Raw genomic sequence first — 57,671 nt, forward strand, 5'->3', positions numbered from 1 at the left:
CTTGTACACTATTGTATGGTTTATCGACCACCGAACAAGCCGCCCAGCATTCCGCCCAGGCCACCACCCTGTTGACCAACAACACGTAATAAATCGTTCATATCGAGTTTACCGTCAGCCATTGCTGCTCCAGCCATACCCATCCAATCGACACCTTGCTGACCCGTAGCAGCACCCAGAATAGAGTTGCCATCGACACTCGAATCGTTTGGATCAGATGCTTTGTTCATCAGTTTACTTAAAACAACAGGGACAACAGCAGCCGCTATCGACATAGCCACCTGAGGAGAGATACCAAGTTTTTGCATCAGACTCTGCTCAACGTTCTGCTGAACGCCTGCCGTAACCGGACTTTGTTGTACGTTACCACCATTTACGACCATGCCCAGCAGGTTACCCAAACCGCCACCCTGCGCCTGCTGACCAAGCCCGCTCAGAATGCTGCTGGCAACAGTCTGCATCACATTATCATTTTGGTTATTAGGAATAGCAGGGTTATTGATAACGGCCTGTCCGGCATTCTGCTGGACTAAATTCATTAATGTTTCTAACATGGTTTGTATGGTTTAATTAACGGGAATAGGTTCGATAATACTCCGCGCTAAAATTAGATGAATTCTGGCTGAGACCTGAATTTGAATCCATTATCTTGCCATGAATTAGTATCATTATCTATGACGAACGAAGGCTCGAAAAGTAGCGGTATAAATCCAGAAAAAATAGCGTTAAGCGATCAGATTAGTGGATTACTCACGGATTTGCTTTACCCCAGCGAATCTGATGAACCCATCGACTACGTAACCTGCTATCTTAACCAGGAAGAACCATTAACGGTTAGCCAGATAAAAGACTGGCAGATGCTACCTCTCGACATTTTCGTTGAAGAAAGAGCCGAAGAGGACTTCTGGGCACCTGTAACAACCGAGCAGGATTGGTATGAAGCTGAAGAGAAGACGCGCGTTGACCAGTTTAAACAGCTCAGGCAACTAGTGGAAGCCGAATTAACGGATCGGCAGGTGTTTTACGCGGGCAATGTTGAGATTGATGTGTATTTGCTCGGAAAGCAGGCAACTGGTGATCGGGCTGGCATTCATACTAAAATCATTCAAACCTAATAGCGGTTTTTCATGGGCTCCAAATAGAAAAGCCCCGGCTCATCACCGGGGCTTTTCTATAGTCAGTTCTGTTTACTTCACTTGTTCGACAACGGCTGCAAATGCTTCCGGATGATTCATGGCTAGATCAGCCAATACTTTACGGTTAAGCTCGATGCCCGACTTGTTCAAAGAACCCATCAAAGCAGAATACGAGACACCATTGATACGGGCACCTGCATTGATCCGTTGGATCCAGAGGCTACGGAAATCCCGTTTTTTGGCCCGGCGGTCGCGATACGCGTAACCTAAGCCTTTTTCGACAGCATTTTTAGCTACTGTCCAAACATTTTTGCGCCGACCATAAAAACCTTTGGCCAGCTTCATTACTTTTTTCCGACGCGCCCGTGAGGCTACGTGATTGACGGAACGTGGCATAGTATGTTAATTGTTTTTTGACGACAGGCGGCAGGCCATTACTACCTACTCTTCAAAGCCCGGCACCGGGTGAAACGTGAAACCAAGACGCAACTACGTCTTTTGTTAATTCTTAAACGTTCAGCAGAGCTTTGATCCGGCGCTCGTCAGCTGGGAAAACCAGTGCAGCATGAACCAGATTACGCTTCTGTTTGGTCGTTTTTTTAGTCAGAATGTGACTATGGAAGGCGTGCTTCCGCTTGATTTTACCAGTACCTGTCAGCTTAAAACGCTTCTTGGCAGCTGAATTTGTTTTAACTTTTGGCATTGCAGTTACCGCTTAAATACGAAAAAATTTAGTAAACAGGCCGCAAAGATACGAAAAAACTCCAACAATAGCTGTTCCCTGCGAAATATACTGGCTAGCTCTATTCTGAATCATAGTTGGAAGGTAGATACAACAGCAGAAACCCCTGCGCTCATTTCAAAGCGCAGGGGTTATATATTGCCAGTCAGTTGGTCTATTTCTTCGGGCTAACTACTTTGGGAGCCAGGAATAGTGTCATCCGTTTACCTTCAAGTTTAGGCTCTGACTCAACTTTCCCGTACTCTTCAAGTCCTTTAGCGAATCGGTCCAGCAACTGAGTACCACGGTCTTTAAAGACAATAGCTCGTCCTACAAACTGGACATAAGCTCTCACTTTCGCGCCTTCTTTCAGGAAATTGATGGCGTGCTTCAGTTTGAAATCAAAATCGTGATCATCCGTATTCGGACCGAACCGGATTTCTTTGATTACGACTTTGGTAGCATTTGCCTTTATTTCTTTCTGCTTCTTTTTCTGCTCGTACTTGAATTTAGAATAGTCGACAATACGACAGACTGGAGGTACAGCATTCGGAGATACTTCTACAAGATCAAGGGCCTGCGCCCGGGCCATAGCCTGAGCTTTGTTTATGTCGTAGATTCCCTGTTCTACATTTTCACCGACCACCCGGACTTCGCGGGCTAAAATGCGTTCATTGACTTTGTACGGTTCTTCAACCACACGACGCGGTGGTCTGCGCTGGGGTAATGCCATAGATTGTGTTTAGTGAAACTTAAATTAAAATCGCTTGGATAACGCTGGTTATTCTAAAAAGTTCAGGAAACTATTGAAAATACTAATACTAAACAATATTAAATCAGTTTGGGGTTTCAGGAAACACATTTTTAAAGAATATGGCTCATTTTGATACCTGCCCCCTCTAAAAACTGGCTACTGAAACCCCTGGATTTAATATTATATTTTCACTTCCTGCTGAAATGTTGTTACAAACTCATCGATGCTCATGCTGCCCAGGTCGCCCTGTCCTTTCCGTCGAACCGAAACTTTCCCTTCAGCCGCTTCTTTTTCGCCAACTATAAGCATAAAAGGCACTTTATTTACTTCAGCATCGCGAATTTTACGGCCGATTTTTTCATCCCGAAGATCAACAAAACCGCGAATATCCTGCTCCTGTAACGTAAAGAACAAATCGTTCGCATAATCTTCATACTTTTCTGAAATTGGCAGAATCGCAATCTGATCGGGCGACAGCCAGAGGGGGAAATTACCACCCGAGTTTTCGATCAGAATCGCAATAAAGCGTTCCATCGAACCAAACGGAGCCCGGTGAATCATAACCGGACGATGTTTCTGATTGTCGGCACCAATGTATTCCAGTTCAAACCGATTTGGTAAATTATAATCGACCTGAATCGTACCCAACTGCCATTTACGGCCCAAGGCATCGCGAACCATAAAATCGAGTTTAGGGCCGTAGAAAGCGGCCTCACCCAGTTCCGTCACTGTCGGCAATCCTTTTTCGGCAGCCGACTCGATAATGGCAGCTTCTGCTTTTTCCCACAAGTCGTCAGAACCAATATACTTGGTTTTATTCTCGGGGTCACGTAGTGATACCTGGGCACTATAGTCGTGAAAACCAAGCGACTTAAAGACATATAAAACCAGGTCAATCACTTTCATGAACTCATCTTTTACCTGATCAGGACGGCAAAAGATGTGAGCATCATCCTGCGTGAAGCCACGAACACGAGTTAACCCATGTAATTCACCGGATTGTTCATACCGATAAACCGTACCAAACTCAGCTAATCGCAAGGGTAAATCGCGATACGAACGCGGCCTGGTTTTGTAAATTTCGCAGTGGTGCGGGCAATTCATCGGTTTCAGCAAAAACTCCTCATTAGGATCTGGAGTTCTGATTGGCTGGAACGAATCTTCGCCATATTTATCCCAGTGCCCCGACGTTACGTATAGCTGTTTGCTACCGATATGTGGCGTTACTACGGGTGAATAACCAGCCCGGATCTGTGCTTTTCTCAGGAAATTCTCCAGACGCTCACGTAACATGGTGCCTTTAGGAAGCCACAGCGGTAATCCCTGCCCTACTTTTTCAGAAAAAGCAAACAACTCAAGCTCCTTACCTAACTTACGATGGTCGCGTTTTTTGGCCTCCTCAAGCAGATATAAATAATCGTCAAGCTCTTTCTGCTTCGGATACGTAACGGCATAAATCCGGGTGAGCTGCTTATTTTTTTCATTACCACGCCAGTAAGCACCGGCAACGTTCATGATTTTAGCCGCTTTAATAAAGCCCGTATTCGGAATATGGGGTCCCCGACAGAGGTCTGTAAAATCGCCCTGCGTATAGAAGGTAATTGTACCATCGTCAAGCCCCTCCAGCAAATCGAGCTTATACGGATCGCCTTTTTCTTCGAAATAAGCAATCGCATCAGCTTTGCTCATTGGCGTACGAATATACTGCTGCTTCTGGCGAGCCAGTTCCAGCATTTTATCTTCAACCTTTTTGAAATCCTCCTGCGAAAAAGCCTGCCCATTCAGATCTACATCATAGTAGAATCCCGTTTCTATGGCTGGTCCAATACCAAATTTAACGCCAGGATACAGGGCTTCTAGCGCTTCCGCCAGCAGGTGAGCTGATGAATGCCAGAACGTAGCTTTTCCTTCAGAATCGTTCCAGGTCAGCAATTGGACCGTAGCATCTTCGTTAATGGGTCGCGTGGCATCCTGTACAACACCATTTACTTTGGCGGCCAATACGTTACGGGCCAATCCTTCACTAATTTGAGTAGCAATATCCAGTCCAGAGCTTCCTTTAGGATACTGCCGAACGCTCCCGTCGGGCAGCGTCACGCGGATTTGTTCGTCCTGCGCAATCATTTGTTTACTAATTTATTTGTGGGCACCCGCAGCTTACCTACAACTGTAAGCCACTTAACTTTTTATATAACATACCATGCATGATATATGAAGTATGGAATCGAACCTGGAAATCATACATCATAGTTTATACAGACTACGTCATACAGTTTTATAACACCTTCTAAGACGTTTCAATTCTATTCAATTGGTTTAATTGTTCGCCGTAGCGAATCACCCGTACCTGAACTCGCTGGTGCTTTGGGCTTTATGGTTAATACCCGTACCCGACTCGTATCAAGTGTTGTTCGGCTCGGGGTCGAATTCAACGGTTCTTCGGGCGTATTTGGCAAAAGTAATGAGTTTTGTGAGTATTGACGCCGTTGCGATCGCCATAATCCGGCTGCCGCCTGCTGATCGGTCGAATTTTGGGTAGTAGCTTTGGTATAGGCGGCAATTGCCAGCTCATACTGCCCCATTTGTTCATGGCAAAATCCTATATACGTATCGATGCGCGGAAACTGGGGCCGCAGTTGCTGTACCCGCTGATAATTGGCTAAGGCTACGTAGTAGTTCCGATATTTCTGATTAATCAACCCCATCTGAAAATTAGCCTGATAATAATTGGGCTGTACCTTCAATGTTTGCTGATAGCAGGCCATGGCACTATCAAGTCTGCCACTGACATGATAAATTAAACCACGTCCATAATAAAGCCTGGGATTATTGGGGAAATAACGTAGCGCCTGCCCATTGTAGGTGAGCGCCGATACAGGATCTCCTAACGATCTATAAATAGCCGCCAATTGATTGTACGTATCCAGATAGCGGGGTTTCAGTCGTAACGAATTCTGATAAAACGCTAAAGCCTGGGTCGTATCCCCCAGTTTAGCCGCCAGAAGCCCCCTGAAAAAATAGGCTTCACCATCATATGGAGCCATCTGTAGCGCTTTTGCTACGTATAACTGAGCCTTATCGAGTTGATTCTGTTGCTGTAACAGGTCGCTCTGCAGGGTATATAACTCCGGCGTATCAATTCCTAAAATTTCGGCACGCTGGGCATTGACCATTGCTTTATCGGGCTGCTGCAATGCGCGTAAAATCTGAGCACGGGTCAGATAATAGGAACCGACATCGTCATTACGGCTAATTGCTTCGTCAATATCCTCAAGCGCATCATTCACGCGACCCATTGCCAATAAAATGACTGCTCGCTTTGCATAGGCCGACGCAGGCGACGATTGGTTAATAGCCCGGGTCAGGGCTCGTAATGCCCCCATCGTACGACTGCTATCACCTGGTTTAGGGAAATCAGGAATATAAGCCGACTGCCGATCATCATCTGCACAGGATACAAGGGTGATGAGCAGAATGAATAAGAGCAAATAATGACGCATAACGGGAATAAGTACTGCCGCGTTTGGTTCTGGTGCCAAGCCTTTCATTTGTTATCGGTAAAGGACAACACTACGTAACCGGGCATTTAACAAAGTTAGTGATTTCAAACAGAAGCGAATCGATAAAACACCCCTAGTGGCAGACGTTTCTGGAAGCTGTCATTTACAGCCAGTTCTCCCCATTCAGCATTGGGTACATCGCCGTAGAGCTGGCCAATCAGATTATCCAGTAGTATCGACGAAAAACCAAGTGAATACAGGTTAATTATGAAAAAGAAGTCTTCCTGATCCAATAGATCAGCACATGATGTCAGCAAACCGGTCAAGTGTTCTTCCAGCACCCATTTTTCGCCATCAGGACCACGTCCATAAGCGGGGGGATCGAGGATTATGCCGTTGTATTTATTTCCGCGCCTGACCTCGCGCCGAACAAACTTAACGGCATCTTCTACTACCCAGCGAATGTTATCTAACTCACTGTGATCCATATTCTCACGCGCCCAGCTGATAACGGGCTTCACCGCATCAACGTGGGTAACATCGGCCCCCGCCTGACGAGCGGCCAACGAAGCTCCGCCAGTATAGGCAAATAAATTCAGGACTTTAGGCCGTTCTACCCGCTGAGCAAGCCTCTTGATTTTATCGTAAATATAACCCCAGTTGTCCGACTGTTCGGGAAAAAGACCAACGTGTTTAAACGTAGTTAAGGCTAATTTAAACTTAAGATTAAGACCTTTCTGCCGAAAAGTCACGTACCAGGGATCGCGCATATCGGGCTTAATTTGCCAGTCGCCCCGTTCTGGCGACTGACGATCCCGACGAAATATAGCGTGGGCCTGTCGCTCCCATTCCTGGTCAGACAATGATTTATCCCAGATAGCCTGTGGCTCCGGTCTCGATAAAATAAACTGTCCAAATCGTTCGAGTTTTTGAAACCCGCCGGTATCAATTAATTCGTATTCTTCCCAGAATTCGGGGGCAATAATTTGAATGGTAGCCATATTGACATGAAGAATGAAGGACTGAGGGATTAATTAGAATGGCTATTCGTTACCAACAGGCTTCTGCCCCATTGCCAGAATCAATTCAAATTCATCGACCGTCAGTGGCATTACTGATAAGCGTGAATGCCTCACCAGAGCCATATTCGCCAACAAGGGCTCTGCTTTTATCTGAGCCAGAGATACCGGATTCTCCAGGGCAAGTACAGGCTCCAGTTCCACAACAACCCACTGAGTAGGTTTAGGTGTTACCCCATCCTTCGAAAGCGTAACGACTTCCGTAGGATCAGGATAACTTTCGCGTACTACGGTAGCCAGACCCACCACACATGGATTCGTGACACTATGATAAAAAAGCACCTGATCGCCCAGTTGCATTGCTTTTAAGTTGTTGCGGGCCTGATAGTTACGAACACCGTCCCACACGGCACGTCCCTGTTCAATAAATTGATGCCACCCGTACGTTTCGGGTTCAGACTTAACCAGCCAGTAATTCAACGACAGAATAAATTAGGTAGGTAGGATTTCCGCAGTGCGGCAGAAATCCTATATCAGCGTAAAATCATTACGTATCAGCCATTATCGACACTGTGCTGATACACTATATTCCGAAGTGATTAGTCAATAATAATCATCGTGTTCCTGGCTGCTTCCATAATGAGAGCCGTACTCATCTTCGTCATCCGCGAACCGGGTTCCTGCTCCTTTAAAGGTGAGTGCTTTCTTTAAAATAACAATCTGGCCTGTATGGTATAGATCATGATTCACAATGCCATGTAACATGTCATAATACGTATAGTCGCGACCAGGCACAATATCTTCCAGGAACTCATCATCGTCCCGCTTATCCAACTCATTGATAAGTTCTTCCTGACTCAAACTCAACTCCATCTCAAGGGCCTCCCACTCAAAATCGTCAATTTTTTCGGGTAGCGCACCAAAATTCTTCTCCGGTGTCGTAATATCGAACGTAGCATCCCCCTGCATTTTTTTAACGCAGAAAATCCGCCAGCTCGTCATGTGAAAAACCAGTTCAGCAATCGTGTGGGTATTGGGCGAGATTCGTTTCCCGGCCATATCGGGAGTCACTCCTCTTAACGCTTCAACCACGGATGGGCCATGCCAGGCTTCCTCACTTTCGTATGTTGTATTCAGGAGATCTATGATTCGGATGAGTTCGTCGTTTGGGACCATAGGTAAATAAAATCAAAAGCTACATTTTTTGTAGCATTAAAGGAACAGCTTGACGACACAATGATCAATAAAATAGTTCAGCATTGTGTTTTCAGAAATCCTAAAAAACAAAGCTGCAATTAACCTTTAATACTACGGTTTCTGTTATTTGTTTAGATAAAAAATTCGATGGATTGAAGCAACTACCAAAATCTACTAAAACAGACACTACGTTATAATTCTAACAGAAATAGGTAAGCAGGCTTTACATTTTCGCACAAAGTTACAGCAATATTCATGGGGTTTTGACAACGGACCGATCAATTTTCAGCAAACAGAAGCATCGGACCGACACTTCCCAATAACCCTTATTCCTACGCATAAGATGGTTTTACCTGGTTTTATCGACTTAAACCAACTCATTAAGTACAATCTTAGGCCAGAGCCAAATTAATTATAAGCAAAATACAAATTTTCACTAATGGCACATTTTATGTAGCGGTACATTCAATAGTATTCCAACGAAGTTGTGTGACTTAAATTCCTCACCTCAATCTAATGTAATATTATATGATTCTCTGGATTCATTAGGTGCCTATGCCTGTATTTCTACTTCTTTTCTTGTGTACGATTACTTGTTTCGGACAAACCACAAAGCCATTGCGGTATAATACCGAAATTGGTAGCTATTTTTCTTCATCAGGTCTGAATCCGTTTTGGCTTAGAGCCAATCAGTACGGAATTGTTCCACATGACCCTACTATTTTAACCTGGCGTCAAGCCCTGCATGTTGATTATCACGATGCCCCGAAAACAAAACGAGATAGTTTACAGGCACGCAATCGGCGAGTCGACTGGGGTTGGCGGGCAGAAGGCGTGGTTAATGCAGGCAATAACGTAGCTTTACTCATCCCTGAAGCGTACGCTAAAGTACGATTGGGATCGGTAGAAATCTGGGGAGGGCGTCGCCGTGAAATCATTGGCCTGGTCGACTCATCGCTGACCTCGGGCTCTTACATCATGTCGGGGAACGCCTTACCGATGTTAAAACTTCAGGTGGCTGTTCAGGAATATACACCCCGACGGAGCCTGTTTGCCTTCAAAGGTTTTTATTCGCACGGGTGGTTCGAACGGGATCGGTTCGTGCAAAACACAATGCTGCATCAAAAAGCCCTCTACGTTCGGGTGGGTAAACCTAACTGGCGGCTTAAGTTATACGGTGGCATGAATCACCAGGTAATGTGGGGCGGCACAACCACTCAGCTGCCAGGCACACGTATCAAAAATAATTTACTTCCTTCCCGTTTCAGTGACTATCTTGATGTGGTATCGGCCAGCTCCCTTAATAACCGGGCTAATGTAGATACCAACCGGATCAGCCAGTTTGATCGGGAAAACAGAATAGGAAACCACCTGGGCACCATCGATTTAGGATTCGATTATACAGGCCGTAACTTCTCACTGTTCGTCTATCGTCAGAATATTTACGAAGATGGTTCATTGATTCATCTGGCCAATATCAGGGATGGATTGAATGGGATACGTATCCGCAATCTTCGCCCGTATAATCCCAGACGAATCCGCCTAGACGCCATTTTAATAGAATATTTGTACACGCAGAATCAGGGTGGGTCTGTTTTTTCAGACCTGCTTCGTCAGCACGGACGCGATAATTACTTCAATCATTCTCAGTATCAGGATGGATGGTCCAGATATGGTATGACAATTGGTACGCCTTTTATTACGCCCTCCAACGACACCCGAACCGATCTCCCTCGCTATGGTTTTACGAATAATAACCGGGTGGCTGTCATGCATCTGGGTTTGTCCGGTCAAGTCATGAATATCTGTCGATTTCAGCTAAAGGCTTCGTATAGTGAGAATTTGGGGACTTATGAAGTTCCTTTTCCATCGCCAGTATACCAATTTTCAGGCGTCGCCAATCTGGCGGTGCCCCTACCTATTTTGAACGGCCTCTTAGTCAATGCATCAATAGCTACGGATATAGGCGATTTATACCCTAACAGCACGGGTTTTTACCTTGGTTTGCGGAAAGATGGACAGACCAAGAAACGATAGTGTACTGTACAATAACTTAATCAATATCGGTAACATACAATTCGATAAGTACTCAAATAGCAAGAATTACTCTACCTAATCCTCAACTTGTCTACCGTTTAGTATAAAAGTTATTAAGATTTTTTAATTTACTACGGAAGTAACTGGTTAAAGCTTTACTTTGCAGAGCAGCATTTGCTTACAATCGTGCCCATATAGTGTAATTAATACGTATTAGTTATGCTAACTTTCTCTTTTCAGCCATTTCGTTTCAGGAAGTTTTAAATTCTGGGTATTAGTAAATCATCAACACCTATTGTTTCATTTCCTAAATCATGAATCATCTGGTAAAGGATGAGGAGTTGATACGTCTGTATCTGAATACTCATCGAAACGATTATTTTGAAATTCTTTATAAACGGTATGTAACCAAAGTCTACAAGCGATGCTTATCGTTGACCAAAGACAGCGTACAGGCCGAAGATTTCACCCAGGATATTTTCCTGAGAGTACACGGAAACCTTACTAATTTCAAAGAGAACTCCGCTTTTTCGACCTGGCTGTATTCCATATCCTATAACTATTGTATGGATCAGATTCGCTACTCGAACCGATCCAATACAGTGTATCTATCCGAGAATCAGGACTTTGTTTGGCCAGATTCTTCTGATCAGGAAATCAGAGAAAATCAGCTACAGCATTTGGATAACGTCATAGGCACCATATCGCCGGAGGAAACGCAAATGCTACGGATGAAGTATACCGATGGACTGGATATCAACGAAATCGCGGAAGCCCTTCAGTTAAAAAACAGTGCGGTAAAAATGCGCCTTAAACGGACACGGGATAAGATCCGCCGATTATACGGCGATCAATTTTTCTATTAGTGCTCCGAGCCTATTTTCTGCGACGTAATTCTACCAAAATGTATAGGGCAATGCGTTCGTTACGTCGCCTTCCCGAATGTATCGCCGTTTTGATAATCAGAATTACACCGACATAGTCACTTTCCCCATCAATCGGTACATTGACTGTTGTTAGCCATTTTCCGATCAACGGCTGGTCCGTCCGGCTTTACTTCACCTACAAAATAGCGGTATTAAAGTGTACGCCCAGGCTATATCTTTACCCCTTCTTGTGTTGTATTAATAGCACACCAGAATTAACGCATAGTAGTTTTGGGCTCTCAATGGTTTTCTATACCCTACGATCAATCATGTAATCTACATTGATCTAATCGGTTAACGCTACGTCGTCCGAACTATAATATCTACTACTGAAACCTGGCCTATCTTAAATCTAAATGAAACGCTTCTGTCTCTTTGTCACCCTTCTCTTCTACCCTAACCTGATCTTTGCTCAGCAACCATTTACCAACGGACGCATAAAGGTTTCTGACAATAAACGATACCTCATCCACCAGAACGGTACGCCTTTTTTCTGGCTGGGGGATACAGCCTGGGAATTATTTCACCGACTGAATCGGGAGGAAGCCGATCAGTACCTTAAAAAACGAGCCGAACAGGGTTTTACGGTAGTTCAGGCCGTTGCATTGGCCGAATTTGACGGACTAAAAGAACCGAATCCATATGGTGAAATACCATTAATCGGTGAAGACCCGACCAAACCTAATGATGCCTACTTTACCCATGTCGATTATATAATTGACAAAGCAGCTCAGTATGGGATCGTGATTGCATTTCTACCAACCTGGGGCGACAAATTAGTTAAAAATACCTGGGGTAAAGGTCCTGAAATTTTCAATCCAACCAATGCTCGAACGTACGGACGCTACGTTGGCAACCGATACAAAAACCGTGACAATATTGTTTGGATACTAGGCGGTGATCGAAACCCTCGCGAAGGCTCACAGGACGTAGCTGTTTGGCGCGCTATGGCTGAGGGGATTCAGGAAGCGGTTGGTGGGGCCGACAAAGCCCTGATTTCTTATCATCCGCAACCGAATGGCATGGATGGTGGTGCATCGAAATGGTTCAATAATGAGTCCTGGCTTGATTTTAATATACACCAGAACGGCCACTGCCGCTTTACGCCTGTTTATGACCAGATTACGGTCTCCTACAATCGCCAGCCCACCCGGCCAACGATGGACGCCGAACCGATTTACGAAGACCATCCGGTTTGTTTCAACGCTAACGATTTAGGCATCTCCAATGCGTATGATGTACGAGTATACGCCTATCTGGATTTGTTCGCCGGAGCTCACGGACATACCTATGGTTGCCACGATATCTGGCAGATGTATAGCGCCAAACGTCCAGCGGTAAATAATCCACACATTTACTGGCCGGAAGCGCTCGATTTACCCGGAGCCAATCAGATGCGTTACGTTCGGAAACTGATGACCGCTCGTCCATTACTCGATCGCGTTCCCGACCAATCACTCATCGCTGAAAATAACCTCTCTGCTCCCGAACGAATTCAGGCTACGCGTGGCAATGATTATGCGTTTATTTATTCGGCTGTAGGAAAACCATTCACGGTTAATCCGGGCAAGATTTCGGGAAAAACCATTACCGCTACGTGGTTCGACCCGCGCACTGGGAAAACCCAACCGGCCGGTACGTTCAACAACCAGAAGCCGCAGCAATTTACACCACCTTCAAAAGGATACGGTCATGACTGGGTGCTGGTCCTGGACGATGCCTCAAAAAACCATGCTGCCCTCTAAGCGGTAAGCTATGCTCGCCAGACGCCAACTTAGTTTATGCTGTGGGTGTTCTGAATTTTCCTTGCTTGAACTCTGACGGAGTCAGGCCGGTGTATTTTTTGAAGGCAATCGAAAAATGCTGGGCGTACTCATAACTCAGTTTATCGGCTATTTCATCAACGGATAGCGAACTGTTACGTAACAGTTGCCCCGCATAGTCCATCCGAAGCGAGCGGATAAAATTGAAAACAGATGTATTGAACAATTGTCTAAACCCCTTTTTGACCTTAAACTCGTTCAACAGACAATATCGGCTAAGCTGTGCCAACGAATGCTCCTGCAGAAAATTAGCCTCCAGATAGGCTTTTAGTTGGTGCAGCTTTTCCACTTCTTCAACGGGAATCAACGTCGACAGCATCGACTCCGGCCCCTTAAATTGCTCCACCTCCAGAGCCAGTAATTCGAGCAGCCGGGATTGAATCAGCAAATTACGCATGGGCCCCGTGGCTTTGCAATTGCGTATATCATCCAGCAGATACAGCATCTGTGGCGTTATGGTTTGCGCCCCCTTCCCTCCCGAAAAGGGTCTATCGAAATGCAGGTCTGTGAGCACCTGCTCACTCCAGGCATCCTCCTGCCCAATTAACTGACCAAAATACTGCTTATCCAGACTAATCAGCATCATCGACATGGATTGTCTGCCTTTCATCCGATTGATATGTCCTGTTTCAGGCGTATGAATCAGGTTATGTGTCTGTGATCGCATGGGTAGCTGATGGCCAATGCCTTGAAATTGTGTATCGAGCGAACCTTCCAGCACAAAATTGATATCAATAGTGGTGGACGTATTGCTGACCGTCTTATCGTGCAACTCGATGTCTTCGGTTGTATCCCAGCGCATCTCCATGGCATGAATATGCGATAAACCCAACTGTTTGAATTGGATTTGGCCCGCCTTAGGATGGTATAGGCTGACAAAGTCCGTAGCCACGGATTGAGGAACGGGAGTCGATTTAGACCACCCTGGATAAGGCAGTACATCAAACTCAAAAACATCAGTTGTGTGCAGAACAGTAGTTGCCATACGCTTTACCTAACGATCTAATGATATGCTAAAAGTAAAGGCCACTGCTCGTATGTCTTGGGCAGTAAAGCCCCAACTGTATGATCCATGTTGCCAAGTGATGTATTCGCCGACTGAACTGCAAGCACAGCTGTTGCAGCAAGAATCCGTTTTGAGTAGCTCCTAATCCGTTCTGCGTAGGCATTCACCGGTCATGAGTGCTGAATTTTGCGGAGTCGATAAACGGAACGATACGTACTCCGGCTTATCACCCACAAAACAGCAAAGACAATGACGTTACCAATCGCAATCGAATCTCCACTAAAAACCGATCAGCAACCATGTTATCCTACAACCACTTTTTAATTGTTGGTTTGGGTGATGACAGCCTGATAGATCAACCCACTACCCACGATGATCACTGCTCAATCAGTGTCACTATCGTAGGAAAAACCTACCGATATACGTCCCCTCAATCCTGCTCCCTAACCGAACGGGAACCCATGCGACTCTGGTATATGGACATTGGCGGAGCACCGGAGCATTTTCTATCAATAGCCACTTGTGGCGTTCGTTCAGGGAGTTTTCCATTCGGAGAAACCTCTACCCTACAATCGGGCATCAGCATCGTCACCTACGGCTACCAGGATTCTATTTACTCGTCGTGCCCTCCTTCTGATCACGCTCAAAGCCGATTAAAAGGTATTGTTCACATCGAACATCAGGAAGGCAGCTACTACACTAAAGGTACGTTCTCCGGCTTTTTGCGGCCTCACCATCAATTGTCGGATACAAAAGCGACACCAATCAGCGGCCAATTCGCTCTCTATCGTCAGCAAGTCTGAAGGATTTTAACGTAGTCAACTTTTTTAACAACCAGTAAACACACAAGCTCATGTTCACAACTAAACAATCAATCAATTGGACTGCAATCTTCGCAGCTCTCCTCACTACCAGAAAATTAAAACGTATTGGTCAAACTACTTCCTTCCTGTTCCTGCTATTGATTCTGGCTACCGGCTGTAAGAAAGACAAAGATGAACCGGAGCCTTTAAAGCCTCTCGTGGCAAACGCAGGTCCCGATCAGCCCGTTCAGGTGGGGCAGTTGGTTACGCTCGACGGTTCAGGTTCCGCCGATGGCGAAGGAAAACCGTTAACGTATCAATGGGTACTCACCCAGAAGCCAGCCAAAAGTACGGTTACGCTAACGAACGCCAATGCCGTTCGGGCTACGTTCACCCCCGATGAGGTTGGTGATTATGAATTGTCTTTAACAGTATCGAACGGGTCCGCCACCAGCGTCGATCAGGTGAAAATTACGGCCTCGGTAGCCCAGCCAATCACCATCAATAGTGATATTACGGTAAAGACCGTACTGGAAAACCAGATCATGAATCCCGACTTACCCGACTATGTTGTCACCAAAAGCATTGCTGTCAAACACGAATTAACTATTCAGCCAGGTGTAGTAATTGCCTTTGAGCGCGACGCCCGCTTTGATATCAACGATAAAGGAGGAATGCTTATCGCCCAAGGTACCCCCGAGCAAAAAATTCGCTTTATCGGTGTGAATCCGATCAAAGGCTATTGGGCTGGTATCATGCTCTACTCAGCCAGTAACGCTAATCTGATGGAGTACGTTGAGATACTTCATGCTGGTAGCCGCCCCATGCTGGATAACAAAAAAATGGGCATGTCGATGTTCAAAGAAAGCCAGATAGCGCTAAAAAACACTCTTTTCGCCCAACATGACGGGTATGGTCTATTTATTCAGGAAGGAGCCATCGTGCGTAATTTTTCGTCCAATACGTTCAGCAACAATACCGAGGCAGGTCTACTACTGTCAACTGAGAATGTAACAAAACTGGATGCAGCGTCGGTTTTCACGGCCAGCAACGGACGTAACGTTGTCGAAATAAACGGCGAATACATTGGTGACCCAAATTCAACCATTGCTGAAATCGCCTGGCATGGCTTTACCGATAAAACGCCTTACCGACTATTAAATTCAGTTGCCGTTCGCTCGGGCTGGCGTTTACTACCTGGCGTAACGGTTGAAGTAGCGCGTGACGCGTCGATCACTATTAATGAGCAGGGATACGTAGCCGCCAAGGGAACAACCGAGCAGCGAGTGATTTTCACGGGAGCAGCTTCAGCAAAAGCGTATTGGCAAGGTATTCTCAGCCATTCGACCAGCCATCTGAACAGTATCGAAAACGCCGACATCCGGAATGCGGGCAGCAAGGTGATCATTTCAGGCCAGCGGGCAAACCTCGCCTTATACGGCAGCAATGCAACCATGACAATCCGGCATACACGTATCAGCGGAAGCGGTGGCCACGGGATTCTGGTTGGTTATGGCTCAAGTATTAACGACGACGCCAGTACTACTAACCAATTTGACAACAATACGCTGGCAACAATTGAGTACGAGCAGTAGTAAAAGTCCGCTCTTCTCACCAAAACAAGATTTTGGTGAGAAGAGCGGATTATAAATCGGCTACGTATGCTCCCATTTGCCTGACCGAATAACAGGCAATATTTCGTTTTCTGGCTTCGGCTACTAATCGATCAGTCAATGGCGTTTTGTTAGAATCATCGAAAACAATATGCCGGGCTACTACCCGCCCCGATAGCTGCTCCCATTCGCGCAGGGCGTTACGTCGGATAATGAGGTAATCGACTACGGCTGGCAGTTTCCATTTGGTACGTCCGGTGAGTTTATTGACCAGCAGAAACGTCTTACCACGCCAAACCCACAGCGCATAATCCTGACTCTGATAGATTGTTGAAACACCCGTTTGTGCCCTAGTTGGTTGGTACCGGATATCGATACGAGCAGGTCGGTCTACACCCCACTGGCTGAATGTATTTTTCAGATAAAAGTCGTAGGAGCGTTGGTCGGCAGTATCGAGGTCGGTCAATAACGTACTGAACCGCCCTTCCGTCAGACTAACGGCGGTTCGATGCGGTAGAAAATGAACCGCTATCTTCTGCTGATTCGCCTGATCATAGTTTTCCCAGACCAGTAGGGCTGACAGGAGATATGCCGCTATACACGTTGCCCAGAGGTAAGCTCGCTGCCGAGTAAGCAGTAACGCGGTTCCAAAAACGATGATGGTATATACCAACACCAACGTTATTGGTGTGAGCCATAGTCCTTCCCAAGCCGCTCCCGGCAATTGCCCGATTCCCGTAACGGCTCCATTCAGCATCCAGGCTATTTTTTGCAAAAGCCACCCCAATGCGTCGTTTGCATACGGAACCCAGCTTAGCGCCAACGTAGCCATCGACAGCGGCAGCAAAATTTCCGACAGTCCAATAACTACGGGATTAGCCAGCAGGAAATAGGTAGGAAACTGATGGAAATAGAATATCCCTAGTGGGAACGTGATTAGTTGAGCGACCAAAGCAACGGCCGTTAGCTCCCAGAGCCGATTGGCCCATTTATGCCGAAACGTGAACGACTGATAGAGCGCAGGCTGCCAGGCACCAATACCCGCCACTGCCAGATACGACAATTGAAATCCGGCCGAAAATATCGCGTATGGATCGAAGCATAAAATAAAAAACGCGGAAGCGCCCAGCGTATTCTCAAGCCGCTGCTGACGCCCTGATGCATTGGCCAGGATTAACAGCGTAAACATACCCGCCGAACGTAACACCGGCGGAGAGAAGCCGGTAATCAACGCATAAAACCATAAAATGGCTAGTTGTACTACCGCCAGTGCCAGTTTACCGCGCGGCCGTTTTGCCAGAAAACCTAGTAAAATTGTTAATACCTTAAATAAAATACCAACGTGCAAGCCCGACACCGACAGCACATGAATGGCACCAGCTACTGAATAGGATCTGTATAGATCAGCGTCCAGATCGTCGCGAACCCCCAGAATCATGGCATTGACAATAGCAAATTCGGCTCTAGTGCCTACCTGTCGGGTAAATACGCTATCAGCCCATCGGTTGATGGTTGTTGCCCATCGGGTTATCGGGCTGGGGGGATCATAAGCAATCACCTGTCGCTGAAACGGTCGCAGGTATTGCTGGTGGTAGATATTCCTATAGCTCAGATAGCGCTTGTAATTAAACTCACCCGGATTTAACGGTGGATCAATGAGTCGCGGAGCGCCCGACACCAGCCAAACCTCGCCATATGTAGGCATTTTCAGAGTCGCTTTGTCCAGATAAACAATGACCCGTCCACTCAGCGGTTTCCATTCCTTCGGTACAGACGCTACGCTCCATAAACCCCGACGAATGTCAAGCTCCACACGGTAGGTTTTAGCACGTTCTTCGGGCTGGGATACAATTACCCCTTCGTAGGCACGTAACGTATCGCGTACATGAATAATGTTATCTGGTCGATTTATTGCTGTATGCTGATACGTAATAGCCCACCCTAACGCCATCAGTATTAGCAAGCCCCCAATGCTTTGTCCGACTTGAATAGGCTTTATGATTTGCTTTGCCCATTGGCGCTGCCCCCATGCCCACAATCCCAGACCAAGGCATAGGGCAAGTACAGGTATATAGATAACATTAGGAAGTTGCACATAAGCAACAACACCAACAATCAGGGCTGCTACGTAGCGTACAAACGGGCTCCCTTTCATTCTTTCCCGTAGGCAGAACCGGGCAAAACCATCTTATAATGCTGAATGCCAGCCTCTTCAAACTGAGAACCTACCGCTACAAAACCAAAACTGGCATATAATGGCATGGCTGGCAACTGGGCGTGCAGATAAATACTTTCAATAGGTTCAGGCTGCTGACTAAATATATCATCGAGAACGGCACGTACCAATGCTTTGCCAACACCTTTACCACGACAATCAGACAGTACGGCAAAGCGCTCCATCTTAACCCCATTTGACGTCCGTCGCCAGCGGGCAGTGCCACACGGTTTGCCATCTTCCCACGCCAGAAAGTGCGTACTGGTGTTTTCAAACTCATCGTATTCTTCTTCGGCCCGAACCTTTTGTTCGTCAACAAAAACAGCCTGTCTTATCGAAAAAACAGTCTGTAGGTCGTCTGAATTGGAAACAGGTAAAACAGTGATCATAAAGCGGTAAAATTTCGTCTAACCTTATAGGCTGACTATCAGCCCATACTAACGAACAACAGGAAACGCTAGGCGCACCACCGCAAACTAACCATTTTTTACTGTACCAACAACCGACTGCTCGAACTCTCGCCGTTGGTTTTTACCCGGACGATATATAAACCTTTGGTTAATCCCTGAATAGGCAACGTAACACGAGTGCTTGGCGCATCGGTATACGACAGGGTCCTGATTTGTCGACCACTCATATCCATAAGGTCGACAGAAAATGATTGAAAGCCCTTCAACTGTACGTCCACAGTTGGATTGGATGAGGCAGGATTTGGGTATACGTTAATAGTTAATGCATCGGTTTCGGGTAATGCGGACACCGATTTGACTAGTTTAGCCCGTCTGGGACTGACTTGAAGCACGGCTCTCATTCGGGCCACTTGCCCTTTTGTGAACATATTCATACAGGCATCCGGCGAATAATCCATATAGTTCTCGGTCAGATCCCGAGTTTGCACGCCATTAAAGCAGGTAGAATACGTCGTGCGGCACTGCGTGGTTTGATTAGCCGCCTTGGTGGGTGGCGTATCCGCTACGTAGTCTTCTGCACAACCGTCGCCATCGCCCCAGGTGTGAATCAGGCCCAACCAATGCCCAATCTCATGCGATGCCGTCCGGCCTAACGAATAGGTTGAACTGGTAACCGTGCCCGTTTTCCGACCAAAAAAACGGTAATCAATCATGGAGCCATCCACAAATTCATCTGTTACCCCCGGAAGCCCTTTCAACGTATCAGCCGCCGTTGGAAACTGGGTATACCCCAAATAATTGTTCTGTAACGTAGTAACCCAGATATTCAGGTATCGATCACTTGGCCAGTAAGCAATCGAGGAAAGTAATGCATCGTCCGAAAATATATTAAATGACGTTTTTTTGTCGTAGTAGTGCCGGGTTATTCCGTTGGTAGGCTGCCCATTAGGATCGGAGGTGGCCAGGTAGAATTCAATTTTAGCGTCGGCTCCTATATCGCTTGTATTATAGCCATTGGTCCCCTCTTTCCGGCGATAGTCTTCGTTCAGCACCTGAATCTGGGAAGCAATCTGTTCATCGGAGATATTTGGGTTATTCGCTCCGCCAATTAGTCCGGATGGATTACTGTGGACAACATGAACAACCACGGGAATTCGATAGATGGTTTCATCTTCGGCCTGCCGTAACGACATACTGTTACGTTCCACTTCACTGATTCGGCGGTTGAGTTCCTGAATCTGCTTAACCCGATTCGGGTTCCGCATCTGAAGCACAAACTTTTCGTAGTCAGCCGTACCGCATCGTTTTAGTAACGAGTCGGGCACAGTCTGGGCCTGTACTGAATACGTACAAAAACACATAAAAGAACCGGCCAGCCAAAGCCAGCCGGTTCTTTTATAGTCATTAATCAGGCTACTGACCTGCTTTTTCATAAGCCGTAATGATTTCCCGCACAAGTCGATGCCGCACTACGTCGCGACCATCGAGTTCAACAAAAGCGATCCCCTTTATCGTTTTCAAAATATCAACGGACTCAATCAGGCCAGACTTTTGCTTGTTCGGCAGGTCAATCTGCGACCGGTCGCCTGTAATGATTGCTTTCGACGAAGGCCCCATACGAGTCAGAAACATTTTCATCTGCATAGGGGTCGTATTTTGCGCTTCATCCAGCAAAATAAAGGCATTGTTAAGCGTACGACCACGCATGTAAGCCAGCGGAGCGATTTCAATAATCCGGTTTTCCGTATAAAACTTAAGTTTTTCGGCCGGTATCATATCGTCCAGTGCATCGTAAATTGGGCGTAGATACGGGTCGATTTTTTCTTTTAAGTCGCCCGGCAAAAAGCCCAGATTTTCCCCCGCTTCAACAGCTGGTCGTGTAATAATAATTTTCTTAACTTCCTTATTTTTCAGTGCCCGAACGGCAATAGCCACGGCGGTATATGTTTTACCAGTCCCCGCCGGTCCAATAGCAAAAACCAGATCGTGCTTCTCAGCGGCTTCTACCAACCGCTTCTGGTTATCAGTTTTAGCACGTACAACAATACCCCGGTTGCCATAAACAAGCACTTCATCATCATCAGGCACAATCGGCAAAACGCCACCATTGCTACCCGTGGTCTGGCCACTATGATTGATGTAGTTCTGCACGTTTTCGTGCGTGATTTTGCCGTATTTCTGGTAATGTTCCATCAACGAATCCAGGATGTCGCTGATCCGGGTAATCTCGGGCGTAGTGCCTTTAATGCGGATTTCGTTACCGCGCGAGATGATTTTGCTCATCGGAAACGCAGCGGCCACTTCTTTAATATTGTGGTTCTCTACGCCCAGAAAGTCGATGAGCGAGACATTGTCGAGGGTGATGACTTTTTCGACCAAATGATAATTAGTGTTTTAAATGTGATTCCGAAAAGTAAGCGATTTCTCTGCTTATACAACACATTTTTTTGAAAAATTATTCGCTCAATTTCTTTTCTTAGTATACGCAACCACTTGATATAATGGAGTTGAATTTAACAAATAATTGGTTACCTTGCTATAGTACCGTCGCCTGTATGTTTTCTTACCAGTTACGCGAAAACCCCGTGTCGACGTTGCGTAAAAAAAACGATTTTTTTTCTGGCCAGTAGTAGCAACATTACCAGAATGTTACGTCTCTTTACCCAGCCCAACTTAGAGACTGATCCGGTAACGGAATTTGCCTTATGCGGGATTCATTGCGTAAACTTGCATAATAAGTATGGAGAACAACGCACGCCCTAACCAACACCTTCGTAAGCCGTCGGCCTTCGCGGGAGGTCGCCAGCAGGCAGGTAACCACTGGCTCGATACGGGTCTTGGAAAATTACCACCTCAGGCCCTGGATCTGGAAGAGGCAGTGCTTGGGGCTCTGATGATCGAAAAGGATGCCCTTTCCTCCGTTGTCGACATTCTAAAGCCCGAAACGTTCTACAAGGAAGCTCATCAGCGCATCTATAATGCCATTCTGACGCTGTTTGCGAATTCTGATCCTATCGATTTGCTGACAGTGACCAATCAGCTCCGCAAAACGGGCGAAATTGAGTTTGTAGGCGGTGGTGGGTTTGTGGCAGAGCTGACCTTCCGGGTAAACTCCGCTGCCAATATTGAGTATCACGCTCGTGTTATTTCGGAACAGGCGCTGAAACGGGCGCTGATTACGATGTCGTCAACTATTCTGCGCGACGCATACGAGGATACGACCGACGTATTTGAGCTGCTCGACCGTACTGAACAGTCGCTCTTCAAGATTTCGGAGTCGAACATCAAGAAGAACTACGCCGACATGAGTACCATCGTTCGGATGGCACTGAACGAACTGGAAACCAAGAAAAACCAGGAAGGGTTAACCGGCGTACCATCAGGATTTACCAATCTGGATCGCGTTACGTCGGGCTGGCAACCCACCGAATTAATTATTCTGGCGGCCAGACCAGCCATGGGCAAAACGGCCTTTGTGGTTTCAGCACTCCGCAATGCGGCCGTCGATCATGGAAAGGCGGTTGCTATCTTCTCGCTGGAGATGTCGTCGGTACAGCTGGTCAATCGTTTGATATCGGCAGAAGCTGAGATCGATTCGGAAAAGATTCGAAAAGGAACACTGGCTCCTCATGAATGGACTCAGTTGCACCATAAAATTCAACGGTTAACGGAAGCGCCTATTTTTATCGACGATACACCTGCCCTATCCATTCTGGAGTTGCGGGCCAAGTGTCGTCGTCTGAAAGCACAGCACGACATACAGATGGTCGTTATTGACTATCTACAGCTAATGTCGGGCGATACGTCGGGGCGTGGAGGAGGAAACCGCGAACAGGAAATTGCGTCGATTTCGCGGGCGCTGAAAAACCTGGCGAAAGAGTTGAACGTACCGGTTATTGCGCTTTCTCAGTTAAGCCGGGCCGTTGAAACACGGGGTGGCGACAAAAAACCGCAGTTGTCTGACTTGCGGGAATCTGGATCTATCGAGCAGGATGCCGATATGGTCTGCTTTCTGTATCGCCCCGAATATTACAACATCACGCAGGACGAAAACGGTAACTCAACGGCCGGTGTTGGCGAAGTGATTATCGCGAAAAACCGAAGTGGTTCTCTGGACACCATTCAGCTCCGTTTCATCAATAAATTCACGAAATTCTGCGACCTTGATTCCTATTTTGAACCCGTTCCTACGCAAGGCTTTAGCCCGGACGTGAATGGGCTAAGTAGTTTTGATGCGCCCCCCGTCGGCAACGTCTTCAAAAGCAAGGCCAACGACCGGTCTAACTTCGGTCATGCCGATCCCAATCAGGAAACACCTTTCTAACAATAAAAAAGTCCGGCTCATCACCGGACTTTTTATTAGGTAGTAACTGTTAAGTCATGCGTTTCGAAGTAACGCTCCGCCAATTCGAGGACCATTTCCGGACGAAGCGGTTTGTGAAGAAAATCGACAATATGACCATCGGCCAAAGCCCGCTGATGATCGTCGGGATTTAGGGACGTTGTTAGCATTACAACAATGACCTTCGCTTTGTAGGTCTCATCCAGCTGGTGATACATGTCCATAAAATCCCAGCCTGTTAACCCCGGCATGTTGATATCAAGAAAAATAATACCAGGTCTGGATGGACCTTCTACCGTTTCATACGTACCGCTGCTGGTCAGATAATCCAAAGCATCTTTAACATTGTTGATGGCTTTAACTTCTACCCCAATAGAAGCACGTTCTACCGCTTTTGAGTGAGCCAGATTAATGAAACGGTCATCATCTATCAACAAAACACAGTCCAGGTCTTTAAATTTTTTCATAACTGGTTAGTAAATGACAGGAATTGTGAAAAAGAAAGTACTGCCTTCGCCTAGCTCAGATTCGACTGTAATCTCTCCTCCGTGCATCTCAACTATTTTTTTACAATGAGCCAGCCCGATTCCATTCCCCTCATAAACCTCGCGGTCGTGCAGGCGCTTAAAAATTAAAAAAATCTTATCCCGGTAAGCCGGTTCAATGCCGATCCCATTGTCGCGGACAGCGAATTTCCAGAAGTTATCGACCTTCTCGGCCCAGATTGTAACAATCGGGGTTGTGCCGGCTTTTCTAAATTTGATCGCATTGCCGATGAGATTCTGAAAAAGCTGCCTTAATTCAATCGGGTAAGCTGTGATAACGGGTAAGTCAACAGCTACGATTTCGGCTCGGGCTGCCGTCAGATTTGTTGCCAGATCACCTTTAAGCGTATCAATTAATTGATGACAATCGACCGTCGCCAACGATTTTTCCTTACCTAAGCGCGAATAGTCGAGCAACCCTTTGATCAGGCTTCGCATACGTAGCGTGCTCTGATGAATCACATCGATATAAAGACTGGCCGTTTCATCTAGTTCCTGACTATATTCCTGTTGCAAGAGTTCAACGAAATTGCTCACATTGAGTAGCGGTTCCTGCAGATCGTGTGAGGCAATGTAAACAAACTGTTCCAGCTCTTTATTTTGTGCTTCAAGGTGTTGCGCGTGGGTTCTGATCGTAGCCTCTGCCTGCATTCGTTCCGTCAGATCCCTGGTAATTTTCGAATAACCGATCACGTTTTCGGCATCGTCATGAATAGCTGTAATGGTTACGCCCGCCCAGAATAGCGTATTATTACTCCGCTTTCGCCAACCTTCGTGATACACCTTTCCGAGCGACGTTGCCTGTGCTAACAAGTTGCCCGGCAAGTCTGCCTCCTGATCCGGTTCTCCATAAAAGGCTCTAAAGTTTTTTCCAATAATTTCTTCAGCAGAATAGCCTTTTATTTTTTCGGCTCCCTTGTTCCATGTCTCAATATTGCCTTGTGTATCTAATAGAATAATCGCATGATCGTCGATTTCTTCCATCATTTTGAGTAATCGATCCTGTTTCGTTTCGAATAGCATTGCCAAAATGCAGTTAACCGGATTTGAGTGTATTTACTGTGTATTTATGAATACCTGAACATGTTAATAGTTAATTATCACATTCTGCAATTTGTCAAAGAAATAGCTCCCTGAATTTAAGGCAAATGGAGCGGCTATTCTCTTCTTGGGCGATAATTTTATAAAATGGCCTAAAAGCGACCACACAGTCAAGGACAGCTAGCGAATTAGCTTCTCGCTATTACGCCTTTACAGAACCAAACTATCTCCTTTTGAAAATAACGAATTTTACCTAGTGCTGAACTGGCTGTTTACACCAAAGGTTCAGTTTACTTTTAGTTGAAGATTATTTTTTCGTCAGCAGCACTACGTTCTCCACATGATGCGTATGAGGAAACATATCGACCGGCTGCACATCCGCTACTCGATAACCTTCATCCAAAATACCGAGATCACGAGCCTGCGTAGCCGTGTTGCAACTTACATATACAATACGTTCAGGAGCGGCTTTGAGTAATTGTCTGGTAACCGCTTCATCCATTCCAGCCCGGGGAGGATCGGTAATAACGACGTCTGGCCGTCCGTGCTGATCAAAAAAGGTATCTGTCAGAATAGCCTTCATATCACCGGCTACGAACGTAGTGTTGGTGATGCCGTTAACATCAGCATTAATTTGGGCGTCTGCCACGGCCGACTCTACGTATTCTACCCCGACTACATGCCCAGCCATGCGAGCCACGAACAAGGCAATGGTACCCGTTCCGGTATACAAGTCATAAACGCGCTCGCGCCCGGTTAATCCCGCCCAGTCCCGCGCCACCTTATAGAGGTTGAATGCCTGCTGCGCATTCGTCTGATAGAACGACTTAGGACCAACCCGAAAAACCAGGGGACGCCCGCTATGATCGTCCATGATTTCTTCAATGTATGGCTTACCCGACCAGTTTATTACGTCCTGATCCTGATAACTGTCGTTTTTCTTGGTGTTAATAATATAATTCAACGACGTAATGCCCGGGAAAGTCGTTTGCAGAAAATCCATCAGACCAGCCAGGATTTCTGGTTTATCCTGGGCCACCTGTACAGTCACCATTACCTGCCCCGACGATGCAGTACGTATAATCAGCGTCCGTAAAAATCCAGTATGCAGTTTCAGATTGTATAGACTGATATCATTCTGAAAAGCGTAGTTCGTCACCGCCAACCGAATAGCGTTGGACGGTTCAGGCTGCAGATAACAATGGTTGATTGGCAGTACTTTATCAAAACGGCCCGGTACGTGAAAACCAATTGCCCGAGGATCAATAGATTCCCCGGTTCCGACTTCAGCCTGGGTCATCCACCGGCCTTCGGCGCAGGTAAACTCCAGTTTATTGCGATAATACTGCGTTGGCTCTGCCGACAAGATAGACCGAATATTGGGCAATGCTACCTTCCCGATCCGGGTCAGATGATCAACAACCTGCTGGTGTTTGAAACGCAATTGTTCGTCATACTGAATATGCTGCCACTTACAGCCACCACACGTACCAAAATGCTCACAAAAGGGTTGAGCTCTTACCGTCGAGAATTGATGAATGTGTTCTGCAACGGCTTCCCGGTATTGCTTTTTCTTATTCGTGACGCGTAGATCAACTACATCGCCCGGTGCTACGCCAGGCCCGCCGGTTGGATTTTCAACAAAAATTACGCCCTCCTCCGTACGTACTATACATTTTCCCTCTGCTGCAACAGATTCAATCGAAACCGCGTACAACCGTTCGGGTGCTTTATGACTCCTTCTACGCATAAGTATCCTAAAAAACCGCTAATTTAAGCAGCCGTTTCCGGACAGTATACTACTTACCTAACTATTCCTTTTATGGTGAACCTGTACCGTAGTCGCTTGTGGACGATAGGTTTAATCAGTTTATTACTGATTATCAGTGGGATTGCCCGCGCTACGCATATTGTTGGTGGGGAACTGGAGCTACGTTATATGGGTCCGCAAAGCCCATTTTCTCACCGCATTAACTTAAACCTCTATTTTGACGACGTAAATGGCGATCCGGGAGCCGACGACGGACGCGTATCGGTAGGGGTATTTGCCAAACGGAACAATCAACTGATTGGTTACGTATTGCTTAATCGGATCAGCAGTGAGTATGTTCCTTACACCAACTCTTCCTGTCAAACGGCCAATCTACGTACCAGGCTCATTCGGCATGGCATTGATGTTACGCTTGACCCAAACGCTTTCAATGATCCTGCTGGCTATTATCTGTCCTGGGAGCGGTGCTGTCGGAATGGAACCATTGTGAATATTCAGAATCCAGCCGACGCGGGTTCAACATTTTACCTGGAATTTCCAGCTATAAGTACGACCAAAAACTCTTCACCCGTTTTTACGGTTCCCAAGGGCGATTACGCCTGCGTTGGCCAGCCATTCAGTCTGGATTTTAGTGCTAAGGACGCCGACAACGATAGCCTTACCTATACACTGGTTACGCCCTATAACGGCTACAGTAATCGGGCAGTGCCGAATCCTGGCGCTATCAATTCCCTTAACAACCCTATCTTCTACCCTGGCCCCTATCCACTTGTCAACTGGGCTTCCGGTTTGTCTGTAACGAATCAGATTCCTGGCACCCAACCGCTTCAGGTTAATATCCGAACCGGATTATTGACCGTGACACCTAATCGGGTAGGTCTTCACGTTTTTTCGGTTCAGGTTGATGAATACCGACGGGGTGTCCGGATCGGAAGCGTCCGTCGCGATTATCAGGTGCTGGTTATTGATTGTCAAAAGAACGATCCTCCCAAATTACTATTTCGCCCGGAAGGTCAATCCAGCTTTTACACCCAGGGAGCCGTAGTAACGATTGCCGAAAAGGATACGAATTGTCTGGAACTGCTGGTTACAGACCCAAACCCAAACCAACGGATACGCATAGTTAATATGAGTGGTTCGTTACCCGGCCTGACCATTGCGCCCGGCGAACTGTTTACTCGTAGTACACGCGATACGCTCAGGGCAAAATTCTGCTTTGGCCGATGTGTCGGTGGCAATGGTACGCCCTTTACGCTTATGATCCGGGCCACCGACGAAGGCTGCCCACAAGGAATGAGCGACACGATCAGTATTCGACTGAATGTAATTCCATCACCAAATAACAAGCCCGTTGCCAGTACTGATTTAACAGATAATAAAGCCAGTATAACGGTTGGTTCTTCGCTATCGTTTACCGCGTTTGGTGCCGATATGGATAATGATAATATCACGATTCAGGCCGTTGGTCGTGGTTTTTCACTGGCTCAGGCAGGTATGAGCTTTGGCTCAGCCTCCGGCGTAGGGAAAGTAGCGCAACCATTTACCTGGAAACCAACCTGTTCGGACGCCATTCATTCGGACTACTTCGTCGATTTTATTGTCACCGATACGCGCTGTAGCCGAAATCTTCGGGACACGGTTACGGTTAATCTGAAAGCACTCGGTTTGCCCAGTCAACCACCCTCTATCCGAACCTCGCTATCATCGCAGGTAGTCGAGCTACTGGTCGGCTCCAGTGAGTCGTCTACATCAACATTTTCTGTCATTGGCGACGACCCAGATCGGGATACTATTCGGATGACCGCCGTTGGACGAGGTTTCGACCATAAAGCCGTTGGAATGGCCTATATTGACAAAAATGGGCCCGTTACGTTAGAATCTCCTTTTTCCTGGAGCCCAACCTGCGAACTACTGAATGGCCAATCAGAGGCTACGTTTGTCATTGATTTTATTGCCGACGACCGCTCCTGTCAGCCTAAACATACCGATACAACTACCGTTACGTTTCATCTGAAAGATCCGTATGTAAGCGTCGATTTAACTATACCAAACGTCTTTACACCGAATGGGGATGGCTATAACGACTTTTTTACGGTGAAAGATTTGCCCGAAAATGCCTGCTCCGAACAATTCAAATCGGTTACGATCACGAATCGTAACGGTCGAACGGTGTTTACCTCCAGTGACCCAAAATTCAAATGGGCAGGAACGAACGATCCGGTTGGAACCTACTATTATCTTATTCAGACAACCACCCGAACGTTTAAAGGTCCTGTCACATTAATCCGTTAATAAAAGCGTCTATAGCGTCTGGCCTGATCTCTGATCAGGCGCTACTACTAACTAATTCTGCCTATCTTCGCACCCTATATTATGAAGGAAAAAGTAGTACTTATTACCGGCGCATCGTCAGGAATTGGCCGTGCCCTGGCGTTTGCCTTTGGTCGCGAAGGAGCTAGCATTGTTATTTGCGCCCGCAATGCCGAATCACTTCAGCAGGTTAGTAGCGAATTAAAGCAGGCCGGGATCACGACTCTGGCTCTGGTTGCTGACGTTAGTCTGGAAAATGATGTTAAAGCATTGTTTGAGCAGACTATTGCCCGGTTTGGCCGGTTGGACATACTCATCAATAATGCTGGCATCTCGATGCGGTCGATGCTGATTGACACCGATCCGGCTGTTATTCAGAAAGTTATGGACATCAATTTTATGGGTACGGTGTATGCAACCCGGTACGCCTTACCCTATATCGTCCAGACAAAAGGCTCCATAGTCGGCATATCCTCAATTGCTGGTTACCGGGGGTTACCTGTTCGAGCGGGTTATTCGGCGTCAAAATTTGCCATGAATGGCTTTCTGGAAGCAGTACGTACCGAACTGCTACATTCAGGAGTACACGTATTGACCGCTTGTCCGGGTTTTACAGCTTCTAATATTCGCTTTTCAGCACTCGATGCACATGGGCATGCCAAAGGAGAAACTATGCGCGATGAATCAAATATGATGAGTGCCGAAGAATGCGCTGATCATATTTTACGCGCTGTTAAATCCCGTAAACGGGAATTGATTTTGACAACTCAGGGTAAGCTGACCGTATTTATCAATAAGTTGTTTCCTGGTCTGGCCGATAAACTGGTCTATAATACGTTAGCCAAAGAAAAAGACTCGCCATTGAAACGACAGTAGGTTTAGATAATCCAGACATTATCACGGCGAACGTAGTACAATTCATTGTGCCAAAAAACGCGAAGATAAATATCCTGGCTTCCAATAATATTGACTTTGTGTCCTCGTCCGATTATTTCGGCGGCCGGTGCTGCTGCCGACGGGTCGGTACGTAGCAATACGCGCTCCTGACTAATAATACCCGATTTAACACGTTCTGGCAGGTTGACAAACAAAAGCAATCCGGTCAGGTATACAAACAGTACCCACTTCTGCCGGGTGGGTATGCTCTCTTTTCGGAGCATTTTTACAATAAGCACCCCAAACGCATATCCGGCTGGTATGAATAAGAACAGGAGTAGGTAAATTCCGTATTTTTTATAGAACAAATAGAAGTAATTTAAATCGTCGGTCTCATAGCCATTCAGATTATTAGCTCTGGCAACATCGTTCATACGTCGGAGAACAGCATCATCAGGATGGCGGTCAAAATAGACCTGAAGATAGTATAGCTGGTGTGGAACGTCATTCTGCTGCTCATAGGCACTGGCTAATTTCAATAACATGGCATCACTGGGTTTTTGCCCTTTTGCTATGGCCTGTTCATATAATTTGGTAGCATCAGTCTGAGCACCAGCGCGAAACAGTGAATCTGCCCGCCTGATTAATGGTTCGTGATCTGCCATCGCCGGAAAAAAACGAATGCTTAGGCAGAAAAATAGACTTATTTTAAGGGCAATGGCTTGCATTGATCGAAATAAGGCCATAGTTTTGCACCGCGTTTGAGGGAAAAAGTCATTCTTACACCCAACATTCACAATCGATTCGGTAGCTCAGCTGGTAGAGCAATACACTTTTAATGTATGGGTCCTGGGTTCGAATCCCAGCCGAATCACTTCCAAAAGAACTCATTGGAATTTCATTCCATAAAAAGAAAAGGGAAACGGACTGTTTCCCTTTTCTTTTTTCCTTTCCTCCGATTTAGAAAGGAAGGTCATTGCTTTCGTCATCAAAGCTCGTGTTGAACGGCGTACCTGCTGGCTGACTTTGGCTGACAGGGCGGGCCTGCTGCGCCGGACGCGCAGGGGCAGCATAGCTAGTATCCCCTCCTTCGGCTAATTCAAGCCGGAATGCCCGAAGTTCTGTATACCACCGTTCGTTGTATTCCCGAGACTCTGCGCTAAAAGTTGCTTTTAAGGTATCTCCTTCTGCAAACTGCTTTAGGTCATTGGCTTTCTCACCCCAAACCGTCATACAGACTTTTTTCGGAAATTGTGTATCCAGGGTTTCGATCACAAATTCCTGTTTATTCCATGCTCCATTTTTTCCCTGTCCAGTTACTTCAGGGAGTACTTTTATAAGTTTTCCTACTAATTCCAGCGCCATGCTTATAGAACTTTAAAACGTGGTTTGAGGATTAAAATTACGAATTTTTGCTCATTTCGGGAGCGGTGTTCATAAATAGTAAAAAGAAAATCGAGTCGTATTGCATAGAGAAAAATGAACTCCTATATTTGCACCCGCAATCAGCAGATGGCCACGTGGTGAAACTGGTAGACACGCCATCTTGAGGGGGTGGTGCTGCAAGGCATGGGAGTTCGAGTCTCCCCGTGGTCACATTAAATTACACTTAAATGCACTGTATAACAGATAGTTACAGTGCATTTTCTGTTTTACTACATAAACATTGCATAAACATAGCTTTTTTTGGCCATGTTAAACCCCGAATCGGAAGCAATCAATAAACGGTTCTTTCAGGCAATCGATGAACTGGTAAAGCGTCGGCAAATGCGGGGCAAGAACACCTTTGTGTCCCGCTACGGATTGAATAAGGGAAACTTCTATCAACTACGTGTTAACCCAGATCGATCGTTCGAGTTAGCATATTTAACCTGGCTAGTTAAAGATTACGGGGTTTCTTCCCAATGGCTACTGACAGGTGAGGGGGAAATGTTTTCCAAACGATACATTTCAAATCCAACATAATTAACTTGTAAGAAAATATTTACATTTAATTTAACCTATGACCTCGGAGAATGAAAAGAGTTCCTTTATCGACACTTTACTAAAGAACAATTTCATTAGAATCATAGGGACTCTAACTGCCTTTTTAGCATCTGTTGTCGGTATCTTTCTAGCTATACCATCATTTGTTGGTAATACCCCGAAGATTGAGGTTCGATTACAGGAGAGCGAAATACTTACCCAAAAATCAAACGTAAAAGGCTTGGTAAGCCATTACACCTACAATGGAGATACTGTTTCATCACTTTGGCGGTGCAGAATTGAAGTGGCCAATACTGGAAAAAAAACAATTATTGGTCGAGGTAAACATTCTGATTTATTAGACGATAAATTAAGAATAGACTTAAACCCAAACTTTCATCTTGTTAAAGTTGAAAAGGTGCCTGGTAACAGCATACCAATCGAAGTAGATTTTCAGGAGCACGAGCTAAATTTTAAATTTGATCAATGGCTAGTTGATGAAAAAATAGAAATCATAGGATACTTTATAAATAATAAAGCTCTTTCTTCGTTTGCAATACCTGTTAATCAAAAACGATCAATAGAAAATGGAGAAATTATTGTAGTTGACAAACAAAATACAACAAAAAGTAAAGAAGTCTTCATTGATACATTTGATCCCCCTATTCCTCTCATTGCTAGATCCCTTTCAGTCATTCTCCTTTTAGCTGAATTAGCTTTTATGATATTATTTATTCTATCATCTAGTTTTAAATCGACAATTAGCTTTTGGAGATGGAAACGCATTTATTACAAATCATATATAGATATTTTAACAAAAAACCCAGAATTAATACCAAAATCCTTTGTTGAAAAATTTCCTTACAGAGATAAATTCAGCAAGGATGAAAAAGCTTTGATGATTGTTAGTTTCAATAGGGAAATTGAAAAAAAATTTAAAATACCAGTCCCCCCTTCCGTTAGTCCCGAGCATCGAAGCCTCTCATTTTTGATAAAGTCATTAATAGTATGCTTTTTTATTTTAGCTGCAATGGGTGCAACATTCTTGTGTATTATTAAATATTAGGTTGGTAATACCATATATATAAAGCTCAGCCGAGGAATCGGCTGAGCTTTATATATATGGTATTACCAACCTAACTAAACCGGCCAACGTTGCTGACGTAATCCGCCTGCACCTGAGCTAAAGAAGTTTTACCCGATACGTTTAGGTTTTCCATGTAGGTACGAAATATAGAAGCCCCGGCCATCGTACCCGCTCCTATCGTCACCTGAGTAACGTTAGGATTCGCATACGTATCACCAAACCCACCGGAATACACCTGCACACCATTTCGAAAACCATACACCGTATTGCCCTGACGGGCGATGGCCAGTTGATGGACGGCGTTCAACGAATGGGCACCTAACGAAATGGTTGCCGAGGTGGACGCACCGCCGATGTAGCCCCGTGGTGATTGTCCATCCGCACCCAGATCAATTAGATACTGCATGTTGCCCGTGGTCGTTGTCGTACCTCTACGAAGTAACGCGGTAAACGCGCTGGCTGCTACAAGCTGCTTTATCCAGATAATAGCCAGAAAGCCGGGGTTATTCAGCGTAGCCAGATTGTAATTATTACCCAGCTGTATATTACTGTTGGAACCCAGTACTAAACCGCCCGTTGTTGGCGAATACACAGCCGTGCCGTTCAGCGTCGCGTTCGGACTGGTTGTAAACAGGTTGAACAACGTAGTGCCATTCACCAGATTTGCCGCCTGTGATGGATAGCCAGCCGGGTTAGCCGCGTCGAACAAAAACAGCGACCCTTCATTCAACAGCGAATCGTTGGGGTAAAATTTAGGTAACACCGGATCGCCCGGATTGACGGTGAATACACCAGGTAATTGAATCAATAAGCCTTTTCCCATGATTATAAATTGTTAGTCGTTAAGAAATTTAGAAAGGATGAAGCCAACACAACCCCGCCTTCGTTTACTGGGTGCACCGGATCATACGTGTATTCTGTCCAGGTACCCGCTACATTGACGATAATTTGCCCAATCGTTCCGTTTGCCACTCGTATATAATAATCGTTGGAATTCCCCCCGGATGGCAAACCCGCTGCGGACTGGTAGCCCACAAAATTGAGCGTTGCAGGCGTGAAGGATTTCCCCGTGTAGTCAAAGAAATACCGATGTGGCGGTATGCCGTAGGTCATGGCTACCTGCGATTCGGCCAGGCCGGGGAACAGTGCATGAGGGACGGAACTAGTTAAGGCGGCATTCAACATGGCCTGACGCGGGCAAAACCAGCGCTTAGGGAACATCAGCGTGTACCACTGCTCAATCTGGGCAATGTGGTTGGTACCGGCCACGGCATCCTCATGAATGGCGATAACGATTCTACTCCCATTCCAGGTTGCTGTATATTGACCCAACACCGACCAGAATACATACTTTTTCTGACTGGCACCCACCAGCGGCACCAGCTCCAGCGCGGCATTCTTAATCTGCACAATGTCGGTCTGGTTATTCTGACCGTGCCAGAATACGTGAAGGTTGCCCGCAAACGGATCTGATTCCGTTCGGATCTTCTTTTTGATCATAGCCAGCACGTCACGCGATGTCCCACCACCGTAGGAGAAATACGAAGCCACCCGACCACCGGCAACCAGGCTATTGACAATCGTTGTACCGATGGTAGCAACGCCAAACATGGAATCCGAAAACAGAACGACATTATCCGTCGGTTTGCGACGTACCGACGTGCGAAACGTGGTCAGCGATAGGCTGACGGGCGTTGCGGACTTATCTTTTCGGCGCACATCCCAGCGGTTCGCGTTATCGGCTTCCAGCATGATATACGTACCGTCCGCAAATTCGCTCACCATCCCCGGCACCAGACCCCAACCGCCATCATAGATCAGGTAATCACCTTCCACGCCGGGTATTCCTTGCGCGGTGTAGCTGCCAGCAAATACGTAGATGTCGCCTTGACGAGCGGCAACCACTGGCGCAAAGGCGTTACTCGTTACCTCTCCCATGTAGAAGAACTCACCGGCCACACTGGGTACAAACTGAACGTACTTTGGCCCGGATGCACTTTGGACACCTATATAGATGAGCCGATGGCCATTCATCAGTGACAAATCAGCGTATTTGCTGTTGGCTGTAACGTTCCAGAAATCGCCTTCCTGAAAATCACCAGTGCCCGGCCCCGGCTGAACACTGAACGTTGAGGAACCCGTTTGTACGATTAAATCACCGTTTTTAAATGTCAGACCGTTGGCGGTTCTGGTTGCCGTACCCGATACGTTCGCTACGTAAAAATCACCGACCGCTCCAACCGGAAACGCGGGATACACGTTGGTAAACGCATTCCCGTAATTGCCTTTATAGGTCGAAAGCGTCAGCCCCGCTGAAGTTGGATTGAATACACCCCGGTACCGTTTGCCGTGAATGGCCAGCCCGTAACTTGGGCGAAACTGCAACGTTGTTCCCGTTGTATTGAATCCACGTAGCCCCTTGACCGGTGTACTGGGAAACCGGGCGAATCCGTACCCGGATACCTCTGTTTTCAAATCGACACTAGCCGAAACGCCCCGCCAGTAATCATCGTCGATTACCTCCGTATCGTTCGGATTGCTATCATTGAGCCGCTTGAACGACGGTTGAACGGCTACGTTGACTTTCTGCAGAAGGTCATCGCCTAACATGGATTCCCGTACGGTTTTGTCCATGAGCCGAACCCGTCCCTCAACCCAACCGTCTTTTGTGATGCCGAACGCTACGTTTTTATTCTCATCGGGAATAACCAGGTAATACCGGGAATACGTATTGTCGAACGGATCAACGGCAAATCGTGTCTGTAGATCGGCCTGTAAATCCGAATACGCAATAGGAGCCTGTGAGTAATCCCACCGGCCTTTGATTTGGCCATTCGTCAGAATTTGAAAAACCATCTGATTTTGCGCATCCAGAATGGTAAACATCTGTTCCCGCCCGTCGTTGGTGAAGTTCTTCAGCAACAAGGACAATACATCCTGTGCCAGATTGGTAAGCAGGACGTTATTGTCTCCCAGAAATTTATTTCTAACCTCTTCTGCTAAGTGGTTGACCAGTACCGAACTGCTTTTGATCGCTGCGGAATTCACCGAATTAGGCCGAATGTTTAACTCTTCGATCTGGAATCGACCATCAACCCAACCATCCCGGCGAATACCCAACACGCGCTGTTTGGCACTGTCGGTAATGACATACAGATAACCCGACGTATCGGGCAACTCCTGAAGTAATGCCGACAAATCAGAATCGAGTTCAGCCCGGCCCACGCTACCAGCGGCAACCCCACCCCCTTGCGCGAATTTGTCCCATTGCGTAGCATCAAAGGTTTCCTCTGTCTCGCCCCCGCTGGTGTTGCGTATCCAGCTGGAAGCCGGATCGCCGTAGGAAACACCGTCATTTTTATTGTAGTAGGTTTTAGCCGTCCAAGCCCCCCGCCAGTTAAAGCCGGGATTACCGACAATACCAATCGCCCAATTGTCATACGAACCAGAACCCACCGTTGACGTTACGTTGATGGTTACGGCCGTAGGAGAAACCGCCGTGATTTCTCCCTCAACGTAGCCGCTAGCTGCGGTAGCCCGTAACCGCATTCCCAGCGTCCAACCCAGATTTTTACTCGTAGCATACGCAAACGTTTTAGGGCCATTCGATACTGTAACCAGGCTGGTAGAAGTACGGGTCATATCGGCCCGGTTTGCAACCTGGTCTTTTGCGGCTTCTGCAATTTCGGCGGCATTTTCGGCCCGTTCTACGAGTTCATCAACCCCGTAGGCACCAACACCCATTAATAAGCTCATAATAAAATCGTTAAACGTGAATGTTATGGATTGATTGGTGTTAGATTGGTATCGGATATAAATTCAATCTTCCATTCCTCTTGCGGATGCGTGTCGTTGTTATTGCGTTTTCTGAGCACAAACGACGTAATATCCGACCCATCCCAGTTGGCAACGCCTGTCATGTCGATGTCATACGTTCTGAACTGGCCGTCCGCGATGACGTTGAATTCTTTATAGTACTCCGTTCCCGTGGCAAGACCAGGCTTCACCCACCTCAGCCAGAATGCTCCGTCTGAACTTGTTACCGCCATCCGAACATACACGTGCTTGACAACCCGGCCATCGATCCATTTTTCAGGCGTGGATATGTTAAAATCCTTACCCGCGTTTTCGGTGTTGGTAAGCGGTTTAACCGATATATACGTATTGATATTCTTCTCCAGCTGGTCTTTGGCCTTATGGAGAAAAAAGCCCATTCGGGACTTGCCGTTGAATACGTAGGAGAACCGACCATTCCACTGAGCCCGCAAACGCACATGGTTGTAGACGTAGTTGTCAATTTCGGCTAGGGTTCCCTGAACGAAAGCTGCATCAAAGTCATACACTCCGTCCGGGTCCAAACTCATTAAAGGCGTAGCGCCGATATAATGAGCTTTGAACGACGTTGGCGCATTCCCCGTGATGTATTCGTTATTAAAACCGCCAACGGAAAAACGTGCACCGTTAGTGATTATGGCGATATACAAATTGGGGTTTGTCCGTGATTGCATGTAAATCACGGGTTCGCTGGCAATGATTGGCGGGGCAATGATTTGTTCCTGACCGCCCCCGCCTTCATCATAGACGTATTCCTGTAGCGGGGCATTGGTGAAAGGACGGCCCGACCGGTAAAAGACCCTTTTAAAATCCGTCGTGGTGTACCAGCAAGGCGCTTCCTGTTGTCTGGGCGTTGGGTAGTTGGCAATGTAAGGATCAACCCGTTGCATTTCCCACCGGGCATGACGCCGAACAACTTTAGAATTGGTTGGATCAATGTCAATCCAACCTTTCATGCGCATCTGCCCGTAGATGTTGACCAAATCCCATTGAACGGGTCGGGTTTTGTAGTACACCAGACTACCATCCGCGTAACACACTTCGGTATCACCGTACAACGGATTTTCACCAGCGCCCCCACCCTGCACCGGATTGTTGCCAATGCTACCGGCTCCCGGTGGGTGCATTTGCGCCGTGGATTGGCCCGCTTCTTCATACGGCCCTTCTCCAAAAGCATTAACCGAACCGTTCGGGTTGGTATAGGCTGCATCCATCAACTGTCTACCCGCATCATCCTTCCCATTGCCCCAAATTGGACTATTAACGGTACTAAACAGACCACCGTTAAAGCTCATGTAGTCAATGACCGAGCCTAATTTGGTGTTGATTGCAACGCGGGTATTACCCTGAATAATAAAGGCGCGGGGGAACTGAAGCGACGAACTAGGTCGGTTAAATTCTGGCTTATCGACATACGTACTATTATCAGCAAACAGGTTGCCGTAGCCGGGTTTAGCCACATACGTTGACGAACTGCACCCGGTTACAATCAGGTTGCCCGTTGCCGTTTTCGCCGTACAACCTGATTTTCCTACGCTGACCGTATAGGCATACGTACCGTTGTTCGACTTTTGAACGGCAATGGACTGGGTTGACGCGGTTAGGCCATCGGCCCCGCTCCAGCTATACGTTACGCCCGATGAGCCGCTACCTGTTACCGTGGCGGTCAGGACTCCGTTGGTATTGCAACTAACAGACGGGGAATTGACCGATACGGCAAAATCACAATTAGCGCCCGACGTAGTTTTAAGCTGTTCGAGTTGCAGGCTGGCCAGTGCTGCCATACCCGCATCGTTGGGATGGTGCCCATCCACATCGGGTGACATATATTGCGATAGTTCGCGGATGGATGAAATGTCAACGAACTTATAGCCTTTATCTAAACAATATTGCTGAATCGCGGCATTCGACAGATTTTGTCCATCCCAAAAGCTGTTGCGAAACTGAATCGTGCAATTGCTGGTATGGGGGATCGATGCTAATAGCTTATCAAGTTGCGCTCTGAACTGGGTTTCGTTAAACGCTCCGTTGTCCAGATTTTCCGAGATGTACACCCCGATAAAATCAGCCAGATTACCCGCCCCAAATGCCGCTTCGACGTTATCCGTATAAAAGGCTTTATACAGATTATCAGGAATACCAGCCAGATAATTACCCTCGAAATATGCCCCGTCATACGTAATGTAGTGCTGTAAATTTGGGTTGGCGGTACGTAAAGCGGCCAACATTAAGTGCACAAAATCTTTGTCTTCAGCACTAGCCGCCATGCCCCAATAGTAGAGCCAGCCAATACCGGGCGCTGGTGGATGCTTGGTAATGGAATTTCCGACGAATACCGCCCGGTTGAAGGCCAGATACGTATTCGGCGGTGGATTACACCCGGAAACCGTTACGTTCGCCTGCGCAATCGCGCTACAATTACCTGAGTTTTTAGCCGTGACGGTATAGGAATACAAGCCGTTTTGTGACTGCGCAACCTGAATGGCCGCTCCTGAAGCTGTATAGGAATTTGGCCCCGTCCATTTATACGTAACACCAGTCGCTGAGGTGCCTGATACAGATGCCGTCAGCGTTGCCGCTACACCACACGTAGTGGTTGGCGAGTTAACCACAACCGACAGATCACAACAGGTTGGTTTAAAATTCGGCGGCTTGGTGCCCGCTGGAATGACGCATCCATCATCGGTGGTCAGCGTCCAAATACCGTTGTACACCGCGTTTTCAAACGCGAGTTTGCCGGTTGGCGTAGGTGCATAGTACCGGGCCGGTACGCCAACCGTAACGCTGTACGATTGGCCCCCGTAGCTGATTTCGACCCGAGGATTCGCCCGTTTCTGAGCGAATCCAGCCACGCTTATAAATAGCCCTAGAAGTAAGAGAATACGTTTCATATTATACGTTAGCTGGCGGTGTTGGGTGATTGGTGATTTTCGCTTCCCGATAATCACCGCGCCGGGTGATCTTTATATTCGTCAGGCTCTGGAATTGCATGTACCAGTCTTTGGGCTGGGTACCTGCGGGTATTTTCCAGTAGTCAAGGAATGGTGTACGGCCTACCATCCGAGCGACATACGACCCCGTAATTGGCCCCGTACCTTTATCGGCCCAAATCTTGATGTCGGTCGATTTGTCCTCATCCTGACACGGCCACCAGGCTAGGAACCACATAACAGCATCCCCCTGATACGTCCCTAAGCCACCGAGTAGAATGGGCTTTCTGGCAAAATGCTCGTCCGGGTCAGCCGGGCCGTTGAATCCCTGGTCCTTAATCCAGATACTAGGCTGAATCAGTTGCCAGGATATGTCATGAATCCAGTTGAGGTTAGCCGCCCGTTCAAACGCTTTGGCATAGATTTCCGCGCTGGCACGGGCTTTCGATCCGTAGCCCGTATCAGCACCCAGATTACTAGGCATCTGTGATTGCATCCAACCGCGCAAAAATTCCGCAAACACATACATCAGAATGCCGTAGCCCTCCACCATAAAGGGAGCCAATGGCCGTTCATTCAAAGCGGATCCGTCTGGTCGATCGATACCGGATTCCCCTTCGACATCCAATCGGAACTGCGTAACCTGGCCTTTCATACCTTCCCAACCAGCTTGCCGAGTTGTCGAAAACGGCAGATCAACGCCCCCGGCCATAAAGCGCATGTTACTACAGAACTGAGCGACGATCCCGTACAGTTTGATCATGGCCATGTAGTAATCGTCTTTATAGATGACGCACTGCTGACCCGTAATAGTCGTGTACCGATCCGGTTCATTCCGGAAAATCGGGTTGTTGTTGCTGTCGGTAATCAGTGCTCCGTTGGACTGCTTTTGCCAATAGGTTTGGCCATCCATCGTATGTTGCAGATAGCGACCTACCCCAACAGCGGCTTTCCCTGTCTTGATCAGCGTTGCCAGCGTTGAATTTTCCCCGAGCGGTGCCGTTGGCGAATTCCCACGTATGTATTCATCCAACAAGGCGTAGTGCATGTATTGCGGAATGTTCGGGTTTGGATTTGGTAGGGCATTACCCTCCCTATCGTGCGTAGCGGGTCGGTCGTGGAACCACGGCGCGTAAATCGTAAGGTTGCCAAATTCGGCCGATAACGGCGAAAACAACGTAACGCCATCGGCAGCTGCGGCATTGATACACCCCTCCGTTATCCAACCGATCATTCGATACTGCTGTTGGTGTTTGGTGTAGGCCGTGCCGGTACGTTCTTCCATGTGCTCCATATTCACGCTGAAGTGTTCTACCCCTGCCCCTTTCCAGTCGAGTTGTTTGAACATCTTCCACCATTCAGCGCCATATAGTCTGGCCGCACTCGCATCCGTAATCAGAATGTGCGGGCCTTCGTAACTGCCTGATCCGGCCTGCTGAGGGCCAGCCCAATCGAGTAGTTGTTGCTTCCGCGAATCACCAGCGGGCAATACCGCTGCGGCATTAGCGGCCAGTACGTAGAAACTACCTTCCACCATGCGTTTCAGCGATGTTGGGTAGACTTCTGTATTGGTTTTGGCCGATTCGGTGGTATGGGTGTACAGGCCAATAATCTCATTCGGCGTTGACCAGTCGAGATAGATCGTACCAGGATAACCAATCGCTTTTTTCGGGTGAACCTGTGTGAGTGGCGAGAACCGCTTAGGCAGTACCGTATTGATAGCCGACTGCGGGGTAAAACTGAAGGAATTGCCGGTTGGCCGTGGCTTGGTTTGCGAAACAGGCAATAAACGCGGTGCGGGTGTAGATACAAACTGATTGCCGGCAACGTCACTACCCGTTTTTGAGTAGGTGTAGGACGTATCGAACCCATCTCCTGATACGGGTTCCTCTTCATCGAAATCAGCCGGATCAGCCCGCACGACAATATCCTCATCCGCATTGCGAACAACGATAAAGCTGAAGCCCGACACCACCGATTGTCCCGCTGAATCCGTCGCTTTTACCTCAACCGGGTAGGTACCGCTACCCACTGAAGCCGCTAGGGTAAACACCAGATACGTTGGGTCATACGTAATGCCTGCGGGCAACGCTCCCCCATTCGCGCCGGTTACGGTGATGGTTAGACTATCGCCGGGATCGCTGAACATGCTAGCCGAAATACCAAACGTCTGTTGCCCGTTGCCGGAAATCGTCTGATTTTGAACCGGTGCAACAACCGTTGGCGGGTTATTGACCGCTGACCGGTTTAGACTCAGCGTAAAGTCCGCATTGACCGACTGACCAGCGGTATCGGTTGCTGTAACTCGTAGCTGGAAAACACCCGTGGCAACGGCGGCTGCAATCACAAATAACAGCGCATCATCCGTGATTGAGTACGTAAAGCCATCGGGTAGCCCCTGCCCATCCTGACGGGATGCAACAAACGTCAGCTCATCGGTATCCTGAAACGTATTGGTAGCGATGCTGAAGGTTTTTTGCCCATTGCCTGCGAGTGATAGATTCGCAATCGGATTGGCCACAATCGGAGCCGGGTTGAGCGTCGGCCAGTTGACCATGACCTGAAACACCCCGCCGACCGATTGCCCCGCCGAATCCGTCACTCTGACCGTTACCGAGAACGATCCGTTTTCGACAACATCTTTATCCAGATACAGTATTCTACCCCCACCGCTAAAAGTAACGCCGGTTGGCAAATTGGAAATCACGTCGAAATTCAGTGTATCGCCTGGATCATTGAAAATGCTGCTGGGTATCTGATATTGATTGTTGTCCCGGCTGGTCGTTGAAAAATTGGGGATCGCGCCATTGACAGTTGGTGCCGGATTGACAGGCGGAATAACAAACGGCGGTGTTGAGGTGCCGTAATTGTTATCATATTGTGATTTTCCATACCAGTAGCCGTTGGAGTAGATCAATGTCAATACACAACCGCCCGGCAAGGCATAACTGTTATTCCCGCGAATAATATTAATAAGGATCAACCCGCTGGTTGTATCATTTGAGTTGATAATCGCAATTTCCTTACCCGGCCCGATGGGTTGGCTAGGCGTTGCAAACCGAATACCAGCACTGGAACCTTGCGGAAAAATCTCTATAACATCGTAATTACTGGGATCGATAATAATCGTTAGATCGGTCAACGTTTGACCGAAATACCGACGTCCATTAAGTAAAGCTTCACCGAGTAAAGCCGTGCCTTTTTGGGCGTAAATCGCGTAGTTATTCCCCCCGTTGGCCGCTTCAAAGACGGCTGCATAGTTGGGAAAAAGCATATCGGGTTCATTGGCCACGAACATCGCGGCCCCTTTGCCCCCGAACGATGCGGGAAAGACTTGTGCCCCGATCCGCGCTTCGGTTCGCATGGGATTCGTAGACGTGCGCGTAATGATGTACGCCAATCCATCTTCATTGAGAATCCCACTGTTTGAAATCTGCCACGCTCCGATTTTGCCCGCCGTGGCAATCATGGAACCATCAGCTAGTACCCGAAAGGGAGCGGTATTCCTGTTTGCGTAAGGGGAACCCGCCCAAAAACGCACCTTTCCATCAGCCGTGGCATTGCTTCCCGAAATACCGGCCTGACCAACATTATTTTCGTTCATCAGTTCGATCCGCTTACGGGCGAACATTTCCCCGGATTGCAGCACCCTAAACGGTGCAACGGCCCGGTTGGTGTAACTAGCCCCGGCCCAAAAACGTACACTGGCATCTGAGGTACCTTCACCCGAAATACCAGCGCGTACCGTACCACCGGCACCGGCTAACATGATCATGCCGGACGTAATGATACCTCCGTCGATGGTCGTTTGGGTAAGCTCCGAAATGGGCCGTTTGATACCGTCCGTGGCTATGAAGGTGATTTTACCCCCCATTTCGCCTAAATCCAGATCGAAATACGTTAGACCGTCGAACGACTGAATACGACCCGTTTTAATGAATCGCCCGTTGATCGACGTAGCGCCATACGTCAGGGAAACCCATCGAACGTTTGTCGTTGCGTCTTTGGCGTGTAAAACACCGACGAGAAAATGATAATACCACCCATCCTGATTGGGCTTTATCTGATCGGTCGAGAATAGCAGGCTGGCATCCGTATAATTCGACTTGTTACACTTCGCGTAGATATAGCGGGCTGAATCATCCGTAATGGTGATCGTTTGCCCGGTGATCTGCCATGTACGAATTGTTTCCTCAACCGTATAGTGCGTCAGACTACCTGAATTGCCCTTTACGACGTTGGGCTGCCCTTCAAAGTTGGGTTCGATCACACAGTTAAGAATGAACTGTTGTGATTTGGCCCCAACGACAATCATACTCGTTTCGATGGATTCCGGGCGAATGTTACCCGCATCGAAAAAATCGTCGGTATCGAATACCATACTAAGCAACTCCTGCGTAGTACGCCACCCCTGACGGGCGCGGTTGGCATCGGTCAGCTGGTTGATCTTGATGAGGGTATTCGTTGCTTTCTGATCGGCTAGAAGTTGTTCGATCCGTGTTACCTGGTAGGTATCGGCAATCTCCAGCTGATATTGATTCGGGAAAATTAGATTCCGGGAAAACCCAATAACCCGGCTGGCACCGTCCACCGACAGACTATCATCTTTGACGTGCACGTAGTCACCGAGTTCAAAATGGTTTACCGTGCTACCCGTACCCGATTGGGCGTTGAGAAACTGTTCGTCAATCGTTAGATCGTACTGAACCGATGGCGTAGAATGCTGACCTAAAAACGACAGGGCTTTGGCGTTCAATAGTTGTTCCGCTGCCTGTACATAGCTGTCAGGCATGATTACATCAATCAGTACATACGTATCTCCAGCTGACGGTTGAAAGGCCGCACTCGTGGCACTGGGAAACGCCATACCCCGCTCGTCACTCGTGCCAACCAGCGTAAAGGTTTTACTCGCATGGTCATACGTATTGATTTCAAACTCATACCCCGCCAGATTGCCCGATTGAAAATGCAATTTGGGCGAAACACCCGGCATTAAATACCGGTACTGTTTGACCTCTTTTCCGTTGACGGTTTGGGCTGGTCCTGATTCTTCCAGTAGATTGAAATCCATTGTGGCATCAGTCACCGTAAACGTTTTTACACCGTCCGTTACGATACCAACCCCGCTGAGTTTTCCCGTGCGTTTAGGGAATATCTCATCCCAGACAACTGTACCTTCAATTAGGCCAAAGGCTAGTTGTACCTGGGCGTTATCCAGATATGACAGGCCATCGTCCAACCGCAACCGGGATGAATAATTCCGGTAGTTCTGCGGGATATTCTGGCTGCCACCGTAGGCATACAGCCGGGTTATAAAGCCTTCATCGTTGGGTGTTTGGCGGCTGATGGCATACAAGCCCCTACCACGGCCATACTCAAACGTGTGGCCTAGTAGTTCACCCTGTTTGCCAAAGTGAATGGTATGAACGCCGGATGAACTGCGAGTGATGGTAAATTCTGTTTCGAACTCCGTACACAGCCGTTGCAGGACGGCCAGACAGTTTTCACCATCAAACGAAAGATTCAGTGTAGGTGTACCGGTCGGTACATTACCCAGTAGCCAGTTCCCCGCGCCTAACGCCCGGCTGACATTGGTAAGCAGTACGTTAGCAAACAAATCCAGAGTACCCGTGAGCGTAAATTCTGGTCCGGTCGCAAAACCTGTAGCGTCCTGATTCAAGTATAACGCCCGCATAAGGCTATACTGCGGGCCTTCAAACGTCAGATCGTAGCGAAACCCCCGGTCACTTTCCTTCGCGGCTTTGGGTAGCCGGTTGAGCGTGTAGACCGTGCCAAAAGCTAGTATGTTATCGCCTATCTCAAAAGCAATCGATTCCACGCACTGAACCGTTACGTTTAATACGTCTTCACCCAGTAGTTTTCTACTCTGGGTAGCGGCCATTACCGTAGTCAGCGGAACGCGCCGAAACAGCGGTATAGGTTGTTTTCCGGGCCTGTTTACTATAATTTGTTCCATAACAGGGCCGCGTTAGATGAAAAATCAGTAATGTCTTCAATGACACCGGTAATGATGATCTCATGAGGACCGGGTGTTTGATACGTGTGCTCAACAGAAACCCCCGTACCGAACACGTTATACGTATGGGTACCATCCCCCCAGTGAATCGCTACCATTTTTGATGTGGTCAGAGTGATATACGCCAGACCCGCCCCAAAGCTGAGCACCCGTTTGATTGGTTCGGGTTCGATGAGCGTTAGTTGGAACGTGCCGACCATATCTCCATCACGCCAGCGTTTTTTAAGGTTGATCGAGCTATTTAGATACACCTCGAATACGTGCGGCTTTTGGGAATACGCATTGAGTTTGAGCCGCTGGGTATTTCGCTGTTGAAACTGACCGATAAACAGCGCGACTTTTTCTATGAAATCGTCGGCGCTACTGGCTTTCAGAAAGCAGTCGAGCGAAATCGTTCGTGGCTGGTAACGCGGGGTTGACAGATCGACAATTTTTCCGTGGTAATCCGGCCATTCGTACTCAATTGGGTCTTTTAGTAGCAGGTTGTCCAACAAGCCATCTGAAGCCGATACGTAGACACCGAATGTTTTAAAATCAGTGCCATTGATTGAATAGCGTATATCCATTGTGGGTGTTGGCGTTGGGATCGCGGGTTTAACTAAACTGTAGTCTACGCCCGATAGGAGCGTAATATCTTCGAGTGTCATGTAGCCGGATTTGGCCGGGCTATCATTGACCACACAAAAGCCGGTCGGCTTGCCCCAACCGTCCGGCATGGATTCGCTGGAACGTAGGACTGAGTTGAGGTACACACTGATTTTGTCTGTGTGCTGTAGAATGACGATGTAACTCCAGCGGGTCAGCGGGCTTGCCAGATTGAGGTAAAGCCACCGATTCAGCCCCGAAAATTTATAGAGTACCCAACTGTTTGTCGGGTTTCCATCCACCTTTACCCAGAACGCCAGCGAGTACGTTGAATCCAGTGGGAATGGCTGTTCTAAGGCTTCCGCCTTTCCCACCTGTGGAAAATGCAACGCGGGCTCATCGATACGACCGGCTGTATATTCCCCCCCGGCAACATCGAGTGTTACCGGCGCTTCTCCGAAATTTTCAACCGTTCCATTCAGCGGAAGTCTTACGAGTGTTCCCATATTACATGCCTTTAGCTCTGATTGGATCGGACTGTAGTACATCGAGCTTGGCATCAATTGATTCCAGATGTCGCATATAGGCGCTGTTACTGGCAATGATGCTGAGGTGGATCAACTGCTGACGAACCAGCCCGTTTGTATCTGCCTGGGTAATACGGATCGCGTTAATCTGACCAGCGAGAATACTAGCCGTTTCCTCCGAAACGCCCTTTATAGCTCCCTGTACTGAATTTGGATTCGTTTGCTTATCGGCGGTATTCTTGGCAAATACATTCAGGCCGTAGTTTTGCGCCGTCGCATTGGCCTGTTCTAAACCGGCGTTAAACAGTTTGGTTAGTTCTTCCGCCTGACCGAAAAAACGCCCGAAATCGTCCGTCCAGCTACCATCCCCACCCGGCCCAAACGATGCTTCCATCTCTTTCTGAAGCTGGTCGAACTGTTTGGAAAACACCTGGTTGAAAATGATTTGGGAAAGTATGTTTTCCAGTACGTCACTGACTGAATCGCCAAAGGCTTGTGCACTGTCGGTGCCGTCTTTAAACGCATTGACCAGGTTGTCACGTAGCGCGTTACCCAGATTACCCGCGAGTTCCGACACGATGGAACGGATCTGTTCTTTCGTTTCCTTTACCTGATTGGCCCAATTGATGGTATCCTGTAGGATGAGTTTGGTATTTTCATCCACCAGATTCTGATTAACGAGTGTTTCAGCCAGTGCCACATTCAACTCGTCAACTCCGTCGGCTCCTTTTTTTATTAATTCGGGGTATTCCGTAAGCAGACGAGAAAACTCATCTTCTTTCTTTTTTCCGCCGAAAATGCCCGCAATGGCCCCAACGACAGCCCCAACCGCCGTACCGATAACCGGCACGATAGCCGAACCAATAGCGGCCCCCATTGCAGCCCCGGAACCGACATTGCCCCAATCAATCGCGTTACGCTGGCCGGATTTAACCTGTCCGTCCTGCAATTTCTTCAGGGCTTTTTGGTAGCTCTCATTGGCTGAGCTCAGCTGGGCAATGCTATCTTTTAACCGACCTTCGTAATTTTTAACGAATACATTTTCTTCCAGCTGGGATTGTAAGCCGATCTGCTCATTAAGCGCCAGATTATAAGCGTTCTGCTGGGCAATCATGGAGCGGTAGTATTCCTCTTCTGCCTGTTTCCGCTCATTGGCCGATGAGGTCAGCATAGTTACAATGCCAATGAGCCCCTGTACACCAGCCGCTATTTTATCCGTTTTACTCGCTGTTTCGTCAAAGGCAACCGTTACCAGATTAGCCCCTTGCGCTACGGCTGCCAACAACCGGCCGGTGTTCCCCAGATTGCCGTTAACACTGGAAAGCGCGTTACCCAGATCACCAGCCAGCCCCGCGAACGTTTTGATACTACCCAGCGTGTCCGTGTTCAGCGAGTCATTTGCATCCTGCAATTCTTTTTGTTTCTGCTGGTAGGTGATCGTTTTACGCGTCGCTTCATCGGCAGAATCCAGATACTCTTTCAGCTGAGCAATCCGGGCTTTGAGTCCATCACGGCCCCGTAACAGAATGACCGTATCGAGTTTTTTAAACTCGTCCGACATTTGAGCGGCTTGTTCAGAAATTTGCCGAACCTCATCCTGCTCCCCTTTATTGATCGCTTTGAGCGCATTCTGGTACGCTTCACTGCGTTTGTCCTGATACTGTTTATCCAGCTCAGCCCGTAAATCAGCGTAGCGTTTGGTTATGGCGAGTCGCTGTTGTTCGGTATTGGTCGTTGAAGCCAGATAATCACGTAATTGCGTCTGACGATCACTTTCAGCCGCCCGGATTTGCTCAGCAACAGCAAGGCGCTGTTGAATGGCCAGACTCGAATTATCGTTTGGATCAAGTAACGCCTGCTTTTTACTAAGTACGTCCAGATAGTCCGACAGGCTTTGAGCGTCCCGGCCTGCCTGTTGCAGCTGGTCGGTAAACACCTCAATAGCCGCTTTTTTGCCCGTCGCTTCGTTGCGTTGATCCAGCAAACTAGACAGGTTGCCCGCTTCCTTGTCGGTCAACCCAACGTTTTCCCGCTGTGATTCCAGGTCAGCAATTTGCCGGTTGAGGTAATCTACGTAGGATTGCCCGGATTTAATCAAATCGTTAAACTGAGCATCAGCGGTCTGTTTGCCGTACTCCAACAGGTATTTGTTATACAGCTCGTATTTCGTGCGTTTTTCCTCCAATTCCTCATCGAAGGTTTTAACCGAAATTGCTTTCCGAGCTTCTTCCGCTTTGCGCTGGGCATCCAATAAGATTGCCTGTTGTTGGCTAATTTTCCCCCTGTCGGTTTTGGGCGTTTTTTCCAGCACTTCTTGTGCTTTTTGCGCGATGGTTTCCCAATACGAAACCGAACCATACGGCCCAATTTTATCCGCATCCTTCGCGGCTTTTTTCTCCGATGCGGTCAGTTCACCCGTCAATCGACGACGCGCTTTTTCGGCGGCATCGATTTGAGATTGGTACCGGTTGTATTCCGCCCGGTTGGTTGCCGTTTGTGCCTGTTGCTCCTTTAGCTTTTTAATCTGGGCATCGTAGTATTCGACCGTTTTGGCAACCGGCGCTTGTCCTTTATTTTCGGCTGCGGTGAGGGCTTCCCGTTGTTTAGCCAGATCCTTTAGCTGGTCCTCAACCTGTTTGTAGGCGGGTGACAACTTATCCTTAATCGCACTTTGAACAAGTTCCAGGCGTTGAATCTCAGCATTGACAGCATCCTTACTACCACCGGTATAGATTGTGGATATGGTCTGATTTATGTCATTGACAACCTTTTCAGTTTGCTTTTTGACCTCAACAGCTTTTTCCAGCTGAATCTTTGCGGCTTCCGATTCGGACAAGGCCGTCAACGGGCCATTCCGATCACCCATACCGATGACCATCCGAAAATTCTTTCCGGATTGTTTAACGAGATCGTCCTGCGCTTCTTTGAGTTTTTTGGCGGCTTCGGTATCCTGCTCCAGTGCGGATTTCAGCGATGATTGCGCCGTTTCCAGCCGTATTTTCTTTTCGAGTGAAGCCAGATATAAATTAACTTCTTTGGTCAGATCAGCCGTTTTAGCCGCCTGAAAATCCAGACCGCGAACGATGTCCGGGGCAATACTCTTCAGTTTTTCATACGCCCGTAACCGTTCGGATTCCGCTACATTCTGGTTTTTAATAATGCCAACCAGCGTTTTAACCTCTGAGCCCTGTTGCTTATACTGAACGGAAATATCTTTACCCGCATCGGCTAGTAACTCCTGGGCGCTTTTTACCTGCTGAACCTCTTCCCGTAAAACAAAATACGCTGTCACCAGTGCGGCAATGGCCGTCGCTACGATCACATACGGATTGGCTAACATGGTAGCGTTCAACTCCATTTGCGCCCGCTGCAACAGCTTGGAAACCACAATTTGGCGGGCCTGTTGGGTCGTGAGTACTTCGCCGGAAGCGGCTGCTAGTGTTTGTTCCAGGGCAATGCTTTGCAGCATAAACAAATGTGCCCGTTGAGCGGCACTCACTAGCAGAATCGCGGCTTTATACGTACCATACGTGGCCGCTGCTATCTTCAGTATGTCAATAACGTCCTGATAGTGCTCAACTACGTCTGTAGCAGTTGTTAGCAGATCGGCGGCAACATCCTGATTCTTTTTGCCGATCTCGTTCAACATCACATCCCACGCATCGCTCAGCCGCTCTTTCAAACCTAGTAGTGACTTACTTTGCGCATCCATCAACCCGGCAAACATGCCCCCGGATGAGGTCATGTTGCGAAATGCCTGTTCAACCTCTTTAAAGCCAACTTTGCCAGCCTCAACAAAGTCGTTTACCTGATCGACGTTGACTTTCAAAACGTCGGCCAACGCCTGATAAATGGGAATACCCCGGCCCGCGAATTGCCGGATGTCCACGGCGTAAGCCCGTCCCTGAGTACGTAGCGTACCGTATAGGTAAATCAGTTCATTAATCGGCGCGGAAACACCAGCGGCAACATCACCCAGCATTCGGAGTTCACCCACTACGTTTTTAGCCGATGATCCGTAGGCCAACAGTTGTTTGGCTCCACTAGCAATATCCTTCAGACCGAACGGGGTTGATGCGGCTGTTTCAACCAGGCTGGTAAGCAACGTGTCTGCCTTGCTTTTGCTGGCCAGCATCGTAGAAAATGCAATTTCTAACTGCTGGAATTCGCCCCGAACCTTCAGGATTTGAGCAGGCAACTGAGCCAGTGCCGTAAACGAGAAATACCCAGCTGCTAACTGACCCAGCCGGGCAAATTGGGTATCGAGCTTATTGGTTTCCCTGGTCGCTGTATTGGTCACACCCAGAATACGACGCTCCATGTAATCAATCTGGCTCCGGAAATTAATGTCCCGGATCAGCGTATCGAAATGTAATGGCCCTGACGTATCCATGTGAAATACTTCTATTTTAAGTACTTTAGGTTTATGAAAAACGGGGCAATCCGTCGAAACTCATGCCGGATTTTCGCATAAACGCTTCTACGTTTTCCGATGTAGCTGGTAGCGGCTTTTCCTCATCGGATTTAGATTTGGATGCCGATTTATAACCCGGCGCATCGATCATCATCCGTTGTACAATCGTGTAGCGAATCCCCCAGTGTAGGTACTGCCAGCTCCAGCCGTAATGGGCGCAAATCGCCCCACGCGAACCAAACGGACTTTTTAACCCTGTTGCCACTCCTTCAGAAACGCTTCTGCTTCCTGATTTTTTGGTTCCTCTATCAGTATCGGATTCGTCGTCCGTTTGTCCACCGACAGGAATCTGATAGAGTTGGTAAAAGCCCCCATGTTGGTCAGGGTATTGATCAACATGACCAAATCAAACAGTTTACCCGGTGTTAGGTGCCAGCTGAAGTAATTGGCAAGTAACCCGGCAAACAGCTTGATTTTCCACTGGGAGTTGAGCACGGCAATGGCGATTACCCGCCCGCATCGTTTCGCGTTGTGTTCAATCAGTCGTTTCGACTCGCCAACCGGATCGGCCTTTAGCCGCTCTTCCGAAAAGGCCATGTTGATGTACTCCTGAGATAGATAATCGAGCGTACCTAAGTAGGGTTGATACACTTTGAACACCCGCTGTTTTTTACCGAAAAACCGGAGCAGGCTTTTCTTATCGACGGTAAAATCCATCCCGCGTTCTAACAGCGTATCGATCTGCTGTTTTTCGGCCAAAACCTCATCGAAACTGTTAGTTGAGGTGTTTTCCATGATCAGTTGGGAGGGAGATACAGTTCGATTTTATTGCTCTCCAGAAAGGCCGTTACCGCTTCAAAAACCTTTTGTTGCCCCCCTACATTCCAGTGTACCCGGTTGCCGGATGTTGAACTGTCGTTGGTGGTAAAGTAGGTTTCCGACGTATTGGGAAAGGCGGTACCCAAATTCAGGTAATACACTTGCTTTGGCCGGTTTACCTGACCGACAACCTGTTGATCGATGGCCCGCATGTACCCCGCTGTAGTCTCCCCCGTACTGCCTGATGAGCGTGGACCAGGCCCGCAAATGATCAGGGGTGAGTCGGGGTATTGAATAATCCAGTCGGAAATAAACTTGTTGACATTCGCCCGGTAAGCGGCTGTATCGGTGTCATTGGTGCCTAATACATAAAAGCCAATGGACGGCGTTCGAGTACCTCCCAGCCGATTGCCCAACCGTATTTTGTCGAAATAAACCGACGTTTGACCCGATAGTGATTTGTCAACGAGAAAAACCCGTTGGTTTTTAACGTTCTGATACCAGGCTTTTAGCTTCCATGACCACACATCCCAACGGGACGTAATACCCTGAACAGATGTTCCCTCTGTGTTGGAGTCGGCAAATAAATACACGTAGTAGGGTGAAGCAACATCGTTGTCCGCGCTGGCTGTATAGCCATGAAACCCAAATCGAATAGCGGCCCGTCTGGTCGTGTCTGTTTTGCCGTATAGGTTTACGGCTATCGCTCCATCCCCGCCGTATAGCACGGCATTCGCGGCATAACTACCACTACCCGTATATAACTGCACATCACCGGTATTTGGCCTACCCATACTAACACGGGCAAAAACGGGCATGGTCGTTCCGAACGTGTAATGATCAACGTACCATTTTTTTGTTAGAGGTGGGTTGAAACCGCCGAGTGAAACGGGACTCGCGTTGGTGCCGAAATTCATCGTACTACTATTGGCAACGGTCGTTGTCGCTGAAGCCGGAAACCCAGACGGGTAGGTTAACCCCGTAGACTCAACATCAAGGCCGTTAGTTCGAATTATTTCGGGTTCGGTATAATTGACCGTCCGCATTGAAGCGGCAATGTTGTTGGTCACGTTTGATTTAAACGAGTTCACCGCCTGGTTTGACGACTGTTGACTATAAACCGTGCCGTTTTCGCCTAAAAACTTGCTATACGGAAAGTATAGGTAGGTATTATCGATCCCAACACGGACGTTGTTACCAACGGGTCCAATGCTAAACGTTGACACTGGGTATAAGTCCGGTGCTTTCGATGCCGCTGAGTCCTGAACGGCTACCATGTCACCAACCCGATACACCCGCATGGCCTTTGGCTGAAGAACCTGCGCAACCGAACACAGGGAAATAAGAGATAAAAGACTAGTTGCCAGATATATTTTCATGGTTTGTCGATATAAAATAGGCGTTTTGGTATGGCCAATGCTATACCAAAACGCCTATGTGAATACAGCTTATTCTGCCCACACAAGCGCCCCAACACCCGTTTTTTCCGGGGTTAATGCCGTGGCAGTCACCTCTAATACGAATGGATTGGCTTTGGTGAATTCACCTGTAAACCGAGCTACAACTTTGGCTCTTGGTATCGTCAACTTTAAACCTTCCTTTGGCGTTACCTTGACAGTTTGTTCCAAGCTGATAATAGATGCAGGCATGTTCCATACACGACTACCAGCTGACCCCGTAATTTCCCCCCCAAACAATTTCTCCATTGCATCTAGGTCAGGATCAACAATCTGATACGTCAGCGCGATTGGCCCCGGTGTTTCTGTCGAATAAATTGGCTGGTCATCCTCTTCAGATCGAAATTCCGTCGTTGTCGGTTCGTCCTGATTGAGATTACAGGAGTTTTGATTTGTCTTACCAAGAGCTTCTAACACGGTCCCTGGCCCACCGTCGTTGCCAATGGCTCCCATCTCTATCGATGATACGCCGAATGTTATTGTACCCATTGTAGATGAAATTAAAGTGATGGAAAGAATCGAAAATCAATCCGCAGATTGATGTAGTGCTGATTGGTTTCAGGCTCGGGAATGAGCGATTGATTAACCAGCCAGAACGTATAGTCCGGCGTGGAATGCTCATTCACAACCTGTGTAGCAATAGCCGCTAATTCGTAAAGTCGTTCGGCATTAGGTACCAGCTGGGCTTTCCCGTTTTGCGGTTTGTAGGTAATGTCAGGGACATAAATGTTGACATTGGCCGTGCCCCGTTGAATCTGATCATTTGTAACAGGCAGCGAGTTGACAACGACATCTTCCAACTTGGAATCCGTTAGTCGTACCAGCTTGTAAATACTTCCGGTAATAGCAGTCTTCAGGTTTGATCCTGATAGCCTACTATACAGAATATTAACCTGATCAAATGTCGTTTTCATCGAGCTTTGGCAATGTCTTCTTTTAAGTCACCTAACATTTGTGGTACAATCCGTTCAGCGAGTTGCTTCGCTGAGGTAAGTACATCTAGCCCCCGGCTTTCCACCGATGCCGCGTAGTTCATGCCCGCAACGACTAGCAATACCCACCCGTCCATGTATTCCGCTACGAGTTTTTTAGCGTAGGATTCCCCAACCAGTTTGCCATCTACCGTTGTCGGTTGGCTCCCGGTTGTTGTACGCTGAAAATCCGAATGCATTACCTGGCCATTGTGTAGGATCATGTAGCCAATTGAGTTGCGTAGATTGCCGGTCTGATCACGATATGTATTTAGCGTTCTAGCCTGATTGACACATTGTTCACCGACGTATTGAAGCGTTCGAAGAATCAGATTTTCAATCGCCTGTTTCTTCTTTTCAAAATAGCGTCGGATGTCCTTTTGCGTTGATTTTGGCTTTATACCCATAACCGGCAGTGTAACTGATCGCGTGAAAAGCGCTTGACAATCCCCTCAACACGTAGGGTTGACCCATCGAGCACTTTGATAGATGCACCAGCCTCTATGACCGGACAGGACTTAGGCAGTTGAATCAACGTATCGTACTTGATCGTTGAGGAATCGGCCAATTGAACGGTTTGGCCACCTGTATTGGCTTCATCCCGGCAACTTGCGGTTAGCACGAATTGCGATTCACTTTCAAGGAAATTGCCTTGATTGTCTACATCGGATTCAGCAACGGCCAGCACCCATAACTGATAGGGATATTGCTTGATCATTACCAGTAGTTTGAACGATCCTGAATACTTGGCGTTTTAACCAACTTATTTGGCAACCCTAGCTCATCGCATAGCATCCCGTAATACGTCGTTATGCCTGCTTTGTCCCACTTGACCGAATACCCACCTTCCGTTACATCAGCCTTTAAAAACAGTTCGGGAATTGCCAGTGCAATAGCCTTTTTCGCCCCGAGCGCGGTTGCTGCTGAATACACATCTGTTCCATTTACGTTTGCATCCACTAGCAAAACGTCTAGTTCATCAGCACTTAACTCAATGTTGAAACCCGCTAATTTGCTTTCGATAAATCCCCGAACTGTTGCCATGTTGTGATGAGGTTGCGGTTATTTCGCCGGTTCTGGCTTTACAAAGGTTTCGACCAAACCTTTTGCCTTTAGTTCTTCCAAACGATCTTCCTCCAGATCAGAGACATCCTGATCAACCAGGTACACCGTATCGTAGTCGTTTTTGTCCCGGAACTGCGAAACTACGTAGGTCTTACCTTCCTTTTTCTCAACCGGTTTTGAGTCGGTGGAGGTTGATTTGTTGCGGTTATTTGCCATGATAAACAAGAAAATGTCCTGTTAGTCAAAAGACTACTAGACTATACACAAATAGATTAAGCTTGAACCTCGCCGGAATTCAGTAGGTAGACTTCAGATGAAATTACAGGGATGCAACGTGCTTGGGAGCTTGTAAACTCAGCTAACGAAGGGCGATTTTGGCGGTATTTTGAAACCAGAATATAGCCATCTGCTTTTTCATAAGTCACATTCGCAACGGGGTGAGATTCCTCAGCTAACCGTGCCGTAACTAATGTACCTACAATCTCTTCGGTGATAAAAGCGGCTACTCCTGTAGCCCACGGATCGTACGCACTACGAACACCGTCTCGCTCATACTTCACCGAACGTTCTACGATTTCAATCGTAAATCCTAGCCGGTCTGACATAACCGTATTGATTTGATCCAGCGAAGGGGTTGGAACTTTTTCGCCTAAAAAGCCCTGCTTGAACGCATACAGCTCTTTAGCTTGGTTTGTAGCCACCAGATTATTAAACGCGGTGGGGTCCATCATAACCCGAATAATGCTATTGCCGTCGGCTTTTGCTTTTTTCTTTACCCGGTTCATGTCATCAAACGGTTTTGCCGTAGACGAATTAGACCATAGTGCTGTTACGCCGAATTTATTTTCGGTCTTAAAGCCATAGTCTACACGAACACCCGTACCGATGTTTTCAGGATCATCAATTAAAGCCTGGCCAGTTGACAATCCTTCTAAGAAGATAGCTTCATTCCGTTCGTAAACGGCCGTGATAACTTTTGGCGTATCCTCAAACACACGTTTCAGAATCGGGCCTTCCTGACCTTGCGCGGTAAGCACTTCCAGTTCAGTAAGCTGAGTTTCATTCAGCTTACGTTCCTGACCCATTTTAGGTATGTTACCCGACGCTTTAGACAGTGAATCGCGCATTTTGAGTGGCAGGCTTGAATCCATTGCCACTACATCGGCCATAACAAACGTGTTATCCGACAGAAAGCTTTCCCATTTACCCGTAACTGACGTTTCGGTTCTAAGCATTTGCTTATAGCGGTACGTCAGAGCGTTTTTGGAGTCGTTCAATTTCGTCGTGACTCCCAGTACAATCCCTTTAAAAAACTTGGTGATGTACTGTACAAATAATGATTGTTCCATGATGCTTTACGCCTGTAGTATCGTTTTGTGAACTAAGCTTTTACCTGTATTACAGCGAATTAGTCCTGACGGAAATCGATCAGTGGCAACGCGGTTTTAACTGCCGACTGAATTGTTGCCATTGGGAATGGACACGCAGCGGGGTTGACCGTTCCCCGAACCAGAATACCCGCAAACGGCCGTTTTTTCGGAATAGAATTGATCAGAATTCCGGCATAAACGTGATCGGCTGGCAGTGCTGCATACGCCGTAGCCCCGCCGTTCAATGGCATGGGCTTGTAGTTCTTGGTAGCGGTTTCCATGATAATAACGTGACCCGCTTTAATGATGTCCGGCGTAAAACCGGTGACATCTAGCGTCCGCCCGCCACGTATCGACTGAAAATTGTCAACAATGACAATTGAGTCTTTAGAGGTTATGATTTCCTCCGAGTCGTTGTTAAGACTTGCTGTTGCCATGATTACATGATTTGACTGAGAACAGTATCGGTTTCCTCTTTGGAAGCCTGTTTTACGTCATTGCCCCCCGTGGGAACGGTTGGCTTTTTGAATTGGGCCAACCCGCTATTAGCCGAATCCTGAACCAC

48 protein-coding genes and 2 tRNA genes (1 of these 50 running past the window's edge) are annotated in these 57,671 nt (G+C 47.5%); 13 read left to right on the plus strand and 37 right to left on the minus strand.

Annotated elements, in window-relative coordinates:
- Nucleotides 1-20: 20 nt before the first annotated feature.
- A complete protein-coding gene (locus tag GK108_RS19800; protein ID WP_163952316.1) occupies nucleotides 21-554 on the minus strand; it encodes a hypothetical protein in 534 nt (177 codons plus the stop codon).
- A gap of 120 nt (nucleotides 555-674) precedes the next feature.
- On the opposite strand from GK108_RS19800, the gene GK108_RS19805 reads away from it, so the two are divergent.
- Nucleotides 675-1,115 (plus strand): nuclease A inhibitor family protein, encoded by a 441-nt coding sequence (locus GK108_RS19805; RefSeq protein WP_163952318.1) that lies wholly within the window; start codon nucleotides 675-677, stop codon nucleotides 1,113-1,115.
- Between the two features lie 72 nt (nucleotides 1,116-1,187).
- Here GK108_RS19805 and rplT read toward each other — a convergent pair whose 3' ends face one another.
- From rplT to GK108_RS19845, 8 genes are all read right to left on the minus strand, one after another.
- Nucleotides 1,188-1,532, minus strand: a complete 345-nt coding sequence (gene rplT, locus GK108_RS19810; RefSeq protein ID WP_163952320.1) for a 50S ribosomal protein L20 — start codon at nucleotides 1,530-1,532, stop codon at nucleotides 1,188-1,190.
- Nucleotides 1,533-1,644: 112 nt separating this feature from the next.
- On the minus strand, nucleotides 1,645-1,839 hold the full coding sequence (gene rpmI, locus GK108_RS19815) for a 50S ribosomal protein L35 (RefSeq protein ID WP_163952322.1): 195 nt from the start codon (nucleotides 1,837-1,839) through the stop codon (nucleotides 1,645-1,647).
- A gap of 193 nt (nucleotides 1,840-2,032) precedes the next feature.
- Nucleotides 2,033-2,590: a translation initiation factor IF-3 gene (infC, locus tag GK108_RS19820; RefSeq protein WP_163952324.1), complete on the minus strand. Its 558-nt coding sequence runs from the start codon at nucleotides 2,588-2,590 to the stop codon at nucleotides 2,033-2,035.
- A gap of 201 nt (nucleotides 2,591-2,791) precedes the next feature.
- Entirely contained in the window at nucleotides 2,792-4,735 is a 1,944-nt protein-coding gene (thrS, locus tag GK108_RS19825) for a threonine--tRNA ligase (protein ID WP_163952325.1), read from the minus strand.
- Between the two features lie 179 nt (nucleotides 4,736-4,914).
- Nucleotides 4,915-6,159, minus strand: coding sequence for a tetratricopeptide repeat protein (locus GK108_RS19830; RefSeq protein WP_246225020.1), 1,245 nt, complete (start codon nucleotides 6,157-6,159; stop codon nucleotides 4,915-4,917).
- A gap of 56 nt (nucleotides 6,160-6,215) precedes the next feature.
- On the minus strand, nucleotides 6,216-7,112 hold the full coding sequence (locus GK108_RS19835; protein WP_163952327.1) for a class I SAM-dependent methyltransferase: 897 nt from the start codon (nucleotides 7,110-7,112) through the stop codon (nucleotides 6,216-6,218).
- A 42-nt stretch (nucleotides 7,113-7,154) separates the two neighbouring features.
- The gene (locus GK108_RS19840; protein WP_163952329.1) at nucleotides 7,155-7,610 is read right to left on the minus strand and encodes an EVE domain-containing protein; all 456 of its coding nucleotides are present in this window, start codon (nucleotides 7,608-7,610) and stop codon (nucleotides 7,155-7,157) included.
- 123 nt (nucleotides 7,611-7,733) lie between these two features.
- Entirely contained in the window at nucleotides 7,734-8,306 is a 573-nt protein-coding gene (locus GK108_RS19845; RefSeq protein ID WP_163952331.1) for a DinB family protein, read from the minus strand.
- Between the two features lie 600 nt (nucleotides 8,307-8,906).
- On the opposite strand from GK108_RS19845, the gene GK108_RS19850 reads away from it, so the two are divergent.
- The 3 genes from GK108_RS19850 to GK108_RS19860 all read left to right on the plus strand — a co-directional run bounded on the left by GK108_RS19850 (nucleotide 8,907) and on the right by GK108_RS19860 (nucleotide 13,035).
- Nucleotides 8,907-10,364: a capsule assembly Wzi family protein gene (locus GK108_RS19850; RefSeq protein ID WP_246225022.1), complete on the plus strand. Its 1,458-nt coding sequence runs from the start codon at nucleotides 8,907-8,909 to the stop codon at nucleotides 10,362-10,364.
- A gap of 314 nt (nucleotides 10,365-10,678) precedes the next feature.
- Nucleotides 10,679-11,230 (plus strand): RNA polymerase sigma factor, encoded by a 552-nt coding sequence (locus tag GK108_RS19855; protein WP_163952335.1) that lies wholly within the window; start codon nucleotides 10,679-10,681, stop codon nucleotides 11,228-11,230.
- Between the two features lie 416 nt (nucleotides 11,231-11,646).
- On the plus strand, nucleotides 11,647-13,035 hold the full coding sequence (locus GK108_RS19860) for a glycoside hydrolase family 140 protein (RefSeq protein WP_163952337.1): 1,389 nt from the start codon (nucleotides 11,647-11,649) through the stop codon (nucleotides 13,033-13,035).
- Nucleotides 13,036-13,069: 34 nt separating this feature from the next.
- Here GK108_RS19860 and GK108_RS19865 read toward each other — a convergent pair whose 3' ends face one another.
- Nucleotides 13,070-14,098, minus strand: a complete 1,029-nt coding sequence (locus tag GK108_RS19865) for a helix-turn-helix domain-containing protein (RefSeq protein WP_163952339.1) — start codon at nucleotides 14,096-14,098, stop codon at nucleotides 13,070-13,072.
- 197 nt (nucleotides 14,099-14,295) lie between these two features.
- On the opposite strand from GK108_RS19865, the gene GK108_RS19870 reads away from it, so the two are divergent.
- Both GK108_RS19870 and GK108_RS19875 read left to right on the plus strand, forming a co-directional pair.
- Nucleotides 14,296-14,922, plus strand: coding sequence for a hypothetical protein (locus GK108_RS19870; RefSeq protein WP_163952340.1), 627 nt, complete (start codon nucleotides 14,296-14,298; stop codon nucleotides 14,920-14,922).
- A 50-nt stretch (nucleotides 14,923-14,972) separates the two neighbouring features.
- Nucleotides 14,973-16,517 carry a right-handed parallel beta-helix repeat-containing protein gene (locus tag GK108_RS19875; protein ID WP_163952342.1) on the plus strand — a complete coding sequence of 515 codons (1,545 nt, stop codon included), beginning with the start codon at nucleotides 14,973-14,975 and terminating at the stop codon, nucleotides 16,515-16,517.
- A 49-nt stretch (nucleotides 16,518-16,566) separates the two neighbouring features.
- Here GK108_RS19875 and GK108_RS19880 read toward each other — a convergent pair whose 3' ends face one another.
- The 4 genes from GK108_RS19880 to GK108_RS19895 form a co-directional block, all read right to left on the minus strand.
- Nucleotides 16,567-18,690: a ComEC/Rec2 family competence protein gene (locus tag GK108_RS19880; RefSeq protein ID WP_163952345.1), complete on the minus strand. Its 2,124-nt coding sequence runs from the start codon at nucleotides 18,688-18,690 to the stop codon at nucleotides 16,567-16,569.
- Nucleotides 18,687-19,139, minus strand: a complete 453-nt coding sequence (locus GK108_RS19885; protein ID WP_163952347.1) for a GNAT family N-acetyltransferase — start codon at nucleotides 19,137-19,139, stop codon at nucleotides 18,687-18,689. Before GK108_RS19885 ends, GK108_RS19880 begins: the two co-directional genes overlap by 4 nt.
- A 98-nt stretch (nucleotides 19,140-19,237) precedes the next feature.
- Nucleotides 19,238-20,593 (minus strand): M43 family zinc metalloprotease, encoded by a 1,356-nt coding sequence (locus GK108_RS19890; protein ID WP_163952349.1) that lies wholly within the window; start codon nucleotides 20,591-20,593, stop codon nucleotides 19,238-19,240.
- On the minus strand, nucleotides 20,574-21,539 hold the full coding sequence (locus GK108_RS19895) for a PhoH family protein (protein WP_163952351.1): 966 nt from the start codon (nucleotides 21,537-21,539) through the stop codon (nucleotides 20,574-20,576). The genes GK108_RS19890 and GK108_RS19895 overlap by 20 nt, the downstream gene beginning before the upstream one ends.
- Before the next feature lie 361 nt (nucleotides 21,540-21,900).
- Between GK108_RS19895 and dnaB the strand changes: the two genes are divergently transcribed.
- Complete coding sequence (dnaB, locus tag GK108_RS19900; protein WP_163952353.1) at nucleotides 21,901-23,484, plus strand: replicative DNA helicase; 1,584 nt, start codon at nucleotides 21,901-21,903, stop codon at nucleotides 23,482-23,484.
- A 35-nt stretch (nucleotides 23,485-23,519) separates the two neighbouring features.
- Here dnaB and GK108_RS19905 read toward each other — a convergent pair whose 3' ends face one another.
- From GK108_RS19905 to rlmD, 3 genes are all read right to left on the minus strand, one after another.
- Complete coding sequence (locus GK108_RS19905) at nucleotides 23,520-23,969, minus strand: response regulator (RefSeq protein WP_163952355.1); 450 nt, start codon at nucleotides 23,967-23,969, stop codon at nucleotides 23,520-23,522.
- A 6-nt stretch (nucleotides 23,970-23,975) separates the two neighbouring features.
- On the minus strand, nucleotides 23,976-25,070 hold the full coding sequence (locus GK108_RS19910) for a sensor histidine kinase (RefSeq protein ID WP_212592850.1): 1,095 nt from the start codon (nucleotides 25,068-25,070) through the stop codon (nucleotides 23,976-23,978).
- Between the two features lie 325 nt (nucleotides 25,071-25,395).
- Nucleotides 25,396-26,838 (minus strand): 23S rRNA (uracil(1939)-C(5))-methyltransferase RlmD, encoded by a 1,443-nt coding sequence (gene rlmD / locus GK108_RS19915; protein ID WP_163952357.1) that lies wholly within the window; start codon nucleotides 26,836-26,838, stop codon nucleotides 25,396-25,398.
- Between the two features lie 72 nt (nucleotides 26,839-26,910).
- Here rlmD and GK108_RS19920 point away from each other — a divergent pair, with 72 nt between their 5' ends.
- Both GK108_RS19920 and GK108_RS19925 read left to right on the plus strand, forming a co-directional pair.
- Entirely contained in the window at nucleotides 26,911-29,151 is a 2,241-nt protein-coding gene (locus GK108_RS19920) for a T9SS type B sorting domain-containing protein (RefSeq protein WP_163952359.1), read from the plus strand.
- Nucleotides 29,152-29,232: 81 nt separating this feature from the next.
- Complete coding sequence (locus GK108_RS19925) at nucleotides 29,233-30,045, plus strand: SDR family oxidoreductase (protein WP_163952361.1); 813 nt, start codon at nucleotides 29,233-29,235, stop codon at nucleotides 30,043-30,045.
- Between the two features lie 2 nt (nucleotides 30,046-30,047).
- Here GK108_RS19925 and GK108_RS19930 read toward each other — a convergent pair whose 3' ends face one another.
- The gene (locus GK108_RS19930; protein ID WP_163952363.1) at nucleotides 30,048-30,791 is read right to left on the minus strand and encodes a tetratricopeptide repeat protein; all 744 of its coding nucleotides are present in this window, start codon (nucleotides 30,789-30,791) and stop codon (nucleotides 30,048-30,050) included.
- A 55-nt stretch (nucleotides 30,792-30,846) separates the two neighbouring features.
- Here GK108_RS19930 and GK108_RS19935 point away from each other — a divergent pair.
- A tRNA-Lys gene (locus tag GK108_RS19935) sits at nucleotides 30,847-30,919 on the plus strand.
- 86 nt (nucleotides 30,920-31,005) lie between these two features.
- On the opposite strand, the gene GK108_RS19940 is transcribed toward GK108_RS19935, so the two are convergent.
- The gene (locus tag GK108_RS19940; RefSeq protein WP_163952364.1) at nucleotides 31,006-31,410 is read right to left on the minus strand and encodes a DUF3127 domain-containing protein; all 405 of its coding nucleotides are present in this window, start codon (nucleotides 31,408-31,410) and stop codon (nucleotides 31,006-31,008) included.
- Nucleotides 31,411-31,559: 149 nt separating this feature from the next.
- Here GK108_RS19940 and GK108_RS19945 point away from each other — a divergent pair.
- The 3 genes from GK108_RS19945 to GK108_RS19955 all read left to right on the plus strand — a co-directional run bounded on the left by GK108_RS19945 (nucleotide 31,560) and on the right by GK108_RS19955 (nucleotide 33,076).
- Nucleotides 31,560-31,641 (plus strand) — tRNA-Leu (locus GK108_RS19945).
- A 96-nt stretch (nucleotides 31,642-31,737) separates the two neighbouring features.
- Nucleotides 31,738-32,010: a hypothetical protein gene (locus GK108_RS19950; protein ID WP_163952366.1), complete on the plus strand. Its 273-nt coding sequence runs from the start codon at nucleotides 31,738-31,740 to the stop codon at nucleotides 32,008-32,010.
- Nucleotides 32,011-32,047: 37 nt separating this feature from the next.
- On the plus strand, nucleotides 32,048-33,076 hold the full coding sequence (locus GK108_RS19955) for a hypothetical protein (protein WP_163952368.1): 1,029 nt from the start codon (nucleotides 32,048-32,050) through the stop codon (nucleotides 33,074-33,076).
- Nucleotides 33,077-33,146: 70 nt separating this feature from the next.
- Here GK108_RS19955 and GK108_RS19960 read toward each other — a convergent pair whose 3' ends face one another.
- The 18 genes from GK108_RS19960 to GK108_RS20045 form a co-directional block, all read right to left on the minus strand.
- Entirely contained in the window at nucleotides 33,147-33,920 is a 774-nt protein-coding gene (locus GK108_RS19960) for a hypothetical protein (RefSeq protein ID WP_163952370.1), read from the minus strand.
- A gap of 2 nt (nucleotides 33,921-33,922) precedes the next feature.
- A complete protein-coding gene (locus GK108_RS19965) occupies nucleotides 33,923-36,853 on the minus strand; it encodes a hypothetical protein (RefSeq protein ID WP_163952372.1) in 2,931 nt (976 codons plus the stop codon).
- 23 nt (nucleotides 36,854-36,876) lie between these two features.
- Nucleotides 36,877-39,822: a hypothetical protein gene (locus tag GK108_RS19970; RefSeq protein ID WP_163952374.1), complete on the minus strand. Its 2,946-nt coding sequence runs from the start codon at nucleotides 39,820-39,822 to the stop codon at nucleotides 36,877-36,879.
- A gap of 1 nt (nucleotide 39,823) precedes the next feature.
- A complete protein-coding gene (locus GK108_RS19975; protein WP_163952376.1) occupies nucleotides 39,824-45,838 on the minus strand; it encodes a putative Ig domain-containing protein in 6,015 nt (2,004 codons plus the stop codon).
- The gene (locus tag GK108_RS19980; RefSeq protein ID WP_163952378.1) at nucleotides 45,823-46,989 is read right to left on the minus strand and encodes a phage tail family protein; all 1,167 of its coding nucleotides are present in this window, start codon (nucleotides 46,987-46,989) and stop codon (nucleotides 45,823-45,825) included. Before GK108_RS19980 ends, GK108_RS19975 begins: the two co-directional genes overlap by 16 nt.
- Nucleotide 46,990: 1 nt before the next feature.
- Nucleotides 46,991-51,403: a tape measure protein gene (locus GK108_RS19985; RefSeq protein WP_163952379.1), complete on the minus strand. Its 4,413-nt coding sequence runs from the start codon at nucleotides 51,401-51,403 to the stop codon at nucleotides 46,991-46,993.
- Nucleotides 51,404-51,434: 31 nt separating this feature from the next.
- Nucleotides 51,435-51,689 (minus strand): hypothetical protein, encoded by a 255-nt coding sequence (locus tag GK108_RS19990; protein WP_163952381.1) that lies wholly within the window; start codon nucleotides 51,687-51,689, stop codon nucleotides 51,435-51,437.
- Nucleotides 51,674-52,219 (minus strand): hypothetical protein, encoded by a 546-nt coding sequence (locus tag GK108_RS19995; RefSeq protein ID WP_163952383.1) that lies wholly within the window; start codon nucleotides 52,217-52,219, stop codon nucleotides 51,674-51,676. Before GK108_RS19995 ends, GK108_RS19990 begins: the two co-directional genes overlap by 16 nt.
- Before the next feature lie 2 nt (nucleotides 52,220-52,221).
- On the minus strand, nucleotides 52,222-53,622 hold the full coding sequence (locus tag GK108_RS20000) for an SGNH/GDSL hydrolase family protein (protein ID WP_163952384.1): 1,401 nt from the start codon (nucleotides 53,620-53,622) through the stop codon (nucleotides 52,222-52,224).
- Between the two features lie 69 nt (nucleotides 53,623-53,691).
- Nucleotides 53,692-54,189 (minus strand): hypothetical protein, encoded by a 498-nt coding sequence (locus tag GK108_RS20005; protein WP_163952386.1) that lies wholly within the window; start codon nucleotides 54,187-54,189, stop codon nucleotides 53,692-53,694.
- An 11-nt stretch (nucleotides 54,190-54,200) separates the two neighbouring features.
- The gene (locus GK108_RS20010) at nucleotides 54,201-54,614 is read right to left on the minus strand and encodes a hypothetical protein (RefSeq protein WP_163952388.1); all 414 of its coding nucleotides are present in this window, start codon (nucleotides 54,612-54,614) and stop codon (nucleotides 54,201-54,203) included.
- Nucleotides 54,611-55,078, minus strand: a complete 468-nt coding sequence (locus GK108_RS20015; RefSeq protein ID WP_163952390.1) for a hypothetical protein — start codon at nucleotides 55,076-55,078, stop codon at nucleotides 54,611-54,613. The genes GK108_RS20010 and GK108_RS20015 overlap by 4 nt, the downstream gene beginning before the upstream one ends.
- The gene (locus GK108_RS20020; RefSeq protein ID WP_163952392.1) at nucleotides 55,069-55,389 is read right to left on the minus strand and encodes a hypothetical protein; all 321 of its coding nucleotides are present in this window, start codon (nucleotides 55,387-55,389) and stop codon (nucleotides 55,069-55,071) included. Before GK108_RS20020 ends, GK108_RS20015 begins: the two co-directional genes overlap by 10 nt.
- Nucleotides 55,389-55,715, minus strand: coding sequence for a DUF6706 family protein (locus tag GK108_RS20025; protein WP_163952394.1), 327 nt, complete (start codon nucleotides 55,713-55,715; stop codon nucleotides 55,389-55,391). Before GK108_RS20025 ends, GK108_RS20020 begins: the two co-directional genes overlap by 1 nt.
- Before the next feature lie 18 nt (nucleotides 55,716-55,733).
- Nucleotides 55,734-55,952, minus strand: coding sequence for a hypothetical protein (locus GK108_RS20030; RefSeq protein WP_163952396.1), 219 nt, complete (start codon nucleotides 55,950-55,952; stop codon nucleotides 55,734-55,736).
- A gap of 56 nt (nucleotides 55,953-56,008) precedes the next feature.
- Nucleotides 56,009-57,085, minus strand: a complete 1,077-nt coding sequence (locus GK108_RS20035) for a major capsid protein (protein WP_163952398.1) — start codon at nucleotides 57,083-57,085, stop codon at nucleotides 56,009-56,011.
- A gap of 59 nt (nucleotides 57,086-57,144) precedes the next feature.
- Entirely contained in the window at nucleotides 57,145-57,543 is a 399-nt protein-coding gene (locus tag GK108_RS20040; RefSeq protein WP_163952400.1) for a hypothetical protein, read from the minus strand.
- A gap of 2 nt (nucleotides 57,544-57,545) precedes the next feature.
- Nucleotides 57,546-57,671 carry the 3' end of a hypothetical protein gene (locus GK108_RS20045; protein ID WP_163952402.1) on the minus strand. 534 nt of this gene lie beyond the right edge of the window, so the window shows 126 of its 660 coding nt (coding positions 535-660); its start codon lies off the right edge, out of view — the gene reads right to left on this strand; the stop codon is at nucleotides 57,546-57,548.

The sequence above is a fragment of the Spirosoma terrae genome, assembly GCF_010435915.1.
In the GTDB taxonomy this organism is placed as follows: domain Bacteria; phylum Bacteroidota; class Bacteroidia; order Cytophagales; family Spirosomataceae; genus Spirosoma; species Spirosoma terrae.

What these genes read in the sequence shown, in the direction of transcription:
- GK108_RS19800 (WP_163952316.1), bottom strand. Translation starts at nt 554, where the DNA reads ATGTTAGAAACATTAATGAATTTAGTCCAGCAGAATGCCGGACAGGCC.
- GK108_RS19805 (WP_163952318.1), top strand. Translation starts at nt 675, where the DNA reads ATGACGAACGAAGGCTCGAAAAGTAGCGGTATAAATCCAGAAAAAATA.
- rplT (WP_163952320.1), bottom strand. Translation starts at nt 1,532, where the DNA reads ATGCCACGTTCCGTCAATCACGTAGCCTCACGGGCGCGTCGGAAAAAA.
- rpmI (WP_163952322.1), bottom strand. Translation starts at nt 1,839, where the DNA reads ATGCCAAAAGTTAAAACAAATTCAGCTGCCAAGAAGCGTTTTAAGCTG.
- infC (WP_163952324.1), bottom strand. Translation starts at nt 2,590, where the DNA reads ATGGCATTACCCCAGCGCAGACCACCGCGTCGTGTGGTTGAAGAACCG.
- thrS (WP_163952325.1), bottom strand. Translation starts at nt 4,735, where the DNA reads ATGATTGCGCAGGACGAACAAATCCGCGTGACGCTGCCCGACGGGAGC.
- GK108_RS19830 (WP_246225020.1), bottom strand. Translation starts at nt 6,159, where the DNA reads ATGAAAGGCTTGGCACCAGAACCAAACGCGGCAGTACTTATTCCCGTT.
- GK108_RS19835 (WP_163952327.1), bottom strand. Translation starts at nt 7,112, where the DNA reads ATGGCTACCATTCAAATTATTGCCCCCGAATTCTGGGAAGAATACGAA.
- GK108_RS19845 (WP_163952331.1), bottom strand. Translation starts at nt 8,306, where the DNA reads ATGGTCCCAAACGACGAACTCATCCGAATCATAGATCTCCTGAATACA.
- GK108_RS19855 (WP_163952335.1), top strand. Translation starts at nt 10,679, where the DNA reads ATGAATCATCTGGTAAAGGATGAGGAGTTGATACGTCTGTATCTGAAT.
- GK108_RS19860 (WP_163952337.1), top strand. Translation starts at nt 11,647, where the DNA reads ATGAAACGCTTCTGTCTCTTTGTCACCCTTCTCTTCTACCCTAACCTG.
- GK108_RS19865 (WP_163952339.1), bottom strand. Translation starts at nt 14,098, where the DNA reads ATGGCAACTACTGTTCTGCACACAACTGATGTTTTTGAGTTTGATGTA.
- GK108_RS19875 (WP_163952342.1), top strand. Translation starts at nt 14,973, where the DNA reads ATGTTCACAACTAAACAATCAATCAATTGGACTGCAATCTTCGCAGCT.
- GK108_RS19880 (WP_163952345.1), bottom strand. Translation starts at nt 18,690, where the DNA reads ATGAAAGGGAGCCCGTTTGTACGCTACGTAGCAGCCCTGATTGTTGGT.
- GK108_RS19885 (WP_163952347.1), bottom strand. Translation starts at nt 19,139, where the DNA reads ATGATCACTGTTTTACCTGTTTCCAATTCAGACGACCTACAGACTGTT.
- GK108_RS19890 (WP_163952349.1), bottom strand. Translation starts at nt 20,593, where the DNA reads ATGAAAAAGCAGGTCAGTAGCCTGATTAATGACTATAAAAGAACCGGC.
- dnaB (WP_163952353.1), top strand. Translation starts at nt 21,901, where the DNA reads ATGGAGAACAACGCACGCCCTAACCAACACCTTCGTAAGCCGTCGGCC.
- GK108_RS19905 (WP_163952355.1), bottom strand. Translation starts at nt 23,969, where the DNA reads ATGAAAAAATTTAAAGACCTGGACTGTGTTTTGTTGATAGATGATGAC.
- GK108_RS19910 (WP_212592850.1), bottom strand. Translation starts at nt 25,070, where the DNA reads ATGCTATTCGAAACGAAACAGGATCGATTACTCAAAATGATGGAAGAA.
- rlmD (WP_163952357.1), bottom strand. Translation starts at nt 26,838, where the DNA reads ATGCGTAGAAGGAGTCATAAAGCACCCGAACGGTTGTACGCGGTTTCG.
- GK108_RS19920 (WP_163952359.1), top strand. Translation starts at nt 26,911, where the DNA reads ATGGTGAACCTGTACCGTAGTCGCTTGTGGACGATAGGTTTAATCAGT.
- GK108_RS19925 (WP_163952361.1), top strand. Translation starts at nt 29,233, where the DNA reads ATGAAGGAAAAAGTAGTACTTATTACCGGCGCATCGTCAGGAATTGGC.
- GK108_RS19930 (WP_163952363.1), bottom strand. Translation starts at nt 30,791, where the DNA reads ATGGCCTTATTTCGATCAATGCAAGCCATTGCCCTTAAAATAAGTCTA.
- GK108_RS19940 (WP_163952364.1), bottom strand. Translation starts at nt 31,410, where the DNA reads ATGGCGCTGGAATTAGTAGGAAAACTTATAAAAGTACTCCCTGAAGTA.
- GK108_RS19950 (WP_163952366.1), top strand. Translation starts at nt 31,738, where the DNA reads ATGTTAAACCCCGAATCGGAAGCAATCAATAAACGGTTCTTTCAGGCA.
- GK108_RS19955 (WP_163952368.1), top strand. Translation starts at nt 32,048, where the DNA reads ATGACCTCGGAGAATGAAAAGAGTTCCTTTATCGACACTTTACTAAAG.
- GK108_RS19960 (WP_163952370.1), bottom strand. Translation starts at nt 33,920, where the DNA reads ATGGGAAAAGGCTTATTGATTCAATTACCTGGTGTATTCACCGTCAAT.
- GK108_RS19965 (WP_163952372.1), bottom strand. Translation starts at nt 36,853, where the DNA reads ATGAGCTTATTAATGGGTGTTGGTGCCTACGGGGTTGATGAACTCGTA.
- GK108_RS19970 (WP_163952374.1), bottom strand. Translation starts at nt 39,822, where the DNA reads ATGAAACGTATTCTCTTACTTCTAGGGCTATTTATAAGCGTGGCTGGA.
- GK108_RS19975 (WP_163952376.1), bottom strand. Translation starts at nt 45,838, where the DNA reads ATGGAACAAATTATAGTAAACAGGCCCGGAAAACAACCTATACCGCTG.
- GK108_RS19980 (WP_163952378.1), bottom strand. Translation starts at nt 46,989, where the DNA reads ATGGGAACACTCGTAAGACTTCCGCTGAATGGAACGGTTGAAAATTTC.
- GK108_RS19985 (WP_163952379.1), bottom strand. Translation starts at nt 51,403, where the DNA reads ATGGATACGTCAGGGCCATTACATTTCGATACGCTGATCCGGGACATT.
- GK108_RS19995 (WP_163952383.1), bottom strand. Translation starts at nt 52,219, where the DNA reads ATGGAAAACACCTCAACTAACAGTTTCGATGAGGTTTTGGCCGAAAAA.
- GK108_RS20000 (WP_163952384.1), bottom strand. Translation starts at nt 53,622, where the DNA reads ATGAAAATATATCTGGCAACTAGTCTTTTATCTCTTATTTCCCTGTGT.
- GK108_RS20005 (WP_163952386.1), bottom strand. Translation starts at nt 54,189, where the DNA reads ATGGGTACAATAACATTCGGCGTATCATCGATAGAGATGGGAGCCATT.
- GK108_RS20010 (WP_163952388.1), bottom strand. Translation starts at nt 54,614, where the DNA reads ATGAAAACGACATTTGATCAGGTTAATATTCTGTATAGTAGGCTATCA.
- GK108_RS20015 (WP_163952390.1), bottom strand. Translation starts at nt 55,078, where the DNA reads ATGGGTATAAAGCCAAAATCAACGCAAAAGGACATCCGACGCTATTTT.
- GK108_RS20020 (WP_163952392.1), bottom strand. Translation starts at nt 55,389, where the DNA reads ATGATCAAGCAATATCCCTATCAGTTATGGGTGCTGGCCGTTGCTGAA.
- GK108_RS20025 (WP_163952394.1), bottom strand. Translation starts at nt 55,715, where the DNA reads ATGGCAACAGTTCGGGGATTTATCGAAAGCAAATTAGCGGGTTTCAAC.
- GK108_RS20030 (WP_163952396.1), bottom strand. Translation starts at nt 55,952, where the DNA reads ATGGCAAATAACCGCAACAAATCAACCTCCACCGACTCAAAACCGGTT.
- GK108_RS20035 (WP_163952398.1), bottom strand. Translation starts at nt 57,085, where the DNA reads ATGGAACAATCATTATTTGTACAGTACATCACCAAGTTTTTTAAAGGG.
- GK108_RS20040 (WP_163952400.1), bottom strand. Translation starts at nt 57,543, where the DNA reads ATGGCAACAGCAAGTCTTAACAACGACTCGGAGGAAATCATAACCTCT.